Raw genomic sequence first — 57,671 nt, forward strand, 5'->3', positions numbered from 1 at the left:
GTGCTAAACACAGCCAATATAGCAATGTACATCAGCGCTTCCCAAGCTCCTGGCACATGCTGCAGTTTGTAGAAAAAGTCAGTGGTGAGCAGGTAAACCAACGCTACAGGCCCTACAGTAAGTAGCGCCAGGCTTGATAGAGCAATCGCCTTCATGCCGTGCAGGCGGTGCTTGATGATGTTAGCACTGGTGCCGTAGAAAATAGTGGCTAGCACAATGTATAGGCCATAGTACATGTTGCCTAGGTCAGCATTACCATTCCCGGAGAAAATCAAGACAGCCGTACCTGCGATTCCAATAATAATGCCCAACATGCGCATCCAGGTGATGGGCTGGCCAAATAAGACTGCGCCGACCAGGAGCGTGAACAGCGCAGTTAACGAGTTAAGTACACCCGCTAGCCCGCTGGCCAGTCGCGTTTCGGCTATGGCAAATAGAAAGGCCGGAAAGAAGTTGCCTAGTAGCCCGGTGCCTAGTAAAAACTTCCAGCGGCTTGACTCTACTTTGCGCAGGTTTTTAATAGCAAACGGTAATAATGCTGCACATGCAATGACCATGCGCAAAGCACCTACTTCATCAGAAGCATATACTACCAACCCTTTTTTGATGAGTATAAACGAGGTGCCCCAAATGAGCGCAAGTATGGTAACCAGAACCCAAGCTATTGCTGGAGTTGAGGTTTCTTGTGCAGCGGGAGTAGTGGCAGTTTTGATAGTTGGAAAGTTAGAAGGTTAAAAAGTTAGAAAGTTGTTTATAATAGAAACCAGCTTCCCGACTTAAATGCAAATATAAAAGGAGTTGAAGTCTCAACATGCACGTCAAACCTTCAACTCCTTAAAAACTTTCTAACCCTCTAACTTTTTAACTCTCCACATAGCTCATGGTTTGGGCGATCTCGTCCAGCGTGTCGTAGATCTCCTGAATGTCTTCAGACTGCACCAGTTTCATGCGCAGCGGCTTGAAGTGTGGAAGGCCACGGAAGTAGTTAGTGTAGTGACGGCGCATCTCAAAGATGCCCAACTTGTCACCCTTCCATTCCAGCGAGTGCGTAAAGTGCTGGCGGCATACTTCCACGCGCTCCTCCAGTGTCGGCCCCGGCAGTATCTCACCGGTGTTCATGTAATGCTTGATTTCGTTGAAGATCCACGGGTAGCCGATGCTGGCGCGGCCGATCATAATGCCATCCACGCCGTACTTGTTGCTGTATTCCAGTGCTTTCTGCGGAGAATCAATGTCGCCGTTGCCGAAGATCGGGATGTGCATGCGCGGGTTGTTCTTAACCTCTGCGATCAGGCTCCAGTCGGCCTCCCCTTTATACATTTGCACGCGCGTGCGGCCATGTATACTTAAAGCTTTTATGCCGATATCCTGCAGACGCTCAGCTGTCTCTACAATGTACTTGGTGTTCTCGTCCCAGCCCAGGCGTGTCTTTACTGTAACAGGCAAGTCAGTCGCTTTTACGATTTCCTCGGTCATTTTTACCATTTTAGGAATATCGCGCAGCAAAGCAGCTCCAGCACCTTTACAGGCTACATTCTTTACAGGGCAGCCATAGTTAATATCGATTAGGTCTGGGCCTGCCTGTGCCGATACAATAGCGGCCTCACGCATCGACTCAATATCAGATCCGAAAATCTGTATACCAATAGGGCGCTCGTAGTCAAAAATGTCGAGTTTTTGCACACTTTTGGCGGCATCACGTATCAAACCCTCAGAGGAGATAAACTCCGTGTACATAAGGTCGGCACCGTTGGCTTTACACACTTTACGGAACGGCGGATCACTCACGTCCTCCATTGGTGCGAGTAGTAACGGAAACTCTCCTAGCTCTATGTTAGCAATCTTTACCAAAGCAAAATCTATATTTTCGCGTAAATTTACGCCAATAAAACCTAATTTTCAGTATGAAAGGTTTCATCTCGAAAGATCTGTACCCAAGTTGGGTATTGTTACTGCTGATAGTATACATGGCTGGCGGTTACTTTGTGGCGATGTTTGCCGTGGGTTTGCTGGCAAATTGGATCTTTGGGATTAGTCTTTTTGAGCTGGCAAATGTGGCCACTAACCCGGCCGATCATCCGCAAGGACCGGATGTAATGCTGCTCTTGCAGGGCGTGCTGCAATTCATTGCCTTTATTATCGCACCTGCTATCCTTTTGCTTTCCCTCAACTATAGGCTAGGCGATTATTTGAATTGGAAGGTGCGGTCTCCCTGGCTACTGGTGCTGCTGAGCGGCCTGCTGATTATTGCTATCATGCCCGCTAACTCTGTTATCATCAACTGGAACGCCAACATGGGCTTTCCTGACTTTATGAGTGGCTTTGAGCAATGGGCACGGGAACAGGAAGAGCAGTTGGCAGAGCTTACTAAGCTCATTACTCAATTTAGCTCTGTGCCTGAGTTACTGATAGGTCTGGTGGTGTTTGCGGCTATACCTGCTGTAGGGGAGGAGCTGGTGTTCAGAGGTATTGCACAGCGGCAAATCTTCCGCTGGTCTGGTAACATACATGTGGCCATTTGGGTAACAGGTATCATCTTCGCCGCCATCCACGTGCAGTTCTTTGGCTTTTTGCCACGGGCTATACTTGGAGCACTGTTTGGTTATTTATACTTTTGGTCGGGCCGCATTATTGTGCCGATTGTGGCGCACTTTGTAAACAACGGGTTTACGGTTTTTATGCTATACTTGCAGCAAACGCGCACCATTGATGCGGATATTGAGAGCACAGAGGCAATGCCGTGGTACCTTATAGCGTTGTCGGTTTTGATAAGTGCCGCTATTCTGTACTTTCTGTACCAGTCTTTTATCCGCCTGCCACTGCGCGAAGAAAGTATGGCTGAGACCCGCGAAATAGAAGACCGGGCATAAGTAAAACAACCAAAGCTAATCCTCTTATACTTGTCGCTACGCCGATACAAGTCCTTTTCATGAGTAAAAAATTATCAACCCTCAGTAATCTAAACCAACGAATCATAGTAGGGGTGCTGGGCGCCGCGTTGTTTGTAGGGAGTATCTGGTATAGCGAGTGGACCTATTATCTGTTGTTTCTGGGGCTTACCCTGCTAGGCATCTCTGAGTTTTATACTTTGGTAGGAGTGCAGGGTATGAGGCCTAATAAGCCACTGGGGCTTATGCTTGGCGGTGTGTTCTTTACGTCTGTATTTCTGGTGCAGAAAGACTCTGCTCCCGGAGAGTTATTGTACCTCTCTTTACCGTTGCTGTTTCTGGTATTTATCGCTGAAATGTACCGCAAGAAGCCGCAACCTTTCACCAACATTGCTTTCACTATAACCGGTGCGGCCTATGTGGCTGGCCCGTTTGGGCTGTTGCACCTGCTGGGATACCTGGGCGGCGAGTACAGCTGGCAGCCTATACTTGGCCTGATGCTGCTTATTTGGGCATCAGATACCGGTGCATATATAGCAGGTAAGAACTTTGGTAAACATAAACTGTTCGAGCGCGTATCGCCTGGCAAGACCTGGGAAGGTTGGATTGGCGGTACCATATTGGCTGTGCTGGTTGGCTACGGTATGTCCTTCGTGTTTATGGACCTAGAGGTGTACCAATGGATAGGCATGGCGGTATTGGTAGCCATTTTCGGGGTTCTTGGAGACCTTTCGGAGTCTATGCTTAAGCGCAGCCTTGGCGTAAAAGACTCAGGCACACTGTTGCCAGGCCACGGTGGCCTTCTCGATCGTTTCGACAGCCTCTTAATGGCTATTCCATTCATTGTTGCCTTCCTCCAGATCTTCTAAAAAATTTTGTAGCCTGCCCGTAGGAGGTTGCAAGTATAATTCTCAACTTTGCCTCGAATTTATCAATGATTGATTACTCACACTAAATTTTATTGAGTAGATGATGTTATATAAAGAGCCAGCACCGATCAAGGATAGGGAAAATCCTTTCGAGTCGATGATGTCGCGCTTCAACATTGCAGCTGAGGTGCTAGGGTTGGATGAGGAGGTGTACAACGTTCTTAAGTCTCCTACGCGTCAGGTAATAGTGAATGTGCCTGTTACGATGGATGATGGCAAGGTGCGTGTGTTCGAAGGCTTCCGTGTAATTCACTCTAACATTCTGGGCCCATCAAAAGGCGGTATCCGTTATGCCCCGGATGTGTTTCTGGATGAAGTGAAAGCACTTGCTGCCTGGATGACCTGGAAGTGTGCTGTAGTTGACATTCCTTATGGTGGAGCAAAAGGTGGTATAATCTGTGATCCATACTCTATGTCTGCTGGCGAAATTGAACGCTTAACCAGAGCTTATACCTCTTCTTTGGTAGATATCTTTGGCCCTGACCGAGACATTCCAGCTCCGGATATGGGTACTGGCCCGCGTGAGATGGCTTGGCTGATGGACGAATACTCTAAAACAAAAGGCTCTACCGAACACGCTGTAGTAACAGGTAAACCGCTGGTATTAGGTGGTTCGCTTGGCCGTGTAGAGGCTACTGGCCGTGGTGTAATGGTGTCGGCAATGGCTGCGATGGATAAACTGGGTATGGATCCTAATAAATCAACAGCTGTGGTACAGGGCTTCGGTAACGTAGGTGCCTGGGCAGCTAAGCTGATGGCTGAGCGTGGCGTTAAAATACTTGGTGTTAGTGATGTGAGCGGTGCTTACTGGAATGACAACGGTATTGATATTGAGGAGGCTATTGAGTATAAAAATGCACACAACGGCCGTCTTGAGGGCTACAAAGGTGCAGAGCAAATGGATCCGGGCGAACTGCTTACTACTAAAGTGGACGTGCTGGTACCGGCCGCTGTGGAAGACGTTATCACGATCCACAATGTAAACAAGATCCAGGCCCGCCTGATTGTAGAAGGTGCCAACGGTCCAACCTCTTATAAGGCTGACAATATCATCAACGAGAAAGGTATTATGGTAGTGCCGGATATTCTCGCTAACTCTGGAGGTGTTACCGTGTCATACTTCGAGTGGGTGCAAAACCGCATGGGCTTTAAATGGACACTGGACCGCGTAAATGAGCGTGCCGAGCGCATTATGAACGAGGCCTTTGAGCGTGTGTATGCAGCATCGCAGAAGTATAATGTGCCAATGCGTATTGCAGCCTACATTGTAGCAATCGATAAAGTTGCCATGACATACAAATATCGCGGGGGCTTCTAGAAAAATTTTTAGAGGAATAAGCGAAAGATTGTATAATTTTGAAGCAGGTAATAGCCCATCTATGTAACTGGATGGGCTATTATAACTTATAAAGTACCTGCGGCAAACATAAAATCGGATGAAAATTCACAAGGAAGGACGGAAAATATTATTTTTTACATTGTTGATTTTGGTAGTGCTTAACCTGTTGCTCTACAACTTCAACGCAGAGAATGGTACCTTTAATAAAGTTTTTTCCGCCGTTTCAGCCGTTCTTTTCCTGTTAATCCTGCAGTTCTTCCGAAGCCCTTATCGTACTTTGCTGCTGCATGATGACTTGATTATTGCCCCGGCCGATGGCAAAGTGGTAGTAATTGAAGAGGTGGAGGAGCCGGAGTATTTCAAAGATAAGCGTAAGCAGATTTCTATTTTCATGTCGCCGATCAATGTGCACATCACGCGCAACCCTGTATCCGGCATCGTAAAATATTTTAAGTATCACCCGGGGAACTACTTTGTAGCTTGGCACCCAAAATCAAGCACGCAGAATGAGCGTACTACCGTAGTGGTGGAATCTACGGCAGGGCCGGAAGTGCTTTTTCGCCAGATTGCCGGAGCTATGGCACGCCGTATTGTATGGTATGTGAATGAGGGCGACGAGGTGAGCCAGGGAGAAGAATTCGGCTTTATCAAATTCGGTTCTCGTGTAGACATCTTTGTGCCACTTGACACAGAAATCAAAGCCGAGTTGGGTCAGAAAACTAAAGGTGGCCAAACAGTAATCGCCCAGTTGAAGACGCCACCACCAACTATCTTTGGGTAAAACAATGGACATAAAGCATAAAACAGAAAGGCCGCTGCAAGTATAAACTGCAGCGGCCTTTCTGTTTTATAAAGCTTGAAGCGTTTAGTACCAGCTTTCTACGAGTTTCATCAGTTGCTCCAGATACTTTTGGTCTACTGCATCAAAGTCGTTGAGCTTGTCGCTGTCGACATCTAGCACCAGTTTTACCTCGCCATCTTTTATGGCTGGCAACACAATTTCTGACTTAGAGTCGCTGCTGCAGGCAATATGACCAGGAAAAGCCTCCACATCAGGAACTAAGATAGTTTTCTGCTGAGTATAGCAGGCACCGCAAACTCCTTTGTGGTAAGCTATGCGTGTGCAGGCAACAGGTCCTTGGAATGGCCCCAGTACCAGCTGTTCTTCCTTATTGAAGTACACGCCTACCCAAAAGAAGCCCATGCCCTGGCGCAGAGCAGCTACCATATTAGAGATGTTGGCTATAAGATCAGTTTCGCCTGTAGTTAATGCTTCTATTTGCGGAAGCAGCGCTTTATACTTTTCCTCTTTGCTTAAGTTAGCATCTACTATAAGAGACTCGGCCATAGTGTAGTTACGAATGAGAAATTGGGTAAATAAGTAATTTATGCTTGATTATCAGTAACGTTTTTATCTGTTATGGTAGTGCAACAGCTGATCAAGGCCTATGGTTTGAATGCTGCTCAATTTACCGAACGCCATACCTGGAGCCTTCACGCCGGCAGGTATAGTTTTGTGCAGGCTTTTAAAGACCAAAGCTTCGTCCCAAAGGTTAGCCTGCAGCAGGCTCTCCAGCAGAAAAGTGCCACCCTCTACCATCACCGACAGCACATTGCGCTGGTGCAGCTCCTGCATGATCTGCGGTAGCATGGGTTCATCCTCCCTCAGTTGCACAAAGTGTACATTTTCGCGGCTCTCCTGCTCTTTGTAAGTATAAACCACCGTAGGCTGGCTTCCGTCAAAAAGGTGAAGGTGAGGGGGGAGGAGCAGGTTTTTGTCTATCACAATGCGAAGCGGGCTAGAGCCATGCCAGAGGCGCGTGTTCAGGCGAGGGTTATCGTAGAGGGCAGTACGACTGCCAACCATAATTGCCTGCTCTTCAGATCGCCATTTATGCACCAGCCTTTGTGCCAGCACTCCACTGATCTGCTCTTGTTGGTAGTTGGCTGCAGCGATAAAACCGTCTGCTGTCTCGGCCCATTTAAGCGTAAGATAGGGGCGCTTTCGGCTGTGGAAAGTAAAGAAACGTCTGTTTAGTTCAAGTCCTTCTTCCTCCAGAACGCCTACCTTTACCTGTGTTCCCGCCTCAAATAGCTTTTTGATGCCACGGCCCGCTACCAGTGGGTTAGGGTCAGTATTGCAGATAACTACATCCTTTACACCATGGCTAATAAGCAAATCGGCACAGGGAGGGGTTTTGCCATAGTGCGAGCACGGTTCCAGTGTTACATATACGCGGCTCTTAGGTAACAAACTTTTATCCTCTACTGAGGCAATAGCGTTCACCTCGGCATGCGGGCCGCCATGCTGTTTATGCCAGCCTTCACCAATAATCTGCCCGTCGTGCACCACCACACAACCTACCATTGGATTGGGGCTGGTGCAGCCATTGCCTAGGCGAGCCAGCTCCAGGGCGCGTTGCATACATCTTTCGTCGGACATAGGACAGTTAAAAAGTTGGAGAGTTAAGAAGTTAGAAGATTACTTAAAATAGGGTCTTGGCGCAATCACGATGAGCCAAAGGTGGCTTTATCAGCACTTCCTAACATTTAAACCTTATAGCTTTCTACCTCAGAAAGCCTACTTTTGCAAAGATACCTAAATCAAGAGAAAGTATAGACGTGGCTACTATTCAACAGTTACAGCAAATCGTTCGGGAAAGTATAAAAGGTACACACTCAGAGCCAGAAGTAGCAAGTATAGCTCAACTGGTGCTGGAGCATGTACTGCAAAAGAACCGGGTGCAGCTATCGCTGTCGCAGCAGGAAGAGGTAGCTCCCGAGCAGGTGGCGCAGGTAGAACAGATGGTGCAGCGACTACAGAAGCATGAGCCGGTGCAGTATGTGTTGGGGGTGGCGCATTTCTATGGTCTGGAGCTACAGGTGGATGAACGTGTGCTAATACCAAGGCCCGAGACGGAGGAGTTAGTTGATTTGGTGCTGCGAGAGCATAAAGGGCAGGAGGGGCTACAAGTGCTGGATATTTGTGCAGGCAGTGGGTGCATTCCATTGGCCTTGGCAGCAAATTTGCCCCGTGCACAAGTATACGGCCTTGAGGTATCGGAAGGAGCATTGAAGGTAGCCAAAGCTAATGCCAGAGAGTATAACCTGCTAGTAGAGTGGATACAGGCGGATATTTTTGAGCCAGTGCCTCGTATAGCTGCTGAGTCCTTAGATATTATCACGAGTAATCCGCCCTATGTGCTTGAAGAGGAGAAGATGCAGATGCGGCAGAACGTACTGCAGTATGAACCCCACCTGGCGCTGTTCGTGCCTGACCAGGATCCGCTTAAATACTACAAAAGAATAACTGAGGTGGCGCTACAGCTTCTGAAAAAAGGTGGTAACTTATACTTTGAGATAAACGAGCGCTACGGCCAGCAGGTGCAAGAGCTTCTAAACCAAGCAGGCTTTGCAGAGGCGGAGGTAGTTGAGGATTTGTTTGGCAAGGAGCGCATCGTTAAGGGCATACGATAGCTTATGCACAGAAAATAAGGAGTAAATTATTCGATGTAAAAGTTAAAATTGTACTTTTGCAGCAAAGTATACTCTGCGCAGGCGTGCTGAAGCATTAGCTACTATAAAGTTGTACTGCTCGCTTATGATAGGTCGTTCCATTCACGTTTTGTGGAGTGGCACTAATCAAATACTAGTAAAATACTTGAACAGACTAAACAAACATAATCAACGTGTACCAGGAAATACTTAATAAAGAAGCCAAACTTGCAGTTATTGGCTTAGGCTACGTAGGATTGCCTATTGCATTAGCCTTTGCTAAGAAAGTAAAAGTAATCGGGTTTGATATAAACTCGAAGCGCGTAGAATTAATGCGCAACAACATTGACCCAAGTGGAGAGTTGGAGAGCAGCGAATTTGAGGGGGCAGACATAGAGTTTACTGATAGTCTTGATGTACTGCGCGAGGCCTGCTTCTTTATTGTGGCTGTTCCTACACCTATCGACGAGCATGCTCAGCCAGACCTAAAGCCACTTCTTTCTGCCTCTACTACTGTTGGTAAAGTGCTGAAGAAAGGTGACTATGTCGTGTTTGAATCGACAGTGTATCCTGGTTGCACGGAGGAAGACTGTGTACCAGTACTGGAGCGTGAGTCAGGGTTGAAGTTTGGTGAAGACTTCAAAGTAGGTTATTCACCGGAGCGTATAAACCCAGGTGATAAGGAGCATACTTTGGCAAAGATTGTGAAAGTTGTCTCTGGTAGCGATCCGGAGGCAGCCGAAGAAATTGCGCAAGTATATGAACTAGTGATTGATGCAGGTGTACACCGTGCTTCTACTATCAAAGTGGCTGAGGCTGCCAAAGTGATTGAGAACACACAGCGTGACCTTAACATTGCGCTCATGAACGAGTTGTCCATCATCTTTGATAAGATGAACATCAACACTTATGAGGTTTTGGAGGCTGCAGGCACTAAATGGAACTTCCTGCGTTTCTCTCCTGGTCTGGTGGGCGGCCACTGCATCGGTGTAGATCCATACTACCTGACTTACAAAGCCAAGGCATTAGGTTATGATGCCAAAGTTATCCTCAGCGGTCGCAGCACCAACGATAACATGGGCGCGCATATCGCCAACAAACTGGTGAAAATGATGATCATGCGCGGCAAGAATGTTTCTCAGACGAAGGTGCTGGTAATGGGAGCTACTTTCAAGGAAAACGTAGAAGATATTCGTAACTCTAAGGTAGTAGATGTGATTCGTGAGTTGAGGAGCTTCAATGTAAATGTTGAGGTAGTGGATCCCTACGCAAGCTCTGAAGAACTGCAGCACGAGTATGGTTTTGGTCTGGTGGAAGAGGCTGGTAAGGACTATGATGCTGTTGTGGTGGCTGTGCCGCACAAGCCGTACCTGGAACTGGATGAGAACTATTTCAAGTCAATCATGAACGGTAGTCCTATTCTTGTGGACCTGAAGGGCATCTTCCGCAACAAGATTTCTGAAATAGAATATAAGAGTTTATAAAAAATTAGACTGTTGGCAAACGAAAAGATATTGGTAACCGGAGGCGCAGGCTATATCGGCTCTCACACCGTGGTGGAGCTGGTGGAAGCAGGATACGAGCCTGTGATTATAGACAACTTCTCTAACTCAGAGGAGAGTGCACTTGAGGGAATTGCAGATATACTTGGTCGCAATGTACCTTGTCACCGCATCGATTGTACTGATGTTGAGGCGTTGCGGCAGGTGTTTAGACAGGAACAGAATATACAAGGTGTAATCCACTTTGCAGCTTATAAGGCTGTAGGGGAATCAGTGTCGGAGCCACTAAAGTACTACCACAATAATGTAGGCTCTCTTGTAGCGCTGCTGCAGGTGATGGATGAGTTTAAGGTGCCTAGCCTGGTGTTTTCATCATCCTGCACGGTGTATGGCATTCCGGATAAGTTGCCTGTAACGGAAGAGACGCCGGTGCAGAAAGCTAACTCTCCATATGGAAATACTAAAAAGGTATGTGAAGAGGTTCTTACTGATCTCGCTAGCAGCGGGAAAAGTCAGCTTAAATCCATTGCTCTGCGTTACTTTAACCCTATTGGAGCCCACCCCTCAGCAAAGATTGGAGAGTTGCCACTAGGGGTGCCAAATAACTTAGTGCCTTTTATTACACAAACAGCGGCAGGAATACGTGAGCAGCTTACAGTATTTGGGGATGACTATGATACACCGGATGGCACGTGTGTTCGGGACTACATTCATGTGGTAGATTTGGCAAAAGCACACGTGGTGGCAGTAGAGCGTTTGCTGCAGGGCAAAGCTGACAGCATTGAATTCTTTAATGTAGGCACAGGTACAGGTAATACTGTACTAGAGGCGATCAAAGCTTTTGAGAAGGCATCAGGGCAGAAGCTGAACTATAAAGTAGGTCCACGCCGTGCCGGTGATGTGCCTAAGATATACGCTGACGTGACCAAAGCGACAGAGGTGCTTGGTTTCAAAACCACCAGCACACTGGAAGAAGCGATGAAAAGCGCTTGGGATTGGCAAGTGTCTCTTCAGAAAGTAAAATAGTAGATATTAAGATGAAGGTATTGATTACAGGGGGTGCTGGTTTCATTGGTTCGCACGTGGTGCGGCTGTTCGTTACCAAGTACCCGCACTACCAGGTCTACAACCTCGACAAGCTCACCTACGCGGGCAACTTGGAGAACCTCTCCGACATCGAGGACAGGGAGAACTACACCTTCCTCAGGGGAGACATCGTGGACGCAGGCTACCTGGAGGAGATCTTCTCCGGGTATAAGTTCGACGCGGTGATCCACCTGGCGGCCGAGTCGCACGTGGACCGCTCCATTACAGACCCCTTGGCTTTCGTCGAGACGAACGTGATCGGCACGGTGAACCTGCTGAACGCGGCCAGGAGGCACTGGAAAGATGACTTGGGCAAGCACCTGTTCTACCACATCTCCACCGACGAGGTGTACGGCTCGCTGGGCGAGCAGGGGCTCTTCACCGAGTCCACGGCCTACGACCCGCGCTCCCCGTACTCAGCCTCCAAGGCCTCTTCCGACCACTTCGTCAGGGCCTGGCACCATACCTACGGCCTGCCGGTGAAGGTGTCCAACTGCTCGAACAACTACGGCCCGAACCACTTCCCCGAGAAGCTCATCCCGCTGGCGATCCACAACATCAAAAGCGAAAAGCCGGTGCCGGTGTACGGTAAAGGAGAGAATGTGCGTGATTGGCTCTACGTGCTCGACCACGCGAGGGCCATCGATGTGATCTTCCATGAGGGCAGGGTGGGCGAGACCTACAACATCGGCGGGGTGAACGAGTGGCGCAACCTGGACCTAATCCACTTGCTCTGCGATGTGATGGACCAGAAGCTGGGGCGCGAGAAGGGCCACTCGAGAAAGCTCATCACCTTTGTCAAGGACCGCGCCGGCCATGACCTGCGCTACGCCATCGACTCTTCGAAGCTGATGCGTGAGCTGGGCTGGAGGCCGTCGGTGACCTTCGAGGAGGGCCTGAGCAAGACGGTGGACTGGTACCTGGAGAACCCCGGGTGGCTCGAGAGCGTCACCTCCGGAAACTACCAGAGCTACTATGAGCAGCAGTACACAAACAGATAAGATTTGAATTTTCGTAATAGAGATAATATGTACAATTCCCCATTCCATGAGAAGTCGCTGGAGAACCTGTCGTTTCTGGTAACAGGTGGTGCTGGCTTTATAGGTTCTAACCTGGTTGAGTACCTGCTGAAGTACAAGGTAGGCAAGGTGCGTGTGCTGGACAACTTCTCCAATGGCTACCGCAAGAATATTGAGCAGTTCCTGGACAATCCAGCTTTTGAGTTGGTAGAGGGAGATATACGGGATGTGCAGATATGCCTGGAGGCCTGTGCTGGAATGGATGTGGTGCTGCACCAGGCGGCGCTTGGCTCTGTGCCGAGAAGCATAAACGATCCCATCACTAGCAATGATGTGAACGTGGGCGGCTTTGTGAATATGCTGACGGCGGCCAAGGAGCGGAACGTGAAGCGCTTTGTGTATGCCGCTTCTTCTTCCACCTACGGCGACAGCAAGGAGCTACCAAAGGTAGAGGATAGAATTGGAAAGCCTCTTTCTCCTTATGCAGTGACTAAATATGCAAATGAGCTGTATGCGGATGTATTTGGCAAGACCTATGGCATGGAGATTATCGGGCTGCGCTACTTTAACATCTTTGGTCCAAAGCAGGATCCTAACGGTGCCTACGCTGCCGTGATTCCGCTCTTTATAGATGCGCTGATCCATAACCGTTCCCCAAAGATAAATGGTGACGGAGGCCAAACACGCGACTTTACCTTTGTGGAGAACTGCGTGCAGGCTAACATCAAGGCGGCTCTAGTGGATAACCCGGAGGCTGTGAACCAAGTGTATAACATTGCAGTGGGCGACAGAACTTCTCTGCTGGAGATGTTCAACATCCTGAAGGAAACGGCTGGCGCCGATGTGGAGCCAGTGCATGGTCCTAACCGGGCAGGCGATATCCGTGATAGCCTTGCCGATATCTCAAAGGCGCAGCGCCTCTTGAAGTATGACCCGAAGGTGCGCATCGAAGAGGGGCTTCAACGCACTTTTGAATGGTTTAAAAATAACGAAGAATTTATCTACAGGGGCTCTAAAACAGTTGCTGAGAAATAGGCTCTATAAGCAAGAGATGAAAGGAATCATACTTGCCGGCGGCTCGGGCACCAGGCTCCACCCCTTGACCTTGGCGGTGAGCAAGCAGCTGATGCCGGTGTACGACAAGCCGATGATCTACTATCCGCTCTCCACGCTGATGCTTTCGGGCATCCGAGAGATCCTCGTCATCTCCACGCCCCACGACCTGCCGATGTTCGAACGCCTCTTGGGCGACGGCTCGCGCCTTGGCTGCAAGTTCAGCTATGCCGTGCAGGAGGAGCCCAACGGGCTGGCACAGGCCTTTGTGATCGGCGAGGAGTTCATCGGACGAGACAAGGTGGCCCTGGTGCTGGGCGATAACATCTTCTACGGCTCGGGCATGGGTAGCGTGCTGCGCCAGAACTCAGAACCTGATGGCGGGGTGATCTACGCCTACCACGTGCATGACCCGGAGCGCTACGGGGTGGTGGAGTTTGACGAGAACAACACTGCCGTTTCCATAGAGGAGAAGCCGAAGGAGCCTAAGAGCAGCTACGCTGTGCCGGGGCTATACTTCTATGATAATGAGGTGGTGGAAATCGCTAAAGGCCTGGAGCCAAGCGCGCGGGGCGAGTATGAGATCACGGACGTGAACCGCGAGTACCTTAAGAGGGGCAAGCTGAAGGTGGGCATCCTCAACCGCGGCACCGCCTGGCTGGACACGGGCACGGTAGCTTCGCTGATGCAGGCGGCAACTTTTGTGCAGGTGATCGAGGAGCGGCAGGGGCTCAAGATCGGCTGCATTGAGGAGGTGGCCTGGCGCATGGGCTTTATCTCAGACGAGCAACTCAGAGAAATTGCAGAGCCCCTGAGAAAGAGCGGGTACGGTGAGTACCTGCTGAGGTTACTCAAGGAAAAAATAATTTAAAGGCTACCTTAGGGTAGCCTTTTCTGTTCATGGTTTTTTTACTACAACAAAAAGCCAAGCAGTAGTCCCGTAAGTATGAGCACAGGCGCGGGGGTCTTGGTGAACATTAGCAGGCAGAATGTGGCCACGACTATACCAAAATTAAGAAATGTGTTCTCTATAGGATGGTAAAGCAGTATGGCGGCGGCTACCACCATACCTGAGCTGACGGCGCTGATTCCCTCCAGCGATGCACGAACTACCCGGTACTTTTTCAGTTCATCCCAGAATCTGATTACAAAGAAGATGAGAAAGGTGCCTGGTAGAAAGATACCAACCGTAGCCACAAAAGAACCTAAAAACTGCCCGGCTATACCATAGTCTCGCATAGCCAGGTTTCCTACAAAAGAAGTAAAGGAGAATGTCGGTCCTGGCAGTGCCTGTGCAATAGCATAACCTGAAAGAAACTCCTCACCAGTAAGGTAGCCTTTGAAGTCAACAAATTCTGTGTAAAGCAGTGGAATAAGTACCTGCCCGCCACCAAATACAAGGCTACCGTTACGGTAAAAATTTTCGAACAAACGCACAGGCAGCGACGAAGTATAGGCACCTAGCACAGCTGCTACAACTAGTACAGCCACATAAAGTATAAAATTGGCCCACTCAATATGTATGCGCTTGTCTTTCTCCAAAGGGTGCTTTTTGAAGCGAAGGGCGGTAACTGCACCGCCTGCTAAAAGCAGTACTGGAAATACCCATGGTGAATGGAAAAAGTAAGCAAGTATGGCCGAGATAACCATCAATATAACGGCTGTCTTGGTGTGTATCACCTTTGCGCTGATCATATAAGCAGCATAGGCAACAAAGCCTACCGCCATCGGCTGTATGTACCGCAGAAAGCCTAATGAAATCCCCTGCCCCTGTAAGTAAGAAATGGTAACAGCAGCCAGAGCCATGATGGTAGCGGCAGGCAGGATCCAAACCAGTAAAGTAAGATAAGCCAAGTTGGGTCCCCCTATCTTAAAGCCTATAGCTGTGAGAGTTTGTGTGGAGGTGGGGCCAGGAAGAACAGAACAGAGCGCATTAAGCTCTATTAGTTCTTGTTCAGTAATATAGCGTCGTTTCTCAACAAGTAGCTTGAACATCATGGCAATATGCGCCTGTGGCCCGCCAAAAGCAGTGAGGGCCAATACCAGAATATCTTTCAAGAAGATGTAGTAGCGCAAACTCATGATGGCATAAAAATAAAAAAAGAGAAACAGCTTTTTAGCTATCTCTCTTTTTTATGTTCTTAGATCAAATGACCAGCAATTCTTATACTTTCTTTAAGCCAAGCTCTATCAGCCGCTCGGTCAGGTATTCACCTGCTGTCGCGTCTGGGTAGGCTTTTGGATTCTTCTCGTCAATGCAGCTCTCCAGGCAAGTCAGGTCCATTTCGGAGCGTGGGTGCATAAAGAACGGAATGGAGTAGCGAGAAGTATGCATCAGTTCGCGCGGCGGGTTAACCACACGGTGAATGGTAGACTTCAGCTTGTTGTTAGTTAAACGCGCCAGCATGTCGCCTACGTTTACCACTACTTGCTCTGGCAGCGCAGTAATTGGAATCCACTGTCCATCACGACGAAGTACCTGCAGGCCATCGGCACTGGCACCCATCAGTAAGGTGATAAGGTTGATGTCTCCGTGTTCAGCAGCACGCACTGCATCAGCAGGTACGCTATCCGGATCTTCAATAGGGAAGTAGTGGATAGGGCGCAGAATGCTGTTGCCATACTTCACTTTCTCATCAAAGTAGTTTTCCTCTAAGCCCAAGTGAATGGCAATAGCACGTAATATTTGCTTCCCGGCAGCCTCTAGCCTGCGGTAAGCCTCCAGAGTTACTTCTTTAAATGCTGGTATCTCCTCTGGGAAGACATTATCAGGATATTCTGCTTTAATAGGGTCGCTGTCTGGAATATCGCTCAGCTCCTGGCCTACGTGGTAGAACTCTTTCAGGTCGCCAGTGTTGAATCCCTTTGCTTTCTCTTTCCCCTTGCCAACATAGCCACGCTGGCCGGCAAGTTCCGGGTGCTCATACTTCTGCTTCACCTCGTCTGGCAAGGCAAAGAACTCTTTTGTGGCCGCGTAAAGCTGCTCTGTTAGCTCGTCGCTAAGGCCATGGTTACGCAAGGCAATGAAGCCGATGTTTTGGTAGGCTTCGCCCAGCTGCTTAACAAATTGAGCCTTTCTCTCCGCATCTCCAGAAGTCAAATCCGCCAGGTCGAGAGAAGGGATCTCGTCAAACAAAATCTCGCTCATATATAATTTTTAGCGTATACTTTATCGTGATATTCACGTAGTTCGCAATATACAAAGAATAATTACTAAATTAGCTTCATTGCTAACCAAACGAAAAACCCATGAAAAAAATGTACCTACTGGTGGCTTCGGCCTTGATGCTATGCTTCTCGGCCTGTGATACTGCCAGACAGACGCAGGAAGCCGAGAACCAAACACCCGCAGAAACCAGTGTAGGGGGACCTACTCCTGTTGGTGCTGTTATGAGCAAAAACGGTTTGCGTGTGTACGCATTTGATAATTCGCAGAGGTATCCTGAGTCGCAACTGCGCCTGAACACACCGCCAGCTGGAGGTGTGGTAGAGCCAGGGCCAGTACAGTTCTCTTACTCGCTATCTAACTATGAGCTTACCCGCATGACGCCGCACTCTAATGCGGAGCATATGGCTAACTCGCACCAGGGACAACATATTCACAACATCGTGGACAATGAGCCATACACTGCTCATTACGAGACAGAATTTACAAAGGAGATAGGAGAGGGTGAGCATGTGATTCTGTCGTTCTTGTCGCGCTCTTACCATGAAAGCTTGAAACATAAAGGCGCTTACGACCTGCGCAAGATAACAGTAGGCAAGCCTACCGAGTCACTGGAGTTTGATGAAAGTGCGCCGCACATGTTCTACAGCCGCCCGAAAGGCGAATATGTAGGTCCTGCTGAAACGGAGAAGGTAATGTTAGACTTCTACTTAGTTAACACCGACCTCTCTACAACAGGCAATAAAGTGCGCGCTACTATAAACGGCACAGAATTTATACTTGACCGCTGGATGCCATACATTATGGAAGGCCTGCCGATGGGCGAGAACACCATTAAGCTGGAGCTGATTGACAATAACGGCAACGTACTTCCTGGTCCGTTCAACAGCGTAGAAAGAACCTTTACATTGAAGCCTGCAGCTTAGGCCAGTGTAAAGCTAAAGCAATAAGGCCCGCCTCTATACTTAGAGACGGGCCTTATTGCTTTAGCTGGTACTGTAGAGAATAGAGTGCAGTTGAGCTAAGACATAAGATATGCTTGTCGATTAATATATAACAATTTTATAGATTTACAAGTGGTTGTATTTCAATATAATGTGTAAGGTTGTTGTATAGTCAGTGCCTTAATTTTCCACTAAGCCTCTAAGCAATGAAGAAACCATCTTTTCTCCTCGTCATGCTAGCTCTGTTTCTTTTTTCTTGTAGCAAAGATGAAAGTATAATAGTGCCTACCCCTGAGTTTACTATTCCGGGTGAGTTTTATACGACAGAAGAGTATGTTACCATAAAGAATGTAAGCGAGGCAGATGGGTATCACTGGGATTTCGGTAATGGCACAACCTCTAAACAGCGGGAGCCTGATTCGTATATTTATGCTGCGCCAGGTACATATACTGTTACGCTTACAACCTACACAGCAGGCGTTGCAAAGACAGTAGAGAAGAAGATAAAGGTGGTGCGGCTATATGCCTACGAAGTGCAGTTGCAGAGCTATTTCGAAAATTATGCATTGGAGGGAGGTGATATCGCTGCTCCTTAGGAGGGCAACCCAGATGTATACTTGCAGATTTCCACCTATAATAATGAAGAACAGGTAATATATAGAAGCGAAGTGCGGCCCGCTATAAGCAGAGAAGACCTACCGATAACTTTTGCCGTGGATCGGATTGCGCTTGGTGGTCAGAACATGATGGCGCAAGAAATTCCCTTCTTCAAGTTTTTTGATCATAACGAGGGCAAAGCGGACAGGTTAATTGCCCATAATTTGGTGGCAGGAGGTAGCGGCCGTCTTTACCTCGACAAGTCGACGAAAGAAGGATATTATTCGCAGCAGCGCGGTAACGACGACTGGGGCTCTCATGTCGTTGTAAAATTCAAAGCCAAGCTTTCATAGGCAGGGGCTTTTCCTTTGTAGTTTTGCCATATTCACTTATGGTTCACTTTACTCCTAGAGCAAGGGTTAAATCTAACGTTGTGTTAAAAATGCACGCGCTCCTTTCTTTGCTCTTGCTTGTATCTGCGGCAGGCTGTAGCAAAAGAGTGCCATCCTATACTTCTTCAGGCAAAGAAGTGCTGATGGTGCAGAAGAATGTGGAGCTGTACAGAAAAAAGCCTCATATATGGCCAGCAAAGGGATGGGTGGCAGCTACAGAAAATGAGTTAATATTTGTGCCTTCACCCTACTATGGAGGGCTCTACATAAATGGACGAGACAGCACTTTTATACAGCTAAGAGATATCGTGGGTTTAGAAGAGAAGAGATGGATGCTGATGTTTCCGTATAGGCTTGAGGTGACAACCAGCGACAGTAGCGTGTACTCCTTTGTAACGGTGCGGCGCAGTGAGCTAATCAGGAAGATAAATGAACTAAAGCTCGAAGAATAAGAAACAGCTAGTAGTAGCACCTGCTTTTATACTTCAACGGCCACTCTGTATGTATAGAGTGGCCGTTGAAGTATAAAAGCAGGTGCTACTACTACTCTTTTGATCTGTTAGGACTGTTTCCGCCACCCTGGCCAGGGTTAGCAATGTTGTTGCGCATATCGGTGTCAGACTGGATGTTCTGCATGCGGTAGTAATCCATAACTCCCAGGTTCCCGGTTCGGAAAGCAGCCGCGATAGCCTGTGGTACCTCTACCTCGGCCTGTATTACGTTGGCGCGGGCTTCCTGTGCCTTTGCTTTCATCTCCTGCTCCACAGCTACTGCCATGGCACGACGCTCTTCAGCCTTCGCTTCCGCTACCTTCAGGTCGGCGTTGGCTTGGTCTATCTGTAATTTAGCACCAATGTTCTCGCCTACGTCCACGTCGGCAATATCAATAGAGAGAATCTCATAAGCAGTACCGGCATCCAATCCTTTCTGGAGAACAAGCTTTGAGATGATATCTGGGTTTTCAAGCACTACCTTATGAGAGCCGGAGGAGCCAATGGAAGTAACTATACCCTCACCAACACGGGCAAGTATGGTTTCTTCGCCAGCACCACCCACCAACTGCATAATGTTAGCTCTAACTGTAACACGAGCTTTGGCAATCAACTGTATACCGTCCTGTGCTACAGCTGCTACGTTTGGCGTGTTGATCACTTTAGGGTTTACAGAGGTAGTTACAGCCTCAAACACGTTACGGCCTGCCAAATCGATGGCGGTGGCTTGCTTGAACGAAAGCGGAATATTTGCCTTGTCAGCAGAAATCAGGGCCTTAATTACGTTTGGCACATTGCCGCCAGCAAGATAATGCGTTTCCAGCTCAGTGGTGGTTACGTCTATGCCTGCCTTCGTCGCGTTGATCATGGAGTTCACGATAAGGCTTGGTGGCACCTTACGGATACGCATGAATACCAGTTCCAGCAGACCTACCCTCACGCCAGAGAACAGCGCAGTGATCCATAAGCTGATAGGGACAAAGTACAGGAAGATGATCAGCAGGACGATACCACCTGCTATAAGGAATATGGGGGTTAGGTTTTCCATTTGAGAGAGATTAGGAGATTGCTTCTACTATAATCTTATTCTGGTTTAGTTTGACAATACGAACAGGAGTGTTGGGCGCAACAAACTCCCCCAGCGTCTGCACCTCGTGGTGTCGGTCTGCGAACAGTGCTGTACCTTGCGGCCGCAGCGCTGAAATTGTTCTTCCTTCTTCACCTAACTGCAGGGTATGCTGATAATCCTCATTTACGCGCCCCTTGTTCTGGTCTTTCAGCGCAAAGCGCGTCCAGCTGTCGGAGCGGAAACTATAGAAGAATGCCAGCCCGGCTATAAGAACAGTAATGGTAAGTATGATGTGGCCGGTATCGGTGCCTAGTGCTGCATAACCTATCCAAACGCCAATGGCTGTAAGTATAAAGCCTAGTATGCCTACAATGGTGGTGCCCGGCACAAAGATGAGCTCTACTATGATCAGGAGTAGGCCAATGCCGATAAGCGATATAACTGTGATCCAATCCAGTAGCATGGTAGGGCGCGATTACAGTCTACAATATAGCACTTTCTTCTTCATGTTATCATACTCACTGATACTTATTACAGAACTGCCTCCAATAGTCTGTAAAGCGCCTGTTTTATGTACTCCTGTAAAGCAAAAGCGCCACCTGCCGGGTGGCAGGTGGCGCTGGAAGTATCATCTAGAAGGACTATTAGTAGGCCTTGGCAAAGTATACGCGCTTCTTGCTTGGCTTACCAGTCAGCATATCCACGCCATCTTCTGCTGGTGTATCGAGAGCAATGCAGCGGATAGTTGCTTTGGTCTCTTCTTTGATGCGCTCCTCCGTTTCAGGAGTGCCATCCCAATGAGCAAGTATAAAGCCGCCTTTCGTCTCTAGCACCTGCTTAAACTCCTCATAAGAGTCAACTTTGGTAGTATGCTCTTCGCGGTAGTTAAGGGCTTTCTGGTAGATATTCTCCTGAATCTCGTCAAGAAGTGCCGGGATGTAATCTGCCAGCGCATCAAACTGCTGCGTGCTCTTTTCCTTTGTATCGCGGCGTGCAATTTCAGCAGTACCATTCTCCAGGTCACGGGCACCAATGGCAACACGAACAGGCACACCTTTCAGCTCCCACTCAGCAAATTTAAAGCCTGGGCGTTCAGTATCGCGGTCATCAAATTTCACACTGATGCCTTTGGCCAATAGCTCACGCTTCAGTTGATTTACTTTTTCGGTGATTTGCGCCAACTGCTCTTCTCCTTTGTAGATCGGAACAATCACCACTTGTATTGGAGCCAGTTTTGGAGGGAGCACTAAGCCTTCATCATCAGAGTGTGCCATTACCAAGGCGCCCATCAAGCGCGTGCTTACACCCCAGGAAGTGCCCCACACGTGCTCCAGGCCACCTTCTTTGGTAGCATACTTTACATCAAAGGCTTTGGCAAAGTTCTGGCCCAGGAAGTGGGAGGTACCTGCCTGAAGTGCCTTGCCGTCCTGCATCAAACCTTCGATGCAGTAAGTATCCAAAGCACCGGCAAAACGCTCGTTTGGTGTTTTAACACCTCGAACAACTGGCAGCGCCAGGTACTTCTCAGCAAAGGTAGCGTATACCTCCAGCATCTGTTCTGTCTCTGCTATGGCCTCTTTAGCCGTAGCATGTGCCGTATGGCCTTCCTGCCACAGGAACTCAGCAGTACGCAGGAACAGGCGCGTACGCATTTCCCAACGCACCACGTTTGCCCACTGGTTTATCAGCAGCGGTAGGTCACGGTAGCTTTGGATCCAATTTTTGTACGTATTCCAGATTACGGCTTCAGAGGTAGGACGCACGATCAGTTCTTCCTCCAATTTTGCGTTTGGGTCCACGCGCAGCTTTCCGGTATTATCCGGATCTGCCTGCAGGCGGTAGTGGGTTACTACAGCACACTCTTTCGCAAAGCCTTCTGCGTTCTGCTCTTCGGCCTCAAACAAGCTTTTGGGTACAAACAGGGGGAAGTATGCATTCTCATGACCGGTTGCTTTGAACATATCGTCCAGCACGCGCTGCATTTTTTCCCAGATGGCGAAACCGTACGGCTTAATGACCATACAGCCACGTACTGCCGAGTTCTCTGCAAGTCCCGCCTTCTTCACCAGCTCGTTATACCATAGCGAGTAATCGTCGCTTCTTTTAGGTAACCCTTTGCTCATTTTAATTTAGTTTATCTTTATTATCTAATAAATAATCCTTTTGGAACAAATTTTGTTATAATACAGACAGTGTCTGGACATCGTTCCGGCCCAAAAATACGTTAATAATATTATACTATAGATAAGGTTTTGCCCCAATTGTGATTATCTTTGATATAGAAGAAGTTAATACCTATCAGAACACCAGCAAAAGGCCATGAAAAGATATAAATTACTTACTCTAGCCCCCGTGCTTGCCCTGATGGCCGTTGGCTGTAGCAGCCCTGTTGCAATGCAGTCGTCGGAGTACGACGATATGTACTACAGCTCATCGGATCAGACAGTGTACGTGGAGCCGGCAGCACAGGTGCAGCCATCGACACAGGCACGCCAGCAGCAACAGCAACAATACGAGAACAGCAATAACAGTAACCAGGAGGCGCTTGCCGAAGGTGAGGTGCTGAACCCTGAGTACTCAGAAAGCTACATTACGCAGAATTATTCTGGAGACGAATACTATGATGGCCGTGCTTATGACGAGCGCGACAACTGGTATCGCCCGGACTATTCTTTTGTAGACCCATACTGGGGTAGTTCCTATGCTCCGCGCCGTATGAGCTATGCTTTCTACGACCCATTCTATGATCCGTTTTTTCATGATCCGTTTTACTACGACCCATTCTGGAGCAGTGCCCGTTTCAGAACAGGCGTAAGCATTAGCTTTAGCTATGGGTGGGGTCGTGGCTTCTACGGATTACCTCACTATGGTTATAGCAACTGGTGGCCAAACAGCTATGGATACGGCTTCTACAATGGCTACAACAGAGGGTTCTATAACGGCTATTATACCCACAACCCATATACATGGTACAACGATAGACCGGTAGTAATCGGCAAAGCTTCCCGTGTACAGTATGGCCCGCGCGATAGCCGCAATACGCAGCTAAACGGCAACACTACAGGAAGACCGGCAAGAGTGGAGCGAGGCGAGAACCTGGAGCAGCAGCAGCAAAGCCAGGGTGTTGTTGGTCGTCAGACACGCAGCAGCCGCAGCACAGTAGCTCCAAGCACTGGGTCTGCCAAGCCTGAGCTGCCATCAAGACCAAGTCGCCGTTCAGGCAATAGCACCAGGGTAGAGCAGCAGAGCGCACAGCCAGCTGTAACGCCAGGCAGCCGCAATACACGAACTCGTGAGTATACGCCAAGCCGCTCAACAGAGCCGCAGCAGCGCCGCGAGATACGTACGCGTACAATTGAGCGTAGCAGCCAGCCTAGCAGATCCATTGAGCGCAGTCGTTCAGTTGAAAGCCGCCCAAGCCGCAGCACTTTCGAGAGCCGCCCGAGTAGCTCACCAAGCCCATCTATCAACAGGAGCAGCAACAGCAGTAGCAATAGCTCGTCTTCGGGCAGCAGCAGCGGTGGTGGTCGTCCTACACGAGGAAACAATTAGCAGCATAGTATAAAAACTATATAACAAATGAAGAAGACACTATTGGCCAGCCTAGCCTTAATGCTAGGCTGGGGTGGTACTGCTTTTGCCCAAACCGAGGTAGATGCCCTGCGCTACTCACAAATGGGTATATCGGGTACTGCGCGAATACAAGGTATGGGTGGAGCACAAACAGCACTGGGAGCCGATATCTCCAGCCTTTCCGGTAATCCTGCCGGCTTGGGGATGTTCCGCCGCTCTGAGTTTACCGTTACCCCAGGAATACAGTCTTTCAACAACAACACCTCTATTTTAGGGGAGCGAAATACAAGCAGCAACAGCAACTTCGTGTTTCCGCAGTTGGGGGTGGTAGTTTCCAAAAGAAAAGGAGATGATGACCTGAGCGAGTGGCGAGGCCTTACTTTTGGGGTTGGCTTCACAAGGCTAAACAACTTTAACGAGCGTTATACTTCTTACCGTACTCAGTCTGGAGAAACTGACCCAACCATAGTAGAATACTTTGCAGACCTTGCAGCCGAGAATGGGCGTACCAGAGCAAGCCTGGATAATGAGTATGATGCCGGCATCACTACTTTAGAGGGCTTAGGTTATGGAGCCTATTTATTTGATGTGAATGAGGACGGAGAAATATTCGCCACCGAGCGTGTAGGCAGAATAGCTCAGCGTGAGGAAATCATCAGGAAAGGTGCTCAAAACCAGATCGACATAGGTGTGGGTACCAGCTACAAAGACAGACTCTATATTGGTGCTTCCCTGGGCATTGTAACGGTAGATTACTCACAGGAGAGCATTTATACTGAGGCTGAAGGAGAGCCAAGTACCTCCTTTACCAGCCTGGAGTATGTGGATGAATTTTCGACCTCTGGAGCAGGCGTAAACCTGAAGGTAGGTTTGATTGCCCGCCCGATAGATGCTTTACGCTTCGGTTTAAGCATACAAACACCAACAGCCTATACTTTTGACGATGACTACCAGCGCAGACTCTCTACTACGTTTGATGACGGTGTGGAAACAGCTGCTGAGGTTCCTGGTCAGTTCTCGTACCGCCTGGTAACCCCTTTCAGAGCTACTGGCGGTGTGGCAGTATTTGCCGGCAAGTATGGCTTTATAACTGCCGATGTAGAATTCGTGAACTACGGCAAGGCTAAGTATAGAGAGGATGATGACTTCTCTTCAGGCGGTTTCTTTGACGATATCAATGAGGGAGTTGCTAACAACAACAGCTCAGCTGTAAACTATAGAATCGGGGCAGAAGGCCGCTATGAAGTATTCAGGGTGCGCGCAGGCTATGCCTATAATGCTGATCCTGAAGGTGGCTCTAGCTATGATGCCGGCTTTATCAACTACAAGTATGGCCCAACACACAACTATACTTTCGGTGTTGGCATAAGGCTGCAGAACTTCTATGTAGATGCTGCTTACGTGCATTCACAACAGAATACTGACTACGCTCCTTTTGTAAGTGGTACGTCTTACTCTCCTTACTCACTTAGAACTACTGGAGAGCCTATGTTGAACATAGACAGAAAGCAGAGTTCAGCGCTCCTGACCTTAGGCTTTAACTTCTAAAAGAGAAAGTATAAACAGAAACGCAAAGCGGCAGCTTCTTAAAGGGGCTGCCGCTTTGCGTTTGCTCCAAGTGTAAAGCGTCGATTTTCTAAGGATCACCCTTAGAAAAAAGCCTGCTAGTTGATAATTTATTATAAAGTTGCCTCTAACGTAGCTAAGGGTACGGTTTTAGCAGCCTGTTTATGGCTAAACCACATTATTCCCCTAAATTAGAGGAGCTAAACTAAAACTAAATTTTAAAGCATGCATATCAGACTAAAATCAAATCTTTTGGCTGCCGTGCTTCTGTGTTTTGCCTTTGTGGCGCAGGCGCAGCAGAAAAAAGATATTACCCTGGAAGACATCTACCAGAAAGGTACATTCCGGGCAAAGTCGGTGTATGGCGTTAATTGGATGAGCGATGGCCGCTACTACAGTTCGCAGGTGCCCGACGAAAAGAACAGAGTATACGACATCGTAAAGTACGATGTAACGACAGGGCAGCCTGTTAATACCATTATTGAAGGTGAGAACCTGGTGCCGGCTGGCAGCAGTGCGCCAATCCAGTACGATGATTATACTTTCTCCTCAGATGAGCAGAAGGTGCTGTTCTCTACCGAAACAGAGCCAATCTACCGTCGCTCTTCTAAGGCAGAGTTTTACATCTACGACATCCCTACAAAAAAACTGACCAAGCTGAGCAGCGGAGGCAAGCAGATGTATGCTACTTTCTCGCCAGATGCTAAGCGTGTAGCCTTTGCCCGTGAGAATAACATGTTCGTAACGGACCTGAGCAATATGCAGGAAACGCAAATCACTACTGACGGCAAATTCAACTCTATCATCAACGGTTATGCAGATTGGGTGTATGAGGAAGAATTCAGCTTTGCACAAGGCTTCCACTGGTCACCGGACGGTAAAAAGATAGCCTTCTATACTTTTAACGAGACCAATGTACCGGAGTATAACATGCAAATGTGGGGCGATCTGTATCCGCAGGATTACAAGTTTAAGTACCCGAAAGCTGGTGAGGCTAACTCTGCAGTTAAGGTTTCGGTGTATGACGTGAACAATGGCAAAACTGTAAAGATGGATACTGGCAATGAAGCAGACATCTACATCCCGCGCATTAAGTGGACCAACGATGCAAACCTGCTGTCTATCCAGAAGATGACCCGCCTGCAGAACACACTGGAGATTCTGCACGCCAATGCTACCACAGGTAAAGCCAATGTAGTGCTGAAGGAGACTGACAAAGCTTACATCGACGTTACTGATGATTTGACTTACCTGAAAGATGGCAAATACTTTATCCACTCATCGGAGGTGAAGGGATACAACCACTTGTACCTGTACAACATGAACGGTAAGCTGGTGCGCCAGATCACCGCTGGTAACTGGGAGGTGAGCGAGTTTGTTGGTTACGATGAGAAAAACGACCGCCTGTACTACATGTCTACCGAAGTGTCGCCGCTGGATCGCCACTTGTACAGCATCAGTAGCAAGGGCAAGAAGAAGCAGCGCCTGACCCACAAGGAGGGTACACACCGCGTGAACATGAGTAACGACTTTAAGTACTACCTGGATTATTACTCTGCCGCCAATACAGTGCCAACCGTAAGCCTGCACACTGCTAAGGACGGTAAGCTGATAAAGTTGCTGGAGGACAACTCGCAACTGAAGAATACGCTGGCACAATTCGATGTTGCAAAGCAGGAGTTCTTCTCTATGAACACACCAGATGGCACCAAGCTGAACGGATGGATGATTAAACCAACAGATTTCGACCCGAACAAGAAGTACCCTGTGCTGATGTTCGTATACGGTGGTCCAGGTTCACAAACTGTAACCAACAGCTGGGGGGGTAGCAACTACCTGTGGCATCAGGTGCTTGCCGACAAAGGTGTGATCGTTGTGAGCGTAGATAACCGCGGTACCGGTGCCCGAGGCGCTGAGTTCAAGAAAGTGACCTATGCTAACCTGGGTAAGTATGAAATTGAGGACCAGATTGAGGCGGCTAAATGGCTGGGTAAGCAGCCTTACATAGATAAGGACCGCATTGGTATTTGGGGCCATAGCTTTGGCGGTTACATGACGCTGTTAGGCCTGACTAAAGGTGACGGCGTGTTTGCTGCAGGTATTTCAGTAGCTCCTGTAACTAACTGGAGATTCTACGACACAATCTATACTGAGCGCTTCCTGAAAACACCTCAGGAGAATGCTGCCGGTTATGATGACAACTCTCCGCTGAACTTCGCTGACCAGCTACAGGGCGAGCTACTGCTGATCCACGGTACTGGCGATGATAACGTGCATTTCCAAAATGCTGTAGCCATGCAGGACGCCTTGATCAGCGCTAATAAGCAATTCGAGAGCTTTTACTACCCGAACCGTAACCACAGCGTAGGTGGAGGCATTACGTCGCTGCACCGCTTTAAGATGATGACAGACTTCCTGGAGCGTAAGCTGATCAACAAGAAAGAAGTGAATCAATAAGTATAAGCTTCTCTGAAGTATGAAAAGGCCTGCCGGAAACGGTGGGCCTTTTTTAGCTTTTGAACTTTGAAAAACAGACCGATTGCCTACTTGAGCACCTTGACAATGTACTCCTGAAGCTTCTGTTTCTCTGCTTCCATTATCGGGAGCTTTGCAATACTCTGTTGTATCCAAACCAGCTTTCTATGTCGTTCATCAAAGTGGCTCGAGCTGTTGAAGGAAGGCTCCTTTCCAATCTCCAAAGCTAACTCCCGGATGAGGGAGGCCAGCTCATCAGCGTGGCTGGTGAGCTTGTTCAGAAGCTGCAGCAGGTAGTGAAGCAGTTCGTCGGTTTTGTGGTTTGGATACCGGATGTTGTGGTCTACTTCGCTCCAGCCATCTTCAAAAAGTGTTCTGAGTTGCACCTCAGCAAAGTAGCGCTGTTTGCAAGGTTGTGTTGCTATTACAAAGTGTACAGCCTTATACCCCGAAGGGTGCGACATAATTTTACAACCGTGCGAAGCAAAAGCCTGAAGGTGCGCATTGTCCTCATTGCCTCTTATATATGCGTAAGGAGGCCGCTTCAGCTGCCATACCTGCTGTATGTACCTACTGGTGTTCACCCACGACTCCTTGTAAAGATGCAGTACCCGCAAACCTATCAGGTCGTTGATCAGGTTTAGGTAGCTACTGCTGGTAAAATGCCTCTCGGGGTATTCTTTCTTTTTGCGAATGATCTTCTGGAGCAGGTGGAGCGGGTCCTTCAGCCGGTATTTAACAGAGTGTACACCCTCTACTTTTGTTAGCATGTTAGCCATGAACACAGCTATATCCTGTAGCTCACGCTGCCGGCTGGTGTAGTCGTTGTAGATTGCCAGCAGCTCCTTTGGCTCCAGCCTCTGCACATGCAAAGCCTGCTCGCTTGTACCAAGCAAGTCAAGTATAAAAGGCAGAGAGGCTGTATTTGCTTTGCTGTATTGAAGCATGCTGAAACGTTTCTTAAATAGTACGCTTCAGCAGTATAAAAGCACATAGTCACATATCTTAATCTTTTAAGCTATTCCTTTACCCCAAGCTGCGCATTGATAAGCGGCGTTTTAGGAGCCAAGAAAAAGCCTGTGAGGCTGGCAAACATAATTGGTATAAAGTGATGGAAGCCTGTTAAGGTAGAAAGCAGTATGATCGTGCTAATGGGCGTGCGCGTAACGCAGGCGTTGATGGCAGCCATGCAGCTAACAAGTATAAGCGGCAGGTTCTGGCCCGGAAACAGGTTGTTCACAATCAAACCAACGGTAGCGCCCACAAAGAACAGCGGAATAATAAAGCCCCCCCGCCAGCCAGAGGTAACGGTAAAGCTGATAGCCAGAATTTTAGCCACCAAAAGTATAAGCAGGAACTCCAGCGTTGTTTGTTCTTCTAAAAGTATATTGAGCTCGTCGTGGCTGAAGTAGCGGGAGAGGGGCACATAGTAGGCGATGGTGCCGATCAATAAACCTCCTACCATCATCTTTATATAAATCGGAACCCTCAACCTCTTAAACAAGCTGCGGCACTGGCGTACGGTAAAAATGAACAGCCAACCTGCAGCCGTACCTGCCAAAGCATAGAGCATGGCGTAGAAAAAGTCGTTTAGCTCAGGAGCGGAGTATACCGGGAAGTTCCAGGTGGGGCCGATGCCAATATGCGTGATAAGTATAAAGATGACATAGCTGGAGCAGCTGGCTACGAAAGCCGGTATAAGCGCCTGGTAATACTCCACCACGTGCTTGTGGTGCAGAATTTCGAGGGCAAACAAGGTGCCGCCAAGCGGTGCCCCGAATAGTGCGGTAAACGCGGCAGCCATACCGGCTATGGTAAGAGACCGAAGATCCTCGCCTCTTATTTTCATCTTTTTGGCGATCCAGGTTCCTGTAGAGCCTACCACTTGTACTAAAGGTGCCTCTGGTCCGGCGCTGCCGCCACTGGCAATGCATAGCCACGACGATAAGATCATAGATGGGTTATTTTTCGGCTCCAGGTGCCCTCCTTTAAAGCGTACGTTGTTTACGATGAGGTCCATCTCGCCAGGGTCTCCCAGTTTATGGATGATGAAACCTGCCAACAAACCTGCCGCAGCCATCAGCGGAATTACCCAAAGCCCCTGTATAGGAGCCAAGAAATGAAGAAATCCCTCCAATACAGTCCAGTAAAGGCCTGCAATAACACCACCAACAATACCAATAGCTACCCACAGCAGGAAAATCTTGCTGAAAACAAAAGGATTAAACTGTAAAGGATAGTTTAGCTGGTTACGAAGCGTAACAGCTAGTCGTCTTCTTCTAAAGTCCATCCTGCAAAGGTACGGATAAAGTGGAGAGGAGGTAAAGTTCCGTAGGGAAGTCGCAGTTTCAAGGACTATATCATGTTAATGTAAGCGCAAGCTTGAACTGCCAGGAGATTGATTTTCGAAAAAGACTTAAAAGCCCTTTTTAGAGAATAGGTAGTTTTGATCTTGCCAGCTCTTTTAGTCTAGAGACGGCCACACTGCCTATTTCCTTCTCAGAAAAAGACCATGCGGCGTATGGTTCATCCTGAAATAAGTACACAGTATCTTCTTCTTCTAAAAAGGCTCTGAAGCTGTCCCATTTTACAGAGGTTACAGATTGGTTCTGCATTACACTTACTTCGTCCTCTGTAAAGCTGAGCCTCATATCCGAAGAGCTTTCTTCTATACTTGACTGTGCAAGCTCTTTAAGTATAACCTTTCGGCGTTTATGCGTTCTCCATCTTAAATAGAGCAAGTATAGGCCAAAGCAAACCCAGAACAATGGCAGTATAAAAATTCCGGAGGCTCCATAACTGCTGTCTGTAAAGATGAAGATAAGTACGATAGCAACAGTAAAAACCGCATAAACAACGCCCCTGATAAGATATTTCCTGTTCGCAGCCGAAACCAGGTACCTATCAGTAAACAGCAGCTGCCTATACGTTTCTTCGAAGGATTTCTGGACAGGTATAAGCTCCATTCTTACAGCTTCACGCAAACATTCTGTGGCTCTGTAAAGAAGCGCAGTGCCTCAAAGCCACCTTCTCGGCCTACGCCGGAATTTCTCATGCCACCGAACGGCGTGCGCAGGTCGCGGAGGAGCCATGTGTTGATCCAGATAATGCCGCTGTGTACCTGGTGTGCCACGCGATGTGCCCGTTGTAGGTTATGTGTCCAGATGGTGGCGGAGAGGCCGTAGTCGGTGCAGTTAGCGTACTGGATAACTTCTTCTTCTGTGTCGAAAGGGGTGAGGGTAACGACAGGGCCAAAAATCTCTTCGGTGTTGGTGCGGCAGTTATAGGGCAGGCCTTCTATAACGGTGGGGGCGATAAACCAGCCCTTGGTGCAGCGCCCTTCTACTTGCACCTGGTGGCCGCCTGTAAGGATGGTGCCGCCTTCCTGTTTCGCCAGTTCAATATAAGACAGTACCTTCTGCATGTGCTGCTCTGATACCACTGCTCCTTGTTTGGTACCCTCCTCTAGCGGGTCGCCTACGGTCAAGGCCTTTACTTTCTCCACAAAAGCATCCCGGAACGTCTCATACAGTGGCAGCTCAATGAAGATGCGGGAGCCACAGAGACAGATTTGCCCCTGGTTGGCAAACGACGAGTGGATGGAAGTATGCAGTGCGTTGTTGAAGTCGCAATCAGCAAAGATGATGTTTGGGTTTTTGCCACCCAACTCCAGCGATAGTTTCTTGAACATAGGAGCTGCTGTGGCTGCTATAGCTCGCCCTGTTTTGGTGCCCCCAGTAAAGGAGATAACCGGTACTTCAGAGTGAGCCACAATGGCAGCTCCAACTTTATGACCATAGCCGTGCACGATGTTCAGTACACCAGCAGGTAGTCCTGCCTCTATGCATAGCTCCGATAGCAGGTAGGCCGTCATGGGAGTTACCTCAGATGGCTTGGCTACCACACAGTTACCAGCTGCCAGGGCAGGGGCAATTTTCCAGGTAAACAAGTATAAAGGCAGGTTCCAGGGCGAGATACAGCCTGCCACACCATGCGGATGCCGTACAGTATAGTTAATGGCCTCTGTGCCCTCCATATAATGCGCCTCTGAAGCAAAGTGCTGTATGGCCGTACCATAGAAACGCATGTTGCTGCTTGCACGTGGTATATCTACCGTCCTCGCCAGCTTTAGCGGTTTTCCGTTATCCACAGATTCAGCCTCAGCTAGGCAGTCCAGGTGCTGGTCGATCAGGTCTGCTATGTGCATCAGAATACGGCCACGCTTCTCGGCTGGCGTTTTAGACCATGCCGGAAAAGCTGCCTGTGCTGCCTGGGCCGCCCGCTCCACATCCTGCTCATCAGAGTCAGGTATAAGCGAGTATACTTCGCCAGTAGCCGGGTTATAGTTATCAATGTGCTGCCCTGCTACCGGCGCCACTAACTGGCCATTTATGTAGTTCTGGATCTGCTTCATAATAATATTGCTACATCACAGGTCTTTACCTTCTGAACCTCTCAAGAAAAAGCTTGAGCTTCCTTTGTATGCTCTTGCTGAAAGGCGCGAGTGCTATATGAATGCCAACAAGTAATACGAAAAACTTTGCAGGAACAGGATGATGGTTGCCTATCTCAAGCTGCTTGCCGATATACATCAACACTACCACAAGGTTTAGGCACATCAGGTGAAACAGATAATCTTCGGCCTTAAGCTTATACCAGGTGGATAGCCGTGACAATGCAGCAAGAAACCCAAGATTCAGCAGTAACAGCACCAGGAGCATTGCAGGTCAGATTAACCCATCCTGTACTATAAACACCCTGTTCGTCCGCCGTCTACTGGCACATTAATGCCGTTGATGTAAGCTGCGGCAGGTGTAGCCAGAAATGCTGCTGCAGCGGCCACTTCTTCGGGTTCTGCAAACCGGCGTGCAGGAATCTCTGCTTCCATCTCCTGGCGTACCTCCTCCTGGCTTTTTCCAGTTTTGCTCGCCTTGCTCTCAATTAGCGAAGTGATGCGACCAGTGTTGGTAGAGCCAGGCAGAACGTTGTTCACAGTGATACCGTGAGGCCCCAATTCATTAGCCATGGTTTTTGCCCAGCTAGCCACCGCCCCACGAATGGTGTTTGATACACCCAAACCATTTAGCGGCTGCTTTACAGAAGTGCTGATGATGTTAATGATGCGGCCATACTTTGCCTCTTTCATATAAGGTATCACGGCTTTAGCCAACAGGTGGTTTGCTATCAGGTGCTGGTTGAAAGCGGCCACAAACTCATCGCTGATCGCCTCTGTGATGGGGCCACCGGGAGGGCCTCCGGTATTGTTTACCAGGATGTGCACTTCCTGCTGTGCCTTCAGGTAAGCCTGCACGCTAATGTTCAACTCGTAGGGGTTTGTAAAGTCAGCAACAATGTAATCGTGCTTCTGGCCTTGCTGTGTATCTAGTTCAGTAACTACCTGCTGTAGTTTCTGCTCGTTACGAGCTACCAGTGTAACATTAGCTCCTAATTGCGCCAGCTCTACGGCTACGGCTTTGCCGATACCCTGTGTGCTGCCACACACCAGGGCGTGTTTGTTCTTCAGGTTTAAATCCATAGGCTAAATGTACGTAAAACTGCATAAAGAAGCATGAATGTGCTACTGGGGAAGCATACCAACTTTAGCATATTTTGCGTACTTTCATCTTATCAACCAAGTAACATACAGTGTATGGCTATACAACGAGCTTTTAATTTTAAGCAGTGGATTGAAGAGCACCGCCACCTGCTAAAACCCCCGGTAGGTAACCAGCAGGTGTTCAAGGGCAACGATGACTTTATTGTAATGGTAGTGGGTGGCCCTAACGCCCGTAAAGACTACCATTATGATGAAGGAGAAGAGTTCTTCTATCAGCTGGAGGGAGATATCGTTTTAAAAATTATTGAAGACGGCAAACAAGTGGATATCCCAATCAAAGAAGGAGAGATCTTCCTGCTTCCACCGCGTGTGCCGCACTCTCCGCAGCGCCCTGCTAACACTGTGGGCTTGGTAATGGAGCGCTACCGCAAACCCGGCGAGAAAGATGGCTTCTTGTGGTTCTGCGAGCACTGCGGCAATAAGCTTTACGAGGAGTATGCCGATGTAACCGATATTGTAGCGCAGCTGCCAGTAATCATGAGCCACTTCTGGGACAGCATGGAACACCGGACGTGCAAACAGTGTGGCGAAGTAATGGATCCACCGGCCAAACCTGCATAAGTCAATCACGCTTTTAAAGTATAAATTAGGAGACAGGCCGTAGCTGTGCCTCCTGGATACTGAAAGAACTTATGATCCTCAGCCACCCTAGCTTTACCACCGAGCGGCTTTCGCTGCGCCTAATTGAGCCTGCAGACGAGGCCTTTATACTTCAGGGGCTTTCGGATGTGAGGGTGACGGAGTTTTATGCGGTGCACTACAATACACTGGAGGAGGTGCAGGAGCAGATGAAGTTCTACGCAGACCTTATCCAGCGTAGCACAGGTATGTGGTGGGCCTTCTCGTTGAAGAGCAGCGGCGAATTAATTGGCGCCTGCGGCCTGAACAACCTGGAGCAGGAGCACCAAAAGGCTGAAATTGGATATTGGCTGTTGCCAGCATATTGGGGCAAGGGCTATGTACCAGAAGCTGCACGGGTCCTGCTAAACTATGGCTTTGGCAGCTTGGGGCTTAACCGCGTTGAGGCGATTGTAGAGGCTGGCAACACAGCTTCGGAAAGGGTGCTGCAGAAGCTTGGCTTTACCTACGAGGGCAGGCTGCGCGAGCGTGAAATCCAGCATGGCCACCCCGTCGATTTAATGTACTACGGACTTTCAAAGAAAGAATGGATGTAGCACCTATCCCTTTTACCGGAACACGTACGTAGGAAGTATAAGTACAAACACCGTCGGGTTGCCCCAAAGCGAGGGTGCCTGTAACTCTACTTTGAGCTTTATGCCAGACACTACGCCTATACTTACTGCTGATAACCTGCTGAAGATCGACATCCATACGCATATTCTGCCCGCAAAATGGCCGAACCTGCGGGAGCGTTATGGCTATGGCGGCTTTATCCGTCTGGAGCACCACAAGCCCTGCTGCGCCCGCATGATGATGGACGATAAGTTCTTTCGGGAGATACAGGACAATTGCTGGGATCCCAAAGTGCGCATGCATGAGTGCAGCCGACATAAGGTAGGGGTGCAGGTGCTTAGCACTGTGCCCGTAATGTTCAGCTACTGGGCCAAGCCGGAACATACCTACGATCTGTCGCAGATGCTTAACGACCACATTGCCGGTATTGTGGCTGATTATCCCGATCGCTTTGTAGGCCTCGGTACGTTACCAATGCAAGCCCCCGATTTAGCTATAAAAGAGTTGGAGCGCTGCATGAGGGAGCTAGGCATGGCGGGGGTGCAGATTGGTACCCACATCAACGACTGGAACCTGGAGGCACCGGAGCTGTTTCCTGTCTTTCAGGCCGCTGAAGAGTTGGGCGCAGCCATTTTTGTGCACCCCTGGGATATGATAGGGCAGAAGAAGATGAAAAAGTACTGGCTGCCCTGGCTGGTGGGCATGCCTGCCGAAACAAGTGTGGCTATCTGTTCCATGATCTTTGGCGGAGTGCTGGAGCGTCTGCCGAAGCTGCGGGTGGCTTTTGCCCATGGTGGAGGCTCCTTCCCGGCAACCATCGGCCGCATTGCCCACGGCTTTGAGGTGCGCCCCGATCTCTGTGCCGTCGATAACAACATAAACCCCCGGGAGTACCTGGGCAAGTTCTATGTGGACTCGCTGGTACACGACCCTGCAGCGCTGGAGTACCTGGTGAGCCTTGTTGGAGCTAACAGTATTGCCCTTGGCACTGACTACCCTTTTCCGCTTGGAGAACTAGAGCCTGGAAAATTGATTGAAGCAATGCCTTATGACATGGCTACCAAGGAGCGCATGCTGAGCGGTACTGCCCTGGAGTGGCTAAACCTGAGCAAGGAGCGTTTCATAAAAGAGGCACCATCTCTACTCTCTCCGAAAGAGTTTTAAAAGTTTCTTTAACAAAGGATGTATTATGCTTAATAGATCGGATTACGTATAAAGGAATCATCTGCTGAGAAAGAGCAACCAAATGCAGTGAGGCTACACAGGTGTAGGTTTAAGGTAAAAAGTACACGGGAAGAGACTATAAAATTTATTGCCTTACCTACTATTTTTCATACTTTGGCTAAATATTTGCACGTTGTAAGAGTATAAATTTCAACCTTTTATAGTATGCGTAAATTACTCTTTAGCCTGCTCTTTATGGGTGCCTTTGCCACGGCAGCACAAGCCCAGAAGGAGTTTGCACATATAGACCTGCCCATGAGCCGCGCCGAGGACCTTGTATCGGTGGCAGATGATGAGGGATACGTGGTCGTATACTTCTATCAGGGGGGCAACCTTAACTTTGCCATGCTTTCGCCAAGCGGCGAGAAGTTGGCACAGCACGAAATCCCATACCGCTATGCAAAGGACCCGCAGATAATGGGCACCCGTGTAACGGATGAGGAATTTGTGTTCTACAGCCGCTATATCAACGGCCGGCGCGAGTATGTCCGTCCTTTTGCCATCAACCGCCACACCGGAGCATTCCGCAGCCTGCAGGATGTGCAGCTAAAGCTGGAGCGTAACGTGACCTTCGTAGGTGGCTTTGGTGACGAAGATCACTTCTACATGCTCTACACCGACAAAAACAGCAACCTGCACCTGTACCGCGACTCTGACGAGAATGTGGCTACCATGGATTACCAGCTGTTTCAAGCCGAGGATATGCCCCGCACCCGCGATCGCTATGCTCGCGAGTCTGGTATGATCTACGTGCACCCGGACCTGGAGCGCAATGTGTTTACAGGCCATCACCGCAGTAAGATCTACTCGCGGGGCGATAAGCTGCACATGATTTTCGATGGATACTTTTTGCGTGGCAAGAACTCCAAAGAAACGACAACCGAAATACTAACCCTGGATTGGAATACCGGCAAAACGCAGTACCGTACCTTGCCTGTTATTGAGCAGCGTAATGCTCCTAGCTTCAACTCGTTCCTGCACCAGGACAAACTCTTTAGGGTAAACCTGGAGAAAGATAAGTTTAAGCTAACCGCTTACGATTTTAACACGCTGCAGCCTTTGAAGGAGTATGCCTTCACCGACAAGGAGGAGCTAGCCCTTAAGTCTACGCCTGTGTATCAACGCGGCTCGGGCGGCTTGTTTTCTTCTGGGTATGAGGTAATCGAGAAGGAGGATAAGGTAATGAAGAACCTCGCTAGCGGTATACCTGCCATCACGGTAGATACTTACAGCGATAGTACATTACAGCTTACTATTGGCTCTTATAAAGCGCCAACAGAACGCAATGGCCGCGACGATCGCAGCCGTATGGTAAGAACACCAGACCGCTATGTGCGTACTTCGCGTGGCCTGATGCTAATACCAGGTAGATGGACTCCTGCTTATAATATTCCGAGCTATTACCTAAGCTCGCCATACTATAGCCGCTACTTCTATGATCCGTTTGGGCAAGGTGGCAACATACCAACTGGTCCGGGTATAAGTACATACTTCCACACAGTATTGGATGCCAATAGCCTGACTAAAGTAGAGCAGGAAGGCGAGGTAGAGGTGCTGCAGGAAAGAATAGAAGAGTATGAGCGTAACCTGAAGCCAGAGCCTGAGTTCCAGACGATCTATCGCTACAAAGATAAGCTGCATTATGGCTACTACGACCGTAAGGCACGCACTTTCCGCATTGTAGAGTTTGCCCACGGCCAAGAGCCAGCACAGCCTGCTCAGGAATAGCAAATGCACTGCAAAAGTAAAAAGCCCCACTGGTGATGATAACCGGTGGGGCTTTTCTTTTTCTTCTTAAGTTCGTCTATTGCTTCTCTTGCATCAGTTTGTCTACACGCTGTTGTAGTGTCTGGTCCTGGCGGTAAGCCATCATAATCTGCTCATACTTTTCAAGTGACATACCGTCTTTCTGTATCGCAGTCTCAAAGTCTTTTTGCAGGGTCGGCTGCATCTCCATCATGCGTTGTGCCGCGTTGTTGAAGGCAGCCATTTCTTCTGGTGTAGCATCTACTTCGTTAAGCTTCTGCTGCTGGTGCGCCTGTGCCATTTGGTTAAATTTATCGACACTAAGTTTTTCTTCCTCCAGAATTCCCATCATGGCTTTCTCGCTTTCCTGCTGTACCACCATCAGGCGTGCACTAGCATCGGCAAACTGCTTTAAATCTGCATCAGAAAAATTCTGAGGCTGTGTTTGCTGCGTTTGGGGAGTGGCTTGTTGTGCCATGGAGGCAGGTGCTGCCAGGGTAGCACCAAATATAAGCGCGGCAAGGGCTGCGCCTTTAAGATTTAGCTTCAGGTTCATAAAAGAGGGAATTTTTATTTAAGACGTGAAAGAATGATTAAGGCTAGCATCCTGCTAGGTAACACCTTTTATACCTCTGGTATGTGAAAATTGTTTTGAAGGCAGGAAGGCGACACCCTGAAAGAATGGATAGACTATAGAGCAAATATGCTGAACTCGGTAGTGAGTAAGTGAAGATGCTACTCCTGCTGCTTACTCTCTGGATAGGCTTTGAAGTATGACTATTCCTGTTGCCTATACTTCTGCCGCAGCGTATTTCTTTAGCTTCTCCTTTTTAACAAGCTGCTTCTCCAGCAGTTTCTGTACTTGCGGTTTGTTGTAGTCTTCTATGCCTTTGATGTGCTTCATTACCTTTTTCATGATCTCATCCTGCTGCCTGCCAGTTTCGAGGGCATAGGAGTAAGGCAGGTCGGAGAAGGTAACCATAGAGTAAAGCGTAATCCAGCGATCGGGGTATTGCTCTGATATTTTCGACTCTATTTTCTTACGGAGCAGGAAGCGTGGATCTGCTACCTTGTCGCGCATTTCAATAAAGTTGAGCACAGCTAACTCGGCAATGGCATCTGCATTAGGCTTGCGTTGCTTCTCAAAAGCTTCAAACAGCTCTTGCCAATCGTCGCCATCAAAGCTATCCAGCATTTGATCCAGTACAGTGATGTCTTCGAAGCCGGCATTCATGCCTTGCCCGTAAAAAGGCACTACTGCGTGGCAGGCATCACCTATCAATAAAGATTTGCCCTGGTAGCTCCACGGGAAGCATTTGATAGTAACCAACGAGCCCACTGGATTTGTAAAATACTCTTTTGCCAGATCAGGCATTAGCGGAACAGCATCCGGAAAAACTTCATTGAAGAAGTTCATAAGGCCTTCTTCGCTCTTGATGGTGGTAAAGGAGCGCTCACCTTCGTAAGGAAAAAAAAGGGTGCAGGTAAAGCTGCCGTCTATGTTGGGCAGGGCAATCATCATGTAGTTGCCGCGCGGCCAAATGTGTAGAGCGTTTTTCTCGATAGCCCAACTTCCGTCGGCAGTGGGCGGTATCGAAAGCTCCTTATAGCCATACTCCAGATAACTCTGCTCATAGTTGTAGCGCTCCGTTTTCTGCATCGCTCCCCGCACTACAGAATAAGCCCCGTCAGCGCCAAAGAGAAGATCAGGCTGTATTGTCTCGTTATTGCCGGTCTCCAGGTTACGCAGCCGTATCTCGTTAGTGCGCAGGTCTACATCAGTGGCCTGCCGGCTGAAGTGGTAAGTAATGTTGGGGTTCGGCTCCGAGATGTTCATGAGCGCCGCATTCAAGCCGCTCCTGGATACGGAGTAAATAGATTGCCCCTCTTTGCCATAGGGCTGAAAGGTAAGGTTTCCCTGTTCGTCGTGCATCATGCGGCCATGCATGGGTACAGCTACCTTACGCATTTCTTCTTCTATGCCGATGCTTTTTAAGGCGCGCCAGCCACGGTCGCTGAGGGCAAGGTTAATGGAGCGCCCACCGTCCACAACGTTCTTTCGGAGGTCGGGGCGGCGCTCATACAGGTCTACCTTGTGGCCGCGCTTAGCCAGGTACAGCGACAGCAGCGAGCCTACCAAACCAGCTCCCATGATAGCAATATTCTTTTTCTCGGTCATAGTGTATCAGAGGGCAAAGCCTCTTGTAAGTGTAAAATAACAGTTTCCGCAGCGCTTTGGCAAACTTGTTAGTCCATCACATACCGGAATGTAAGGTTGATGCGTGGTTGTACGGCTTTGGTAGTTTTGGGGATATGATGAAGCCAGTGGTGTTGTGTAGGGCCCTGCATGAGTAGTAAGCTACCATGCGTCAGGACGATGCGAAGGGGTATAATGTCTTGGCGGTGGCGGTGCTTAAAGGCAAAACGGCGCTCGCCGCCAAAGCTCAGGCTGGCTATACTTGGTTCCTGCCCCAGCTCCGGCTCATCGTCTGCATGCCAGCCCATGCTGTCCTGACCGGTTCGGTAGAGGTTTAGCAGGACACTGTTATACTTTCGGTTGCTGGCTTTCTCTACTTTTTCTTTTAGCTCCTGCAGCACAGGTAGCCATGGCTGCGGCTTGTTGTGCAGACCAGAGTAGGTATAGCCCTTATCGCCGTACCAGGCTGTGAGGCGGGGCATGGGTAGCTGCCGGCCAAACATCCTTATACTTTCCTGCTGCCAGCCCACCTCCTGCATCAGCCGCTCAAAGTATAAATTGCTCTCTGAGGCAGGTATAAAATCAGGGGCAAAGTATACCTCAGCATCAAGTAGGTGTAGGCGTTGCAGGTTTCTAGGGTTATCGCGCATCGGAGTTTATAGAAGCAGCCTTAATAGATTTCTTCCGGAGTTTGGTCTGAGTCGGGGATAGGGCGGCCGCTTTTAATGCGCTCCCGGTCCAGCGTCCGTATGGCCCGTGCGGCGGTTAAGCCGTGCAGTACGATTGATACCATCACGATAAATGCGACAATAGACCATAGTTCGTTGGCTTCCGCAAAATCAACCTCGTCCAGCGCAAATGAAAGGTAAAAGAAGGAACCTATGCCCCGAATGCCAAAAAAGCAGACGGCCAGTTTTTCTTTTATGGTTGAGTAGGTGCCAAGCATGCTAGGGTAAGCCGTGATAGGCCGGATGATGAACAGAAAAGCCAACCCAACTAAGGCCCCCTGCCAGGTTAAGTAGTCTAAAATACCTGTTACAAGACTTCCTCCAAACAGGATCAGCAGGATTACCATAATGATGCGCTCTACTTGGTTTATGAAGTCGTGCATCTCCATGTTGTACTCATTCTCCTCTTCAACGCCGCTTAATGTAAGCCCCGCCACAAACACAGCAATAAAGCCGTAGCCGTGCAGTAATTCGGTTATACCATAGGTAACTAGTGTGGCTGAAAGAGCCAGGAAGCCATGCTGAGCCTTCGGGAAGTTTGTCTTTTTAGGCAGCTTGAAGACAAGATAAGCAAGGCCTTTTCCAATCAGGTAACCAGCGCCGGCGCCAGCCACTATTCTGTAGAGCAAATCACGCAGTAACCAATCCTGCAGCCACTCGCTTCCGGTACCGGCAGATACAGCCAACACTACTGCCAGCCAGGTAAAAGGAAAGGCGGAGCCATCGTTTAAACCTGCTTCTGCCGTTAAGGAAAAACGTACCACATCTTCTTCCTTATCATCAGGAGGCCCTACCTGTACCTGTTCTGCCAGCACTGGGTCAGTTGGTGCCAGCACAGCGCCCAACAGCACAGCGCCAGCCACAGAAAAGCCGAGTATGCCCCAGCCCAGCAAGGCCAGAGCTGCTATACAGAGCAGCATTGTTATGCTTACCAGCCGTAACGGAATGCGCCACCTTTTCAGGCCGAACTTCCGCCTTATTTTAAGGCTTGTACCCATCAACGATATAATCACACTAAGTTCAGTAAGCCGTACCACATAATCCTCCCTCCAGATAGGATCTGGAGTAGGCAGGCCCAAAGGCAACAGGTATATGACCACGCCTAGCAACAGAAACACGATAGGATATGAGATAAACGTCCGTTCCATGAGGTTGGGTATCCAGGTCATGGAGAGAGCCGCTAACCCTATCACGGTTATGGTTACTATATAATTATCCATTAGATGTGCTATCTTTAAGATGAACGCCTGTAATAAATAAGAGTATAAGGTTTGTCCTATATTGCTGCGCCAGTTGTAGGCATACATACGTTGTTTCAGAAGTGTTGCCTATTTTTGTAGTCTTTGAACGTATTTAAACTTTGATTTTTGGAAGCATTAGAGAATTTTTTAGTCGCGTTTAGCGATACTGCATGGGGCTTGCCGCTACTGCTGCTGCTGATGGGGGGAGGCTTCTACTTCATGTTTTACTCTGGATTTTTGCCTTTCCGTTATCTGGGCCACGCTATAAATGTGCTGCGTGGCAAGTACGACGACCCAAACGACCCGGGTGATATTAACCACTTCGAGGCGCTCTCCAGCGCGTTGGCGGCTACCGTGGGTATGGGCAACATTAGTGGTGTGGCAGTGGCCATAGCTACCGGTGGGCCGGGTGTGTTGTTCTGGATGTGGGTGAGTGCTTTTGTGGGTATGGCTACCAAGTTCTTTACCTGCTCACTGGCTATTATGTACCGTGGCCGCGACACCAATGGGCATCCCGAAGGTGGGCCAATGTATGTGGTAGTAGAAGGCTTGGGTAAGAAGTGGAAGCCTTTGGCTGTGTTTTTTGCTGTGGCAGGTCTTTTTGGAACGCTGCCTATCTTCCAGGCCAATCAGCTAACGCAGGTGTTACGCGAGGTGGTTTTGATGCCAAACGGCATTGCCACAGAAGATCCGTTTTTCTGGAACCTTGGCATTGGTATTACGCTGGTTGTCATCACCTCGCTCGTAATCTTCGGGGGCATTAAGCGGATTGGCCATGTGGCAGGTAAGATGGTGCCAAGTATGGTATTGCTGTACATGGTGGCCGTGCTTTATATCATGTTTACCCATGTCGATGCAGTGCCGGATGCATTCGCGTTGATTCTGAAGGATGCTTTCTCGGCCAATGCTGTGCTGGGAGGTGCTGTTGGAGCTATTATTATTGCGGGAGCAAGACGAGCTGCTTTCTCTAATGAAGCAGGTATAGGTACTGCCTCTATGATGCATGGAGCGGCCAAAACAGATGAGCCTATCCGTGAGGGGCTGGTGGCCATGCTTGGACCATTCATCGACACGTTGGTGGTATGTACGCTTACCGGCCTAGCGATTATCGTGACTGGCACCTGGCAAACTTCTGAGGGCAATGGTGTAACCATGACAGCCACAGCCTTTGGTTCATCTCTGCCGGGCGGAATAGGCAGCTATGTGTTGGTGATTTGTGTGCTGATTTTTGCCTTCACCTCATTGTTTTCCTACTCTTATTACGGCACCAAGTGCTTTAGTTTCCTGTTCGGAGCCAAGTACAAGCATTACTACAACTACTTCTATGTATGCACTATCATCTTTGGAGCAGTGGCATCAATTACAGCCGTTATCGCTCTGATTGATGGCATGTATGCCATGATGGCCATACCTACAATGATTTCAGCACTTCTGCTGTCGCCAAAGGTAAAGCGAGCTGCCAGAGATTATTTTAAGCGAATGAAGGAATTTCGGGAGGAAGTGAAAGCCTAGGAAGTCAAAATATTGGAAAGTTAGAAAGTAGACTTTCCCGGAGATATAAAAATAAAAGGAGAAGCGGCTGGCAACACTTATTGCAGCCGCTTCTCCTTTTATATATTACCTACAGATAGAAAGTCAGAAACTTTTAATAATCAGATTGGGCTTTTGCTACTTTACACCCTCCAGGCACTCGTGCAGGATTTCGGAAAAGCGGTATACTTCTTCGAAGCTATTATATAGTGGAGTAGGGGCTATCCGGATCACGTTAGGCTCACGGTAGTCTACTATAATGCCAGCCTCCATCAGCTTATCGAACAGCAGGCGTGAATTCTGCTTTACCAGCAGCGATATCTGGCTACCACGGGCCTGCGGGTCTTGCGGGGTGATCATCTCCAGTACATCTTTGCCTACAGGTACATCGTTGATCAGGTACTCCAGGTAGCCTGTTAGCTTCTCACTTTTGGCGCGCAGGACTTCCATGCCGCCAGCCTCATCAAACAGCTGAAGCGAAGCACGGTGTACAGCCATCGGCAGGATTTGAGAATTACTTAGCTGCCAGCCTGCCGCTCCCGGCATAGGCTTAAAGCCTTTCTGCATTTTAAAGCGCTCGCCAGCATCGTGGCCCCACCAACCAGCAAAACGCGGCAAGTCAGTATCGTTGCCAAAACGCTCGTGCACAAACACACCCGACGTACCACCCGGGCCGGAGTTAAGATACTTATAAGTACACCACACGGCAAAGTCAACGTCCCAATCGTGCAGTTTCAGGAGTACGTTGCCAGCAGCATGGGCCAGGTCAAAGCCTACAAAAGCACCTGCCTCATGGCCTGCCTTCGTAATAGCTTCCATGTCGAATACCTGGCCGGTGTAGTAATTTATGCCACCCATCATAACCAGCGCCAGCTCATCGCCGTGCTCCTTTATACTTTGCAGGATGTCTTCCGTGCGCAGTGTGTGCTCGCCCTCTTTTGGGAAAAGCTCTATGATAGCCTCGTCAGGATTGTATCCATGAAACTTGGTCTGGGTCTCCAAAGCATACTGGTCTGAAGGGAAAGCACCGCCTTCGGTTATGATCTTGAAGCGCTTGCCCTGGGGCCTGTAAAAAGACACCAGCATCAGGTGCAGGTTCACGGTCAGTTGGTTCATTACCACTACCTCGCTCTCTTTAGCTCCCACCACACGGGCAGCGCCTGCTGCTAATAGCTCGTGGTAATTAAACCATGGCTCTTCGCCCTTGAAGTGTCCTTCTACCGCCAGGTTTGCCCATTTATACATTTCGTTGTCGATGTACATCTGCGCCGACTTAGGCTGCAGGCCTAGCGAGTTACCACAGAAGTAAATCGCATCCTGGCCATTTACCTGCGGAAAATAAAAGCGATCTCTGAAGTAGTATAGTGGGTCTTGCCTGTCTTGCTCCTGTGCAAAGGCAAGCGTGTTTTGATAGTTCATGTTGTGCGGGTTTATACTTTAAGCTGCCGGTGCAGCCGCTGTTTCTTTGTTGCTAAGTTAAACATTTGGGGATGATTATACGCAGGGTGTAAAGCAAGAGCTTTAGAGAGCACTAATCTCAAAAAAAAGCCCGGCTAAAGTATAGCCAGGCTCAGTTGAAAGGTATAGCGTTGCTGAGGGTGGAGCTGCGATTTATTTTTTACTCAGGCAGTATGCCACCGACAACTGAAGCACCTGGTTTTTGGCTTTGATGATATTTGCCAACCCTACCTGGTGGCGCAGACTGAAGGTAGCTTTGCTCTCATTGCCGAAGGATAAACCGTAAACAAGTCCGTAGTCTTTGCCTTCCATTTGCGGGCGGGAATCAATGGCTTCATATTCATAGCGCTGGTCCAGCAGCAAACCAGCATAGGCGCCCCCTTGCAAGCTTACATTCGGTGCAACAAATATTTTGCCTGTAATGGGCACATTAAGGTAATGAAGTAGCAGGTGTCCACGCTCCAGCTCCGCGCCCTGGAACGAATACTGCACTTCTACCTGCACTCCCACTTTATCGCTCTGCATGGTCAGATAGTAGAAGCCGGCATGGCCACCTAGCTGTGCACCCTGCCATGGCCCATCTTTTAAGGCAATGGTGGTAAGGCTAGGCCAATTTTGACACTGGTAAAGCTTTGCTTGGCAGATGGTGCCTGAGAGGCATCCTCCTGTGCAGCGGCAGGGGCGCATAGCAAAAACGTGAGAACTGCAATAAGCGAGTAGAGTTTGGTCATAGTCCTGTATTACTGGTTAGAAGTATAAATATAGGTGAAATGGGCTTTTGGTGTATGGCCATAAAAAAGCCCGGCTAAAGCATAGCCGGGCTCTCCTCTAAGTATAGATCTTATTAAAACTCTGCGTTCTGCGGCGTGCGTGGGAAAGGAATCACGTCGCGGATGTTGCCCATGCCGGTAACGAACTGCACCATACGCTCAAAGCCTAAGCCGAAGCCTGCGTGCTGGCAGCCACCAAAGCGGCGGGTATCCAGATACCACCACAGGTCCTCTTCGTGTATGCCCACGCCTTTCATGCGCTCCACTAGTATATCGATGCGCTCCTCACGCTGCGAACCGCCTACAATCTCGCCGATGCCCGGCGCCAGAATGTCCATGGCGGCTACAGTCTTGCCGTCGTCGTTCAAGCGCATGTAGAATGCCTTGATGTCCTTTGGATAGTCTGTCACGATCACTGGCTTCTTAAAGTGCTTCTCCACCAGGTAACGCTCATGCTCACTTTGCAGGTCCACGCCCCAGCTTACCTCGTACTGGAATTTCTTCTTCTTGTAGTGGTTCGAGTTCACCAGGATATCGATCGCCTCCGTGTAAGTTACACGCTCAAAGTCGTTGTTTACCACAAACTCCAGCTTCTCGATCAGGGTCATCTCCTGGCGCTCGTTCTGCGGTTTGGCTTTGTCCTCTTCTGCCAGGCGCTGGCCCAGGAACTCAATATCCTCGCGGTTGTTCTCCAGCGCATAGCGGATGATGTACTTGATAAACTCCTCGGCCAGGTCGGCGTTCATCTTCAGGTCGTAGAAAGCCATCTCCGGCTCAATCATCCAAAACTCGGCCAGGTGGCGCGTCGTGTTAGAGTTCTCGGCACGGAACGTAGGACCGAAAGTATAAATGTCGCTGAAGGCCATGGCTGCCAGCTCACCTTCCAACTGCCCCGATACCGTCAGGTTAGTGGCTTTACCGAAGAAATCTTCCTCGTAGTTTACCTGTCCGTTCTCAGAAAGCGGCGGGTTGATTGGGTCCAGTGTGGTTACGCGGAACATCTCGCCGGCACCCTCTGCATCAGAAGCAGTAATAATAGGCGTGTGCATGTATACAAAGCCCTTCTCGTTAAAGAACCTGTGCACAGCAAAAGCCAATGAGTTACGAACGCGGAACACAGCACCAAACGTATTGGTGCGAAAGCGCAGGTGAGCAATCTCACGCAGAAACTCCAGCGAGTGCGCCTTCTTCTGCAGCGGATATGTTTCAGGATCAGCCTTACCCAACACCTCTATACTAGTAGCCTGTACTTCGTAAGCCTGGCCTTTACCCTGAGAGGCAACCAGTTCACCGATAACGGCTATAGCAGCACCTGTGGTCACGTCTTTCAACGCTTCTTCACTGAACTTTTCAGCGTCGGCTACTACCTGTAAATTATTTATAGTGGAGCCGTCGTTCACGGCAATAAAGCTCACATACTTGTTTCCGCGCTTAGTGCGCACCCAGCCTTTCAGCAATACCTCTTTGCCTACCTCGGCACCCTGTAGCAGATCTTTAACTTTTGTGCGTTGCATGTGTATGGTTGTTTTACCTGTTTTGAAGGTATAGAATATCCCTAAAAATATAAATTAAAAACGAGGTGGCAGATGTCTGCCACAAAACTTTTGGGCCAAGGCGCGCAGCTATACTTTCAAACTACAGTGTAGCGTTCTAAGCTAAAGTATAGCGCCTGCTGTTAGCTTTGTTTCAAAAGTCCAGAAACACAGGCCATACTTTGGTGCTTTTGATATCCTTGCCTACTCCAAAAATCCCCCAAAGTAACGATAATTTAACCTTTTTTGTAAATGAGAGTAAAATTATCCTAAATTTGGACGTGCGCACAAGGGCGCGATTTTTTCTCTAAAAACTATGCAGCGACTCGATTTAAGACAACTTTTATCACAGAAGCTATCGCCGCAGCAGATACAATTTATCAAGCTGCTGCAGATACCTACTGCTGAGTTGGAGGCGCGCATAAAAGAGGAGCTGGAGGTAAACCCCGCCCTGGAAGAAGGCCGCGACGAACCTGCCGAAGAGTACAGCGATTCATCGGATGAGTATGAGGAGGACTATAGTCAGGACGATGACATCGACCTGAACGACTACCTAAACGACGATGAGATAAGCGGCTATAAAATGCAGGGCGACCGAGGTGGAGATGAGGAAGACAAGGAGATGCCTATCGCAATGGCCTCCACGCTTACCGACTCGCTGCTCGACCAGTTAGGCTTTCTGAGCCTGGACGACAAGCAATACAGCATTGGACTGCAGCTTATTGGCAGCATTGACAGCGACGGGTACATCCGTCGTGAGTTGAGTTCTATTGCCAACGACCTTGCCTTTTCGCAGAATATCGAAACAACAGAGGAGGAGATAGAGCAGGTGCTGCACCTGATTCAGAGTTTCGACCCTGCAGGTATTGCCGCCCGTGATTTGCCGGAGTGCCTTTTGCTGCAGCTGGAGCGCCGTGAACAGGATGCTACTACCGTACTGGCTGAGCGCATCATCAGGCAGGCCTTTGACGAGTTCACGAAAAAGCATTACCAGAAAATCCTGTCCAAGTTTAACGTGACGGAGGATGACCTGAAGAAAGCTGTGGACCTGATAACAAGGTTGAACCCAAAGCCAGGCGGTTCTGGTGCCGGTATTGCGCGCGTGCAGTACATTATCCCCGACTTTATACTTACCAACAATAATGGCCAGCTGGAGCTGTCGCTTAACTCCCGCAACGCCCCAGACTTGCGCATCAGCCGCTCTTACGCTGATATGTTCGATGCCTATGACAAGTCGGACAAAAAGGACAAGAAGCTGAAGGAGACAGTAGCCTTTGTAAAGCAGAAGCTGGACGCAGCCAAGTGGTTTATAGATGCCATTCGCCAGCGCCAGAACACGCTGCTGCGCACCATGGAGGCTATCATAAAGTACCAGCACGACTTCTTTCTGGAAGGCGATGAAAGCGAGCTGCGCCCGATGATCCTAAAAGACATTGCCGAGGAGATTGGTATGGACATTTCCACGGTTAGCCGTGTAGCCAACAGCAAAGCCGTACAGACAGAATTCGGAATCTACCCGCTCAAGTATTTTTTCTCAGAGGGTATCGCCACTGACTCTGGCGAGGATGCTAGTAGCCGTGAGGTGAAGCATATCCTGAAAGAAATCATCGATAATGAAGATAAGCGTAAGCCGCTTTCCGATGAGAAAATAGAGAAGATGCTGAACGAAAAAGGCTACAACATTGCCCGCCGCACGGTGGCCAAGTACCGTGAGCAATTGAATATTCCGGTAGCACGCCTGCGTAAGGAGTTGTAATCTCTTATTTCAAAGTATAAATTAGCTTTCCCCTGTGCATCGGCAGCGCATAAACTGTGCACTGCTATGCCTTTGTTCCCCTGTTTCTAACCGAAGTATTGGCTGCTACCGTACACCCGGGAGTGAACAAACAAATCAACAATGAAGATATCATTTGAGGAGCTCAAGGCGCAGTTCAGGAAAGTACTGCTAAACGTAGGCTTTGCTGACAACAAGGCGGAGCTGTGTGCCAGGATCTTTGCGGAGAACAGCAGGGATGGCGTGTACTCCCACGGACTAAACCGTTTCCCGGTGTTTGTGGATTTGGTAAAAGAAGGTTTGGTGAAAGCAGATGCCGAGCCTGAAAAGGTAGGGCACAATGGCGTGGTAGAGCAGTGGGATGGTAACTTGGCTCCGGGTATGTATACTGCCACAAAGGCGATGCAGCGGGCTATAGAGCTGGCAAAAGAGAATGGTATGGGTTGCGTGGCTGTAAGAAACACAAACCACTGGATGCGCGGAGGCACCTATGGCTGGCAGGCTGCAGATGCCGGTTGCATTGCTATCTGCTCTACCAACGCCCTTGCCAGTATGCCGCCCTACGGAGGCTCAGAGCCGCGATTGGGAAATAACCCGCTGGTAATAGCCGTGCCACGAAAGAAGGGGCACATGGTGCAGGACATGGCCATATCGCAGTTCTCCTACGGCAAAATGCAGGAGTATGAGCTAAAAGGAGAAAAGCTGCCATACTATGGTGGCTATGATGCCGAGGGCAACCTGACAACTGACCCTGTGGCGATAAAAGAAACTAGCAGCGCATTGCCCATCGGGTTCTGGAAAGGCTCAGGATTGGCACTGATGCTGGACGTGCTGGTTGCCTCATTAAGCGGAGGTCGCACAGTTGAGCAAATTTCTGCCGACGGGAAAGAAGCCGGAGTATCGCAGTTTTTCCTGTGCATAAATGCCGAGAAACTGGATGAGTCTATTCTGGAGAATATCATCAGTTATACCAAGAGCAGTGCAGGCGGTGACCGTGACGGAGAAGTGCGCTATCCAGGAGAGGGTACTTTAGCCGCCCGGGAAAAGAACAGCAAAGAAGGTATACCTGTAAACGAGGAAATGTGGCAGCAGGTACAGCAACTGTAGGTTTCTCCTAAGATTAAACTTTGGCAGGGGCAGAGCAGGTAATGTTTATACTTTATTACAATAATTGTAGTGCCTCAGCAACAGGAGTTTCCCCTGAAACCAGGTCGAAGGAGCGTCGGAAGGCTTTTTCTTCAGTTAGGCTCCGGATAATGACTGCAGCAACATCCTCTCTAGGGATGGAGCCTCTCTCCAAGTCCTCAGCAACCTTTACTTTACCAGTGGCTGGTTCATTAAGTAGTCCGCCGGGCCTTACGATAGTATAGTTCAGGCTGCTTGCCTCCAGAACCTTATCAGCATAGTGCTTGGCTACAAAGTAAGGCTTAAGTTCTTCGCTCCAGTTTTCACGGCGATGAGCCTGTATGGCACTCACCATGATGAAGCGCTTGATACCTGCCTTCTCGGCAGCCTCAACAGCTTTGGCGGCACCATCCAGGTCGATGAGCAGTGTCTTGTCATAGCCCGTGCTACCTCCGGAACCAGCACTGAATACTACGGCATCGCAACCTTCCATAGCTTTTGCCAGCTCGTCTACAGAGCCTTCCAGGTTGGCCAATACTGCCTCAATGCCCCTTTTCTGAAGCTCCTGTGCCTGTTCTTCTTTGCGAACCATGGCGCGAAGGCTGTGCAGGTCGTTGTCTTGCAACATGTCTACTATATGCTGGCCTACCTGGCCATTGGCACCAATCAACAATACTTTCATATCTAAGTGTATTTCTTTTTGGTATGACTGTTTAACTAAGCTACTTTATTCTGAACAGGAGGGAGGATTAAATGTTATTGCCAGGCAAACATCAGTAGATAAATCTGCTGGATGATATCCTGTTTAAAACATATAAAAAATGGATATTGCCGTTTGTAATCTTTTGGTAAAACCCGTAGTACGATTTAAAAACATAATACTTTAAAGTGAACCGTTCGCTCGCGAAAACACTATCGGTGGTGTTTCACCCGCTGTTGTTGCCCACCTACCTTTTTGCAGTTATACTCTATTATATGCCAGCTTCCACGCTTACGCTGCCGCTGCGTGTGCGCTGGATCGTTCTGGCTATGATCTTCTTTACCACTTTTATTATACCTGCTGTAGCTGCTTTAGCTATGGTACGGCTTGGCTACCTCGACTCTATGGAGATGGATAGGCGTGAGCAGCGCGGATTTCCCTTGCTGTTTACCGGCGTATGCTACGCAGCCACCTCTTACCTGTTTTACCGCGAGCAAGCGTATGATGCTGTGTTCTATTTCGTGATGGGTATTATCGCCGCCTCTGTTTTTCTGGCTTTTGCCATCTCGCAGTTCTGGAAGATTAGCGCGCATAGTATAGGTATGGGCGGGTGCCTGGGACTGCTACTGGTGCTTAACAAGCTGGCTCCCGACGCAATGCTTATTTTCCCGATAGCTGTTGCCATCTTTCTGACAGGAGCAGTTATGTCGGCCCGTCTGGCGTTACATGCTCATACTCCGGCAGAGGTTTATGCAGGTTTTGGTAGTGGCTTACTGCTAGCATTAGCTTCGTCGGTGGCTTTGCAATAAGTGCATCAGGTACAGGTCAGTAGCTTGTAAGGTAGCTTCAGTTTCTTTACTTAAAAATTACAAACCTACACTCTGCCACATCCCCGCTATACTTAAAAGCGGCAAGAACGATAGCCTTGCACCAGTCAATCAAGTATAAATATACTTGGTTAAGTTATATTGATTTACAAGGTAATTATGGTGCGCAAAATTCTTATTCCGTTGCTGTGTTGCCTGCTGTTGCTAGCGGTGCCAACCAAGGCGCAAACCAACTGCGCCGACTATCAGTTGCTGCGCGATAATGCAGCCTATGAGCTTCTGACCTACGACAAAAAAGATCGGCAGACCGGACGCGTTATGTATAATGTGAAGGCGATAAACCGCACCGGTGGAAAAGTGGAGGCAACCATACACAGCCGGATTTTTGACGATAAGGGGCAATTGGCTACGGAGGGTGATTTTGTAGTTGGCTGCGAGGACGGCGCTATCTGGATGGACATGCGCTCACTGCTGAACCCGGGCATGATGGAAAGTCAGAATAACATGGAGATGACCATGGAGGGCGACAAAATGCTGTATCCAAGCAATTTGCAGGCAGGGCAGAAGCTAGAAGACGGTACCATGACCATGGAAATGAAAGATAAGAGCAGCGGTCAGAGCATGATGACGATGGTGATGAAAGTTATGAACCGCACAGTGGAAGGCAAAGAAAGTATAAAAGTGCCTGCAGGCACTTACGATAGCTACAAGATCCGGCAAAGCACCGAAATGGAGAATCGTGCCATGGGTATGAAGATGCCTGGCATGCGCATTGAAACTGTAGAATATTATGTGCCCCAAATTGGTAGTGTACGATCAGAAACTTACCGCAATGGCAAACTGCAGTCTTACACGGTTCTGAGCAAAATCGAGTAAAAACAGGCTTTGTCCGTTGTTCACGAAGCGCCACCTCCTTTTACTTGGAGGTGGCGCTTTATACTTGTATAGGCTGTGTTAAAAAGAATAACCCACAGATATGTTTAACTGCGGCGACGGTACTATAAAGATGGCCGAGTTATCTTCCGCTACCAATGTATGGCCTATGATATTTTCGGTTAGTAAGTCGCCGGCACCTTTGGCAAGTGCGTACTTCAGGCGTGCTCCCAAGGCCCCAGACACCTCCATCGTTAGCTGCTTGCCTAGCAAGAACTGGCCTCCAAGTTGGTAGCTGAGTTCAAGCGAGTTTTGGTAGAGGCGGCCAACAAACTGGTAGTCGGGGTCAGCAGGATCTTGCATGGGGCGGTCGAACACGTTCTCTTCAAAAGCCATGAAACGGTACCCAAAGAGTGGCCCGTGGAAGAAACCAAATGGTACCCCATCCTGCTTCTTAGAAGTATAGTAGCGCTGGCTCATGCGTACATGCACGCCTCCTACCTTTACTCCCTCAGGCAAAAAGTCATCGCTCTTCAGATAGCCTTGGTACACATAGCTCAGGCCAAACTCGTTGGAGATATAGTTTGAGCGCATCTTTTCATAAGAAATGTAAACCTCGCCTACCTGAAGCGGGTGCAGCTTCAGAATGCGGTCGTGCTTGGGGTTTATTATGAGCCCCTCGTTAGTGTCTTGTGCCAGGGTGTGGCTGAGCGGCAGCACCAGCAATGCCAGCCCAAGTAAAGCGGAAACATACTTGCATTTTTTCATTTTTATGCTTGCTTATTTGTGCCTGATAGAGGGAAAGGAGAGCGGTATTAATGCTTTACATCTTCTGATAAAATTTGTTACAGCCAAAGCCACAGATTGTTAGCAGCGGTCTGTTATACTGGCTCTACAGGCTACTAGAGCGGCTTTTGATAACTCCAATGTGTAGGTGGCGTATACAAAATCGATTAAAAGATCTATGCATAACTTAATAAAGTAAAACTATGAAAAAGATTATTTCAACAGGTATGTTGGCCGGTGCCTTTCTATTTGGTATCGTGTCATGTAACCAACAGCAGGGTGCGGTAGAAGAAGCACAGGAGGTGAACGAGCAGCAGGCTCAGAACACTGGTATGGAAGATCAAATGACGAATATCTCTGACTTCATGACTAAAGCTGCCAGCAACAGCATGTTGGAAGTAGAGGCAGGCCGCCTTGCTCAGGATAGAGCCCAGAACCAGCAGGTTAAGGAATATGGTAAAATGATGGTGGCTGACCACACCAAGGCAAATGAGCAAATGAAACAGCTGGCACAGCAGAAAAACGTTACACTGCCAGATAGCTTAGGCCAGGATCATAAGGATCAGCTGCAAAGCCTGCAGGATAAAAAAGGCAGGGAGTTCGATCAGGAATATATGGACTTGATGGTTAGCTCACACGAGGAGGCAGTTACTTTATTTGAAGATGCCTCTAATAACATACAAGACGCAGAGGTGAAAAGCTTTGCTACTACCACACTACCTAAGCTGCGAGAGCACCTGGATCGTGCGAACCAGATCGACAGCACGATGCAACAAAAACAGCAGTAACAATACGGCTTGCAAAGCAGGTTTTTATAAAGCATCTGCAAATCTTATCTTGCAGATGCTTTATACATTTTAACCTAAACTCATATGAGAAAGCATATACTAAACGTTTTCGCCCTTTTAGCTATGGCGCTTGCCACTGCCTGCGGCTCCGATGACAGCATTAACCAGGCTGCAGATCAAAGCGTGCAGCAGTTTGAGGAAGCAGGTGTACAGGAAGACATGAGAAATGATGCCCTCTTTGCGGCAGAGGCTGCAAGCGCTAGTATGCTGCAGGTGCAGTTAGGCGAAGCCGCCTCAAGTATGGCAGTTAGCCCTGAGGTACAGGGGTTGGCGCAGGAAATGGTACAAGCGCACCAGAATATACTCAACGACCTGCGTGATATGGCTAACCAAAGCAACTTTGTACTTCCATCTACCCTTGGTGATGCGCACCATAAGGTGTACCAGGAGGTAACAGATAAATCAGGCATCTCTTTCGACCTGACTTACCTGAAGCGCATCGTAGACCAGAATGAAAAGCTGATTGAGCGTTACGAGGATATGGTGAAGCACGGTAAAGTAATGGAGCTGAAGCAATATGCAAGTAAACAGCTGCCCCTGCTAAGGGAGCATCAGCAGGTACTGGAAAAGCTGCAGGACTCGATAGATAACCTGTAACAAAAAGCCCGCTACCATATTTTGGCAGCGGGCTTTTTGTTGTTTATGGATACTTAAGCCTTAGCCTCTTCCTCATTATTCTCACGGTAGTGGCTGGTTTTCAGCTCCTCCTTCAGGAAACGCGAAGTATAGCCTTTGCTAACAGCAGCTACTTCTTCTGGTGTGCCTGAAGCAACTATGGTACCGCCACCTTCACCACCTTCCGGGCCAATGTCAATAATATGGTCGGCTATTTTGATCAGGTCGAGGTTGTGCTCGATAATAAGTACAGTATTGCCTTTGTCCGTTAGCTTATGCAGTACCTCCGTTAGGTGCTCAATGTCCTGGAAGTGCAAGCCAGTTGTTGGCTCATCCAGGATATAAAGCGTCTTGCCGGTGTCTTTCTTCGATAGCTCTGTGGCCAGTTTCACGCGCTGCGCCTCGCCACCCGATAGAGTAGTAGCCTGTTGGCCAAGCGTAATGTAGCCCAAGCCTACCTCGTTCAAGGTTTGAATCTTGCGCAATATACGCGGCTGGCTTTCGAAGAACTCCACTGCCTGCTCTACGGTCATGTCCAGCACGTCAGTAATGCTCTTGCCCTTGAAGCGTACTTCCAGTGTTTCGCGGTTGTAGCGCTTGCCTTTACATACCTCACAAGGCACATATACATCCGGAAGGAAGTTCATCTCAATGGTACGCATACCGGCACCCTCGCAGGCTTCGCATCGGCCACCCTTCACGTTAAAGGAGAAGCGGCCTGGAGAGTAACCCCTGATCTTCGCCTCCGGTAGCTGCGCAAACAGCGTACGGATATCGGTAAACACGCCAGTATAAGTAGCAGGATTAGAGCGTGGTGTACGGCCAATCGGCGACTGATCCACCTCAATAACTTTGTCGATATGCTCCAGCCCCTCGATGCTCTTGTATGGGAGCGGCTCTCGCTTGGCTCTGAAGAAATGGGTGTTAAGTATAGGGTACAGTGTGTCGTGAATCAGCGATGACTTGCCGCTTCCTGATACACCAGTTACGCAGATCATCTTGCCTAATGGTAGTTCCAGCGTTACATTTTTCAGGTTATGGCCAGTGGCTCCGATAAGGCGCAATACCTCACCTGTGCCCGGTCGTTTTACACGTGGCACCTCAATGCCCCTGCGGTTGCTCAGAAACTCAGCCGTAGTGGTGCCGGCTTTCATCATGTCTTCCGGAGTGCCTGCCGTAACCACTTGCCCGCCGTGTATACCAGCTCCTGGGCCAATGTCCACCACGTAGTCAGACTGCAGGATCATGTCCTTGTCGTGCTCCACTACAATAATGGAATTACCCAAATCGCGCAGGTCTTTCAGGGCGTTTATCAGGCGTTCGTTATCGCGCTGGTGCAGGCCTATACTTGGCTCGTCCATAATGTAGAGTACCCCAACCAGCTGCGTACCAATCTGCGTGGCCAGGCGTATACGCTGGCTCTCACCACCCGACAATGTCTTTACAGGGCGGTGCAGGCTCAGGTAATCCAAGCCAACATCCAGCAGGAAGCCGATACGCTTGCGAATCTCTTTGAGCAGTTCACGGGCGATTACGTTCTGGCGCTCACTCATGCGCTCTTCCAGTCCCTCAAACCAAGCAGCCAGCTTATTAATATCCAGCACCGAAAGCTCGCCAATATTCTTGTTATCGATCTTAAAGTGCAGCGACTCTTTCTTAAGACGGTAGCCATTACACTCCGGACAAGTGCTTGTTTGTGTGAAGTCATCTACCCAAGAGCGTATGTTATCCGAGTCAGACTCCATCTGGTTTTTCAGGAAGTTGATGATGCCCTCAAACTCTACTATGTAGTTGCCCTTTTTGGTCTTTACCTCCAAGTCTTCTTCCAGACCATACAGTAACATATTCAGCACATCCTCTGGCAGGTCTTTTATTGGCGTAGCTACCGATACCTTAAAGTGCTTGAACAGTGCCTCAATCTGCTTAAAGATCCAGATATCGCGGTACTCGCCCAGTGGGGCAATACCGCCCCGGCGTATACTTAGCTCCTTGTCAGGGATAACCGACTCTTCTGTTATTTCCTGTATCTCGCCCAAACCATTACATACCGGGCAGGCGCCATAAGGAGAGTTGAACGAGAAGCTGTTAGGAGCCGGGTCATCATAGGCAATACCGGTGGCAGGATCCATGAGGTGGCGTGAGAAGAAGTGCGTCTTGTCAGCATCCGCATCAAGTATAAGTACAGTGCCTTTACCGTGGGTTAGTGCGTTCTGTATAGAGCCAGAGAGGCGGAAGCGATCCTCCTCCTTCACCACAACCTTGTCGATCACAATCTCGATATCGTGAATCTTATAGCGATCTACCTGCATTTTAGGAGCGATCTCTACCAGTTCACCATCTATACGTGCGCGTATAAAGCCCATCTTGCGGATCTGCTGGAACAGCTCGCGGTAATGGCCTTTTCGCCCTTTTACCACCGGTGCCAGCACCACTATGCGCTTGCCGTCGAAATGCTCCAGAATATGATTCACAATTTGGTCATCGCTCTGGCGCACCATTTTCTCGCCGGTTACATAGCTATACGCCTCTGCGGTACGAGCCCAAAGCAGACGCATAAAGTCGTAGATTTCGGTGATAGTACCCACCGTAGAGCGCGGGTTGCGGCTGGTGGTTTTCTGCTCAATAGAGATTACCGGCGACAGACCTTCAATCTTGTCTACCTCGGGGCGCTCCAGCCCACCCATAAACGAGCGGGCGTAGGCCGAGAATGTTTCCATGTAGCGGCGCTGTCCTTCGGCATAGATGGTATCAAAAGCCAAAGATGACTTGCCCGAGCCACTGATGCCAGTGAACACCACCAACTTGTAGCGCGGCAGCTTAATGGAAATATTCTTCAGGTTATGTTCGCGGGCACCATATACTTCTATCTGCTGTGCTTCCCCATTCTGAGGGAAAGCAGTAGCGGTGCCGGTTGTTTCTTGCGCTTGGTTAAAAGCCATTCAGGAATGCGTATTTTAAATAGCAAAGGTATAAAATTATCAGCGCTTTGCCGTTGCAGAACGCTAACCTATCTTAACAGAAATAAGCAGCAATAGGTTTAGGCTTAGCTGGTTTAAAGCAGTGGGCAAAATACCAGAAGTATAGCATGCAGTTACTGCCTGTCAGGCATAACCTTCTCCTGCTCTATCACCTCGGCGTGTACCTGGCTGGTAGGGGTATAAGCCTCTGTATGCTGCGACACCTCCCGTTTCTTTCTGGCAAACCTGTAGTAGCCGAAGGCCGCCACAGCCATACCAACCGGAATAAATGCAATGCCCACCCCTATGTAAAACGGGTCTTCTTCAAAAACCTTTATAAACGTG

General features: G+C 49.0%; 53 protein-coding genes (2 of these 53 running past the window's edge). 28 read left to right on the forward strand and 25 right to left on the reverse strand.

The window, feature by feature from the left end; translation table 11 throughout:
• Positions 1-713 carry the 5' portion of a DMT family transporter gene (locus PKOR_RS06925; protein WP_235337493.1) on the reverse strand. The gene continues 193 nt to the left of window position 1, outside the view, so only the first 713 of its 906 coding nucleotides appear in the window; it begins with the start codon at positions 711-713; the stop codon falls past the left edge of the window.
• Positions 714-861: 148 nt separating this feature from the next.
• Positions 862-1,851: a tRNA dihydrouridine synthase DusB gene (dusB, locus tag PKOR_RS06930; RefSeq protein WP_046309918.1), complete on the reverse strand. Its 990-nt coding sequence runs from the start codon at positions 1,849-1,851 to the stop codon at positions 862-864.
• A gap of 53 nt (positions 1,852-1,904) precedes the next feature.
• Here dusB and PKOR_RS06935 point away from each other — a divergent pair, with 53 nt between their 5' ends.
• The 4 genes from PKOR_RS06935 to PKOR_RS06950 all read left to right on the forward strand — a co-directional run bounded on the left by PKOR_RS06935 (position 1,905) and on the right by PKOR_RS06950 (position 5,937).
• The gene (locus PKOR_RS06935; RefSeq protein WP_046309919.1) at positions 1,905-2,870 is read left to right on the forward strand and encodes a CPBP family intramembrane glutamic endopeptidase; all 966 of its coding nucleotides are present in this window, start codon (positions 1,905-1,907) and stop codon (positions 2,868-2,870) included.
• 59 nt (positions 2,871-2,929) lie between these two features.
• Positions 2,930-3,757, forward strand: coding sequence for a phosphatidate cytidylyltransferase (locus PKOR_RS06940; protein WP_046309921.1), 828 nt, complete (start codon positions 2,930-2,932; stop codon positions 3,755-3,757).
• Between the two features lie 103 nt (positions 3,758-3,860).
• Entirely contained in the window at positions 3,861-5,135 is a 1,275-nt protein-coding gene (locus PKOR_RS06945) for a Glu/Leu/Phe/Val family dehydrogenase (RefSeq protein WP_046314196.1), read from the forward strand.
• Between the two features lie 118 nt (positions 5,136-5,253).
• Positions 5,254-5,937, forward strand: a complete 684-nt coding sequence (locus PKOR_RS06950; protein WP_046309924.1) for a phosphatidylserine decarboxylase family protein — start codon at positions 5,254-5,256, stop codon at positions 5,935-5,937.
• A gap of 84 nt (positions 5,938-6,021) precedes the next feature.
• On the opposite strand, the gene PKOR_RS06955 is transcribed toward PKOR_RS06950, so the two are convergent.
• On the reverse strand, positions 6,022-6,504 hold the full coding sequence (locus tag PKOR_RS06955) for a GAF domain-containing protein (protein ID WP_046309927.1): 483 nt from the start codon (positions 6,502-6,504) through the stop codon (positions 6,022-6,024).
• A 63-nt stretch (positions 6,505-6,567) separates the two neighbouring features.
• Complete coding sequence (gene ribD, locus PKOR_RS06960) at positions 6,568-7,599, reverse strand: bifunctional diaminohydroxyphosphoribosylaminopyrimidine deaminase/5-amino-6-(5-phosphoribosylamino)uracil reductase RibD (protein WP_046309928.1); 1,032 nt, start codon at positions 7,597-7,599, stop codon at positions 6,568-6,570.
• A gap of 179 nt (positions 7,600-7,778) precedes the next feature.
• On the opposite strand from ribD, the gene prmC reads away from it, so the two are divergent.
• From prmC to rfbA, 6 genes are all read left to right on the forward strand, one after another.
• Complete coding sequence (gene prmC / locus PKOR_RS06965; protein ID WP_052738753.1) at positions 7,779-8,633, forward strand: peptide chain release factor N(5)-glutamine methyltransferase; 855 nt, start codon at positions 7,779-7,781, stop codon at positions 8,631-8,633.
• Between the two features lie 212 nt (positions 8,634-8,845).
• Positions 8,846-10,135, forward strand: a complete 1,290-nt coding sequence (locus tag PKOR_RS06970; RefSeq protein ID WP_046309929.1) for a nucleotide sugar dehydrogenase — start codon at positions 8,846-8,848, stop codon at positions 10,133-10,135.
• A gap of 12 nt (positions 10,136-10,147) precedes the next feature.
• Entirely contained in the window at positions 10,148-11,179 is a 1,032-nt protein-coding gene (galE, locus tag PKOR_RS06975; protein ID WP_046309930.1) for a UDP-glucose 4-epimerase GalE, read from the forward strand.
• Positions 11,180-11,190: 11 nt separating this feature from the next.
• Positions 11,191-12,240, forward strand: coding sequence for a dTDP-glucose 4,6-dehydratase (gene rfbB, locus PKOR_RS06980; RefSeq protein ID WP_046309931.1), 1,050 nt, complete (start codon positions 11,191-11,193; stop codon positions 12,238-12,240).
• Positions 12,241-12,267: 27 nt separating this feature from the next.
• Complete coding sequence (locus PKOR_RS06985; RefSeq protein ID WP_046309932.1) at positions 12,268-13,293, forward strand: SDR family oxidoreductase; 1,026 nt, start codon at positions 12,268-12,270, stop codon at positions 13,291-13,293.
• Between the two features lie 16 nt (positions 13,294-13,309).
• Complete coding sequence (gene rfbA, locus PKOR_RS06990; RefSeq protein ID WP_046309933.1) at positions 13,310-14,182, forward strand: glucose-1-phosphate thymidylyltransferase RfbA; 873 nt, start codon at positions 13,310-13,312, stop codon at positions 14,180-14,182.
• A 41-nt stretch (positions 14,183-14,223) separates the two neighbouring features.
• Here the strand turns inward: rfbA and chrA are convergent, their stop codons facing one another.
• Positions 14,224-15,393 carry a chromate efflux transporter gene (gene chrA, locus PKOR_RS06995; RefSeq protein ID WP_046309934.1) on the reverse strand — a complete coding sequence of 390 codons (1,170 nt, stop codon included), beginning with the start codon at positions 15,391-15,393 and terminating at the stop codon, positions 14,224-14,226.
• Positions 15,394-15,475: 82 nt separating this feature from the next.
• Positions 15,476-16,459: an isopenicillin N synthase family dioxygenase gene (locus PKOR_RS07000; RefSeq protein ID WP_046309935.1), complete on the reverse strand. Its 984-nt coding sequence runs from the start codon at positions 16,457-16,459 to the stop codon at positions 15,476-15,478.
• A gap of 101 nt (positions 16,460-16,560) precedes the next feature.
• Here PKOR_RS07000 and PKOR_RS07005 point away from each other — a divergent pair, with 101 nt between their 5' ends.
• The 4 genes from PKOR_RS07005 (at position 16,561) to PKOR_RS07015 (ending at position 18,862) form a co-directional block, all read left to right on the forward strand.
• Positions 16,561-17,403: a hypothetical protein gene (locus PKOR_RS07005; protein WP_046309936.1), complete on the forward strand. Its 843-nt coding sequence runs from the start codon at positions 16,561-16,563 to the stop codon at positions 17,401-17,403.
• Between the two features lie 224 nt (positions 17,404-17,627).
• Positions 17,628-18,017, forward strand: a complete 390-nt coding sequence (locus PKOR_RS25520) for a PKD domain-containing protein (protein WP_235337307.1) — start codon at positions 17,628-17,630, stop codon at positions 18,015-18,017.
• A gap of 72 nt (positions 18,018-18,089) precedes the next feature.
• Positions 18,090-18,371: a hypothetical protein gene (locus PKOR_RS25525; protein WP_235337308.1), complete on the forward strand. Its 282-nt coding sequence runs from the start codon at positions 18,090-18,092 to the stop codon at positions 18,369-18,371.
• Between the two features lie 146 nt (positions 18,372-18,517).
• On the forward strand, positions 18,518-18,862 hold the full coding sequence (locus PKOR_RS07015; protein WP_148561645.1) for a hypothetical protein: 345 nt from the start codon (positions 18,518-18,520) through the stop codon (positions 18,860-18,862).
• Positions 18,863-18,953: 91 nt separating this feature from the next.
• Here PKOR_RS07015 and floA read toward each other — a convergent pair whose 3' ends face one another.
• From floA to proS, 3 genes are all read right to left on the reverse strand, one after another.
• Positions 18,954-19,949: a flotillin-like protein FloA gene (gene floA / locus PKOR_RS07020; protein WP_046309938.1), complete on the reverse strand. Its 996-nt coding sequence runs from the start codon at positions 19,947-19,949 to the stop codon at positions 18,954-18,956.
• 10 nt (positions 19,950-19,959) lie between these two features.
• Positions 19,960-20,433, reverse strand: coding sequence for an NfeD family protein (locus PKOR_RS07025; RefSeq protein WP_046309939.1), 474 nt, complete (start codon positions 20,431-20,433; stop codon positions 19,960-19,962).
• Positions 20,434-20,614: 181 nt separating this feature from the next.
• Positions 20,615-22,093 (reverse strand): proline--tRNA ligase, encoded by a 1,479-nt coding sequence (proS, locus tag PKOR_RS07030; RefSeq protein ID WP_046309940.1) that lies wholly within the window; start codon positions 22,091-22,093, stop codon positions 20,615-20,617.
• A gap of 196 nt (positions 22,094-22,289) precedes the next feature.
• On the opposite strand from proS, the gene PKOR_RS07035 reads away from it, so the two are divergent.
• The 3 genes from PKOR_RS07035 to PKOR_RS07045 all read left to right on the forward strand — a co-directional run bounded on the left by PKOR_RS07035 (position 22,290) and on the right by PKOR_RS07045 (position 27,566).
• Positions 22,290-23,522, forward strand: a complete 1,233-nt coding sequence (locus PKOR_RS07035; RefSeq protein WP_046309941.1) for a hypothetical protein — start codon at positions 22,290-22,292, stop codon at positions 23,520-23,522.
• A 27-nt stretch (positions 23,523-23,549) separates the two neighbouring features.
• Positions 23,550-25,091 (forward strand): OmpP1/FadL family transporter, encoded by a 1,542-nt coding sequence (locus tag PKOR_RS07040; protein ID WP_046309942.1) that lies wholly within the window; start codon positions 23,550-23,552, stop codon positions 25,089-25,091.
• A 243-nt stretch (positions 25,092-25,334) separates the two neighbouring features.
• The gene (locus PKOR_RS07045; RefSeq protein ID WP_046309943.1) at positions 25,335-27,566 is read left to right on the forward strand and encodes a S9 family peptidase; all 2,232 of its coding nucleotides are present in this window, start codon (positions 25,335-25,337) and stop codon (positions 27,564-27,566) included.
• 86 nt (positions 27,567-27,652) lie between these two features.
• Here the strand turns inward: PKOR_RS07045 and PKOR_RS07050 are convergent, their stop codons facing one another.
• The 5 genes from PKOR_RS07050 to PKOR_RS07075 all read right to left on the reverse strand — a co-directional run bounded on the left by PKOR_RS07050 (position 27,653) and on the right by PKOR_RS07075 (position 33,120).
• Positions 27,653-28,531 carry a RelA/SpoT domain-containing protein gene (locus tag PKOR_RS07050; protein ID WP_046309944.1) on the reverse strand — a complete coding sequence of 293 codons (879 nt, stop codon included), beginning with the start codon at positions 28,529-28,531 and terminating at the stop codon, positions 27,653-27,655.
• A gap of 71 nt (positions 28,532-28,602) precedes the next feature.
• Positions 28,603-29,874, reverse strand: a complete 1,272-nt coding sequence (locus tag PKOR_RS07055; protein WP_046309945.1) for a chloride channel protein — start codon at positions 29,872-29,874, stop codon at positions 28,603-28,605.
• Between the two features lie 139 nt (positions 29,875-30,013).
• Positions 30,014-30,550, reverse strand: a complete 537-nt coding sequence (locus tag PKOR_RS07060) for a hypothetical protein (RefSeq protein WP_046309946.1) — start codon at positions 30,548-30,550, stop codon at positions 30,014-30,016.
• Positions 30,551-30,552: 2 nt separating this feature from the next.
• Positions 30,553-31,998: an aldehyde dehydrogenase gene (locus tag PKOR_RS07065; protein ID WP_046309947.1), complete on the reverse strand. Its 1,446-nt coding sequence runs from the start codon at positions 31,996-31,998 to the stop codon at positions 30,553-30,555.
• A gap of 333 nt (positions 31,999-32,331) precedes the next feature.
• On the reverse strand, positions 32,332-33,120 hold the full coding sequence (locus PKOR_RS07075; RefSeq protein WP_046309949.1) for an SDR family oxidoreductase: 789 nt from the start codon (positions 33,118-33,120) through the stop codon (positions 32,332-32,334).
• A 114-nt stretch (positions 33,121-33,234) separates the two neighbouring features.
• Between PKOR_RS07075 and PKOR_RS07080 the strand changes: the two genes are divergently transcribed.
• From PKOR_RS07080 to PKOR_RS07095, 4 genes are all read left to right on the forward strand, one after another.
• Entirely contained in the window at positions 33,235-33,762 is a 528-nt protein-coding gene (locus tag PKOR_RS07080; protein WP_046309950.1) for a 3-hydroxyanthranilate 3,4-dioxygenase, read from the forward strand.
• 71 nt (positions 33,763-33,833) lie between these two features.
• A complete protein-coding gene (locus tag PKOR_RS07085; RefSeq protein WP_046309951.1) occupies positions 33,834-34,376 on the forward strand; it encodes a GNAT family N-acetyltransferase in 543 nt (180 codons plus the stop codon).
• 100 nt (positions 34,377-34,476) lie between these two features.
• Positions 34,477-35,559, forward strand: a complete 1,083-nt coding sequence (locus tag PKOR_RS07090) for an amidohydrolase family protein (RefSeq protein ID WP_200897431.1) — start codon at positions 34,477-34,479, stop codon at positions 35,557-35,559.
• Between the two features lie 225 nt (positions 35,560-35,784).
• The gene (locus PKOR_RS07095; RefSeq protein ID WP_046309952.1) at positions 35,785-37,347 is read left to right on the forward strand and encodes a hypothetical protein; all 1,563 of its coding nucleotides are present in this window, start codon (positions 35,785-35,787) and stop codon (positions 37,345-37,347) included.
• A gap of 76 nt (positions 37,348-37,423) precedes the next feature.
• On the opposite strand, the gene PKOR_RS07100 is transcribed toward PKOR_RS07095, so the two are convergent.
• The 4 genes from PKOR_RS07100 to PKOR_RS07115 form a co-directional block, all read right to left on the reverse strand.
• Positions 37,424-37,921: a DUF4168 domain-containing protein gene (locus tag PKOR_RS07100; RefSeq protein ID WP_046309953.1), complete on the reverse strand. Its 498-nt coding sequence runs from the start codon at positions 37,919-37,921 to the stop codon at positions 37,424-37,426.
• A 234-nt stretch (positions 37,922-38,155) separates the two neighbouring features.
• Complete coding sequence (locus PKOR_RS07105) at positions 38,156-39,544, reverse strand: FAD-dependent oxidoreductase (protein ID WP_046309954.1); 1,389 nt, start codon at positions 39,542-39,544, stop codon at positions 38,156-38,158.
• A 68-nt stretch (positions 39,545-39,612) separates the two neighbouring features.
• Positions 39,613-40,212 (reverse strand): alpha-ketoglutarate-dependent dioxygenase AlkB family protein, encoded by a 600-nt coding sequence (locus PKOR_RS07110; protein WP_046309955.1) that lies wholly within the window; start codon positions 40,210-40,212, stop codon positions 39,613-39,615.
• A 20-nt stretch (positions 40,213-40,232) separates the two neighbouring features.
• Positions 40,233-41,510, reverse strand: a complete 1,278-nt coding sequence (locus tag PKOR_RS07115) for a cation:proton antiporter (protein WP_046314201.1) — start codon at positions 41,508-41,510, stop codon at positions 40,233-40,235.
• A 147-nt stretch (positions 41,511-41,657) separates the two neighbouring features.
• Between PKOR_RS07115 and PKOR_RS07120 the strand changes: the two genes are divergently transcribed.
• Positions 41,658-43,043: an alanine/glycine:cation symporter family protein gene (locus tag PKOR_RS07120; protein ID WP_046309956.1), complete on the forward strand. Its 1,386-nt coding sequence runs from the start codon at positions 41,658-41,660 to the stop codon at positions 43,041-43,043.
• Between the two features lie 156 nt (positions 43,044-43,199).
• Here the strand turns inward: PKOR_RS07120 and kynU are convergent, their stop codons facing one another.
• From kynU to asnS, 3 genes are all read right to left on the reverse strand, one after another.
• A complete protein-coding gene (gene kynU / locus PKOR_RS07125) occupies positions 43,200-44,480 on the reverse strand; it encodes a kynureninase (RefSeq protein WP_046309957.1) in 1,281 nt (426 codons plus the stop codon).
• A gap of 192 nt (positions 44,481-44,672) precedes the next feature.
• Positions 44,673-45,206: a porin family protein gene (locus PKOR_RS07130; protein WP_046309958.1), complete on the reverse strand. Its 534-nt coding sequence runs from the start codon at positions 45,204-45,206 to the stop codon at positions 44,673-44,675.
• A gap of 157 nt (positions 45,207-45,363) precedes the next feature.
• On the reverse strand, positions 45,364-46,803 hold the full coding sequence (asnS, locus tag PKOR_RS07135; RefSeq protein ID WP_046309959.1) for an asparagine--tRNA ligase: 1,440 nt from the start codon (positions 46,801-46,803) through the stop codon (positions 45,364-45,366).
• A 334-nt stretch (positions 46,804-47,137) separates the two neighbouring features.
• On the opposite strand from asnS, the gene rpoN reads away from it, so the two are divergent.
• Both rpoN and yiaK read left to right on the forward strand, forming a co-directional pair.
• Complete coding sequence (gene rpoN, locus PKOR_RS07140) at positions 47,138-48,577, forward strand: RNA polymerase factor sigma-54 (RefSeq protein ID WP_046309960.1); 1,440 nt, start codon at positions 47,138-47,140, stop codon at positions 48,575-48,577.
• A gap of 141 nt (positions 48,578-48,718) precedes the next feature.
• Complete coding sequence (gene yiaK / locus PKOR_RS07145; RefSeq protein WP_046309961.1) at positions 48,719-49,702, forward strand: 3-dehydro-L-gulonate 2-dehydrogenase; 984 nt, start codon at positions 48,719-48,721, stop codon at positions 49,700-49,702.
• Positions 49,703-49,757: 55 nt separating this feature from the next.
• Here yiaK and PKOR_RS07150 read toward each other — a convergent pair whose 3' ends face one another.
• The gene (locus tag PKOR_RS07150) at positions 49,758-50,402 is read right to left on the reverse strand and encodes an SDR family oxidoreductase (RefSeq protein WP_046309962.1); all 645 of its coding nucleotides are present in this window, start codon (positions 50,400-50,402) and stop codon (positions 49,758-49,760) included.
• A gap of 206 nt (positions 50,403-50,608) precedes the next feature.
• On the opposite strand from PKOR_RS07150, the gene PKOR_RS07155 reads away from it, so the two are divergent.
• Both PKOR_RS07155 and PKOR_RS07160 read left to right on the forward strand, forming a co-directional pair.
• Entirely contained in the window at positions 50,609-51,229 is a 621-nt protein-coding gene (locus PKOR_RS07155; RefSeq protein ID WP_235337310.1) for a hypothetical protein, read from the forward strand.
• A gap of 177 nt (positions 51,230-51,406) precedes the next feature.
• Positions 51,407-52,123 carry a TapB family protein gene (locus tag PKOR_RS07160; protein WP_046309963.1) on the forward strand — a complete coding sequence of 239 codons (717 nt, stop codon included), beginning with the start codon at positions 51,407-51,409 and terminating at the stop codon, positions 52,121-52,123.
• A 78-nt stretch (positions 52,124-52,201) separates the two neighbouring features.
• Here PKOR_RS07160 and PKOR_RS07165 read toward each other — a convergent pair whose 3' ends face one another.
• Positions 52,202-52,888 (reverse strand): hypothetical protein, encoded by a 687-nt coding sequence (locus tag PKOR_RS07165; RefSeq protein WP_052738754.1) that lies wholly within the window; start codon positions 52,886-52,888, stop codon positions 52,202-52,204.
• A gap of 221 nt (positions 52,889-53,109) precedes the next feature.
• Between PKOR_RS07165 and PKOR_RS07170 the strand changes: the two genes are divergently transcribed.
• Positions 53,110-53,694, forward strand: a complete 585-nt coding sequence (locus tag PKOR_RS07170) for a DUF4142 domain-containing protein (protein WP_046309964.1) — start codon at positions 53,110-53,112, stop codon at positions 53,692-53,694.
• Positions 53,695-53,778: 84 nt separating this feature from the next.
• The gene (locus PKOR_RS07175; protein WP_046309965.1) at positions 53,779-54,351 is read left to right on the forward strand and encodes a DUF4142 domain-containing protein; all 573 of its coding nucleotides are present in this window, start codon (positions 53,779-53,781) and stop codon (positions 54,349-54,351) included.
• A 53-nt stretch (positions 54,352-54,404) separates the two neighbouring features.
• On the opposite strand, the gene uvrA is transcribed toward PKOR_RS07175, so the two are convergent.
• Together uvrA and PKOR_RS07185 are read right to left on the reverse strand one after the other, a co-directional pair.
• The gene (gene uvrA / locus PKOR_RS07180) at positions 54,405-57,308 is read right to left on the reverse strand and encodes an excinuclease ABC subunit UvrA (protein WP_046309967.1); all 2,904 of its coding nucleotides are present in this window, start codon (positions 57,306-57,308) and stop codon (positions 54,405-54,407) included.
• 152 nt (positions 57,309-57,460) lie between these two features.
• Positions 57,461-57,671: the 3' portion of a DUF202 domain-containing protein gene (locus PKOR_RS07185; protein WP_052738755.1), read on the reverse strand. It continues 182 nt past the right edge of the window; 211 of the gene's 393 nt are visible here — the last part of the coding sequence; its start codon lies off the right edge, out of view; it ends in the stop codon at positions 57,461-57,463.

Origin of the sequence: Pontibacter korlensis (assembly GCF_000973725.1) — a bacterium.
GTDB lineage: Bacteria > Bacteroidota > Bacteroidia > Cytophagales > Hymenobacteraceae > Pontibacter > Pontibacter korlensis.

Bases quoted from the DNA above. Each gene is read 5' to 3' on its own strand.
- PKOR_RS06935 (WP_046309919.1), top strand. From the start codon at position 1,905: ATGAAAGGTTTCATCTCGAAAGATCTGTACCCAAGTTGGGTATTGTTA.
- PKOR_RS06940 (WP_046309921.1), top strand. From the start codon at position 2,930: ATGAGTAAAAAATTATCAACCCTCAGTAATCTAAACCAACGAATCATA.
- PKOR_RS06945 (WP_046314196.1), top strand. From the start codon at position 3,861: ATGTTATATAAAGAGCCAGCACCGATCAAGGATAGGGAAAATCCTTTC.
- PKOR_RS06950 (WP_046309924.1), top strand. From the start codon at position 5,254: ATGAAAATTCACAAGGAAGGACGGAAAATATTATTTTTTACATTGTTG.
- PKOR_RS06955 (WP_046309927.1), bottom strand. From the start codon at position 6,504: ATGGCCGAGTCTCTTATAGTAGATGCTAACTTAAGCAAAGAGGAAAAG.
- ribD (WP_046309928.1), bottom strand. From the start codon at position 7,599: ATGTCCGACGAAAGATGTATGCAACGCGCCCTGGAGCTGGCTCGCCTA.
- rfbB (WP_046309931.1), top strand. From the start codon at position 11,191: ATGAAGGTATTGATTACAGGGGGTGCTGGTTTCATTGGTTCGCACGTG.
- PKOR_RS06985 (WP_046309932.1), top strand. From the start codon at position 12,268: ATGTACAATTCCCCATTCCATGAGAAGTCGCTGGAGAACCTGTCGTTT.
- rfbA (WP_046309933.1), top strand. From the start codon at position 13,310: ATGAAAGGAATCATACTTGCCGGCGGCTCGGGCACCAGGCTCCACCCC.
- chrA (WP_046309934.1), bottom strand. From the start codon at position 15,393: ATGAGTTTGCGCTACTACATCTTCTTGAAAGATATTCTGGTATTGGCC.
- PKOR_RS07000 (WP_046309935.1), bottom strand. From the start codon at position 16,459: ATGAGCGAGATTTTGTTTGACGAGATCCCTTCTCTCGACCTGGCGGAT.
- PKOR_RS07005 (WP_046309936.1), top strand. From the start codon at position 16,561: ATGAAAAAAATGTACCTACTGGTGGCTTCGGCCTTGATGCTATGCTTC.
- PKOR_RS25520 (WP_235337307.1), top strand. From the start codon at position 17,628: ATGAAGAAACCATCTTTTCTCCTCGTCATGCTAGCTCTGTTTCTTTTT.
- floA (WP_046309938.1), bottom strand. From the start codon at position 19,949: ATGGAAAACCTAACCCCCATATTCCTTATAGCAGGTGGTATCGTCCTG.
- PKOR_RS07025 (WP_046309939.1), bottom strand. From the start codon at position 20,433: ATGCTACTGGATTGGATCACAGTTATATCGCTTATCGGCATTGGCCTA.
- proS (WP_046309940.1), bottom strand. From the start codon at position 22,093: ATGAGCAAAGGGTTACCTAAAAGAAGCGACGATTACTCGCTATGGTAT.
- PKOR_RS07035 (WP_046309941.1), top strand. From the start codon at position 22,290: ATGAAAAGATATAAATTACTTACTCTAGCCCCCGTGCTTGCCCTGATG.
- PKOR_RS07040 (WP_046309942.1), top strand. From the start codon at position 23,550: ATGAAGAAGACACTATTGGCCAGCCTAGCCTTAATGCTAGGCTGGGGT.
- PKOR_RS07045 (WP_046309943.1), top strand. From the start codon at position 25,335: ATGCATATCAGACTAAAATCAAATCTTTTGGCTGCCGTGCTTCTGTGT.
- PKOR_RS07050 (WP_046309944.1), bottom strand. From the start codon at position 28,531: ATGCTTCAATACAGCAAAGCAAATACAGCCTCTCTGCCTTTTATACTT.
- PKOR_RS07055 (WP_046309945.1), bottom strand. From the start codon at position 29,874: ATGGACTTTAGAAGAAGACGACTAGCTGTTACGCTTCGTAACCAGCTA.
- PKOR_RS07060 (WP_046309946.1), bottom strand. From the start codon at position 30,550: ATGGAGCTTATACCTGTCCAGAAATCCTTCGAAGAAACGTATAGGCAG.
- PKOR_RS07065 (WP_046309947.1), bottom strand. From the start codon at position 31,998: ATGAAGCAGATCCAGAACTACATAAATGGCCAGTTAGTGGCGCCGGTA.
- PKOR_RS07075 (WP_046309949.1), bottom strand. From the start codon at position 33,120: ATGGATTTAAACCTGAAGAACAAACACGCCCTGGTGTGTGGCAGCACA.
- PKOR_RS07080 (WP_046309950.1), top strand. From the start codon at position 33,235: ATGGCTATACAACGAGCTTTTAATTTTAAGCAGTGGATTGAAGAGCAC.
- PKOR_RS07085 (WP_046309951.1), top strand. From the start codon at position 33,834: ATGATCCTCAGCCACCCTAGCTTTACCACCGAGCGGCTTTCGCTGCGC.
- PKOR_RS07090 (WP_200897431.1), top strand. From the start codon at position 34,477: ATGCCAGACACTACGCCTATACTTACTGCTGATAACCTGCTGAAGATC.
- PKOR_RS07095 (WP_046309952.1), top strand. From the start codon at position 35,785: ATGCGTAAATTACTCTTTAGCCTGCTCTTTATGGGTGCCTTTGCCACG.
- PKOR_RS07100 (WP_046309953.1), bottom strand. From the start codon at position 37,921: ATGAACCTGAAGCTAAATCTTAAAGGCGCAGCCCTTGCCGCGCTTATA.
- PKOR_RS07105 (WP_046309954.1), bottom strand. From the start codon at position 39,544: ATGACCGAGAAAAAGAATATTGCTATCATGGGAGCTGGTTTGGTAGGC.
- PKOR_RS07110 (WP_046309955.1), bottom strand. From the start codon at position 40,212: ATGCGCGATAACCCTAGAAACCTGCAACGCCTACACCTACTTGATGCT.
- PKOR_RS07115 (WP_046314201.1), bottom strand. From the start codon at position 41,510: ATGGATAATTATATAGTAACCATAACCGTGATAGGGTTAGCGGCTCTC.
- kynU (WP_046309957.1), bottom strand. From the start codon at position 44,480: ATGAACTATCAAAACACGCTTGCCTTTGCACAGGAGCAAGACAGGCAA.
- PKOR_RS07130 (WP_046309958.1), bottom strand. From the start codon at position 45,206: ATGCGCCCCTGCCGCTGCACAGGAGGATGCCTCTCAGGCACCATCTGC.
- asnS (WP_046309959.1), bottom strand. From the start codon at position 46,803: ATGCAACGCACAAAAGTTAAAGATCTGCTACAGGGTGCCGAGGTAGGC.
- rpoN (WP_046309960.1), top strand. From the start codon at position 47,138: ATGCAGCGACTCGATTTAAGACAACTTTTATCACAGAAGCTATCGCCG.
- yiaK (WP_046309961.1), top strand. From the start codon at position 48,719: ATGAAGATATCATTTGAGGAGCTCAAGGCGCAGTTCAGGAAAGTACTG.
- PKOR_RS07150 (WP_046309962.1), bottom strand. From the start codon at position 50,402: ATGAAAGTATTGTTGATTGGTGCCAATGGCCAGGTAGGCCAGCATATA.
- PKOR_RS07160 (WP_046309963.1), top strand. From the start codon at position 51,407: ATGGTGCGCAAAATTCTTATTCCGTTGCTGTGTTGCCTGCTGTTGCTA.
- PKOR_RS07165 (WP_052738754.1), bottom strand. From the start codon at position 52,888: ATGAAAAAATGCAAGTATGTTTCCGCTTTACTTGGGCTGGCATTGCTG.
- PKOR_RS07170 (WP_046309964.1), top strand. From the start codon at position 53,110: ATGAAAAAGATTATTTCAACAGGTATGTTGGCCGGTGCCTTTCTATTT.
- PKOR_RS07175 (WP_046309965.1), top strand. From the start codon at position 53,779: ATGAGAAAGCATATACTAAACGTTTTCGCCCTTTTAGCTATGGCGCTT.
- uvrA (WP_046309967.1), bottom strand. From the start codon at position 57,308: ATGGCTTTTAACCAAGCGCAAGAAACAACCGGCACCGCTACTGCTTTC.